This window comes from Streptomyces sp. Ncost-T10-10d, from assembly GCF_900091955.1.
GTDB lineage: Bacteria > Actinomycetota > Actinomycetes > Streptomycetales > Streptomycetaceae > Streptomyces.
The window spans coordinates 1-42,348 of record NZ_FMDF01000229.1 but is presented as its reverse complement, the minus strand read 5'-3'; the positions used below and the strand labels follow the sequence as shown (position 1 = coordinate 42,348).

Here is a 42,348-nt window from a genome sequence, read left to right as displayed (position 1 = left end):
CGCGCTCAACTGCGTCTCCCAGGCCGCCTTCGCCTGGCTGGTCCTGGCCGGCGATCCGAAGCTGTGGCAGATGATGCTGCTCACCGCTTTGTGCGGCACCGGGCAGGCGTTCTTCAACCCGGCGGCCGAGGGCATGCTGATGTCGAGCGTCAGCCGTGAGCAGGCGAGCCGCGCCTTCGCCCTCTTCCGGATGTCCATGCAGGGGGCGGCGATCGGCGGTGCGGCGCTCGGCGGCGCCATGATTGCGGCGATGGACCCGGGCTGGGTGCTGGCCATCGATGCCGCGTCCTTCGCGGTGGCGGGGGCGCTGCGCGCCTTCCTGGATGTCAGCCACATTCCGTCGCGCGCACCGGGCGGCGGCCTGCTCGCCGATCTGCGGGACGGCTGGCAGGAGTTCATCGGCCGCCCCTGGCTGTGGAGCATCGTGGCGCAGTTCTCGGTGGTGGTCGCCGCCGTGGGTGCCGCCGAGTCCGTCTACGGACCATTGGTCGCCCGGGACGAGCTCGGTGGCGCCCGCCCCTGGGGCTTCGCGCTCGCCGCGTTCGGGGTCGGCACACTGGGCGGGGCACTCTTGATGATGCGCTGGAAGCCCCGGCGCTTGCTGCTGGCCGGAACCCTGTGCGTCTTCCCGCTGGCCCTGCCGTCGGCAGGACTGGCGGTGCCGTTGCCGGTGGTCGGGCTCTGTGTGGTGATGTTCGTCAGCGGGGTCGCCATCGAGGTGTTCGGGGTCTCGTGGATGACGGCCATGCATCAGGAGATCCCGGAGGAGAAGCTGTCGCGCGTCTCGGCGTACGACTGGTTCGGCTCGGTGGCGATGATGCCGGTCGCCACCGCGCTCGCCGGTCCGGTGGAGACCCTGGTCGGGCGCAGTGAGGCCCTGTGGGGCTGCGCGGGGCTGATCGTACTGGTCACCGGCGCCGTGCTGTTCGTACCCGAGGTACGCAATCTGACCCGCGCCGGCGTCACCACCGAGATGGTGACGGCCAAGGCGCAAGGACCGGCCTCAGCCGATGCTGAAGGCCCCGTCGGGCGGCTCGGGTGAGGCGACCGCCTCGCCGTCCCTGACCGGCCGCGCGGCTTTGACGAGCCGGTCCAGCGACGTCCCGTGCTCGACCCTTGCGGGGAAGGCGTCGGCGGCGCAGCGGCGGGTCAGCGCCGCCGTGTCGATGGGGCTTCGGGACGCGACGAGGACGACGTTGCCGAAGCGCCGGCCGCGCAGCACTGACGGTTCGGCGATCAGCGCGAGCTCCTCGAAGACGGCCGCGAAGGTGGCCAGTTGGGAGCGGAGGAAGCCGAATGGTGCGCCGTCCGCGAGGTTGGCGGCGTAGATTCCACCGTCGCGCAGCGCCCGACGGGCAGCCTGCGCGTACTCGACGGTGGTGAGGTGGGCGGGCACTCGCGAGCCGCCGAACACATCCGCGATCAGAACGTCGACGGAGCCGGGCGGGGTCTGTTCCAGCCTGCTGCGTGCGTCCGTGCCGTGCACGGTGATCCCGCTGCCGTCGGGGACCGGCAGATGCTCGGCGACCAGGGCGAGGAGCCCGAGGTCGGCCTCGGCGACGTCCTGGCGGGAGCCCGGCCTGGCCGCGGCGACATAGCGGGGCAGGGTGAGCGCACCACCGCCGAGATGGAGTACGTCCAGCGGTGCGCCCGGTGCCGCGGCGCAGTCCACGACATGGGCGAGCCGTCGCGCGTACTCGAATTCGAGGTGGTCCGGCGCGTCGAGATCGACGTACGACTGGGGAGCACCGTCGACGGTGAGCAGCCAGGCCCTCTCCCGGTCCACGTCGGGCAGGAGTCTGGCGGTGCCCTGGTCCACATCCCGGATGACAGGTATCGACTCGTTCACTCCCCCATTGTGGGGTGCCCGATCAGCTGCTCACGACCGCGGCCACGGCTTCGGCATGCGCCGACGACTGGGCGAGCCCGGCACGGGCCGCCGCGGCTCGTCGGCCGGGGTCGAGGGGGTTGCGGCCGAACGCCTTCTTCGCCGCCGCGTCCGGGGTGATGGCCTCCACGCGGGCGCCCTTCGCGGCCAGCTCGGCCGCCTGCGAGCGCGGCGAGACGATGACCTTGTTGCCACTGGCCGTCGGAGCGATGACGACGACGCGCCCGTAGCCTGCAGCGAGATGGGCGTTGGCCGGGGAGTGCACCCCGCCGTCGATCCAGGACCGTTCCCCGAAGGTGGCGACGGGCCATACGGCCGGGACGGCGGAGCTCGCGGTGACGGCGTCCACGAGGGATACTCCACTGTCCTTGTCGAACGTGTGGAGTTCACCGGTGGCCGCGTCGACCGCGGTGATGCGCAGGGAACGCCCGGGCCAGTCGGGCGACAGGAGACGGCCGGCGATCGCCGCACGCCGTTCCTCCGCCGTGATGCCGAGGTGTGCATCCTTCGCGATCCGGGCCAGCTTCCGCCCGTATGCCTCGGGGGTACGTGCGGACAGCACGGCCCCCGCATAGCGCAGGAACGTCAGCGCGCCGAGCTTGCCGCCGGTCATGCCCTGCGGATCGGCGAGCTGGAGTTCGTACAGTTCCGGAAGGCCGAGCAGTCCGGAGGCCAGCTGCGCGCCGACCACCGCCCCCGCCGAACTGCCGATGATCAGATCGACGGTGGACAGGTCCACGTCCGCCTTCGCGAGCCCGTACAGAATTCCGGTCGTCCAGGCGCCGCCCGTGACGCCGCCGGCACCGAGCACCAGTGCTGTGTCTGTCATACCGTCAGTCTTGCTCACGGCACCGGGCCCGCCTCCCGTGGGGTACGGGAAGCGGGCCCCTGGTGCGACACGGCTCAGAGCAGTCCGGTGACGGTGCCCGCGCCGACAGTGCGGCCGCCCTCGCGGATCGCGAAGCCGAGTCCGGTCTCCAGCGGGACGTCGCGGCCCAGCTCGACGGTCAGGTCGACCGTGTCCCCGGGTCGCGCCACCGCCACCGCACCGAGGTCGACGTCGCCCACGACGTCCGCGGTGCGGATGTAGAACTGCGGCCGGTATCCGGTGGTCACCGGGGTGGTCCGGCCGCCCTCCCGCGCCGACAGGACATACACCTGTGCGGTGAAACGGCGGCTCGGCGTCACGCTGCCGGGCGCCGCGACCACATGACCGCGACGCACCCGGTCGCGCTCCACCCCGCGCAGCAGCAGGGCCACGTTGTCTCCGGCCTCCGCGGACTCCATCGGCTTCCCGAAGGTCTCCAGACCGATGACGACCGTCTCGATGTCCGGGCCCAGCACCGACACCCGGTCACCGACCCGCACGATGCCGCGCTCGACGGCTCCGGTGACGACGGTGCCCCGGCCGGTGATGGTCAGGACGTTCTCCACCGACAGCAGGAACGGCGCGTCGGTGTAGCGGACCGGCATCGGCACATACGTGTCGACGGCGTCCAGCAGCGCCTCGACGGCCGCGGTCCATCGCGGGTCGCCCTCCAGGGCCTTCAGGCCCGACACCCGTACGACGGGGACACCGTCGCCACCGTAACCGTGCGCGGAGAGCAGCTCGCGGACCTCCAGCTCGACCAGGTCGGTCAGCTCGGGGTCACCCGCGTCCGCCTTGTTGAGGGCGACGACGATGTGGTCCACACCCACTTGACGGGCCAGCAGGACGTGCTCGGCGGTCTGCGGCATGATCCCGTCGAGCGCGGAGACGACGAGGATCGCCCCGTCGAGCTGAGCGGCGCCGGTGACCATGTTCTTGATGTAGTCGGCGTGACCCGGCATGTCGACATGCGCGTAGTGACGGGTGTCGGTCTCGTACTCGACGTGCGCGATGTTGATGGTGATGCCGCGCCGGGTCTCCTCCGGCGCCCGGTCGATCCGGTCGAACGGGACGAACGTGCCGGTTCCGCGGTCGCTGAGGACCTTGGTGATGGCGGCGGTCAGGGTGGTCTTGCCGTGGTCGACGTGGCCCATGGTGCCGATGTTGAGATGCGGCTTGGTGCGCACGTATGCCGTCTTGGGCATGGCTCATTCCTTGGAATTCGAAGCTGAGAGAGAAGACCCCAGGGCCTCGCCGACCCTCCCCTTACGGGGTCCGCCGGACTGTCGGGGGAGGGTCAGCTTCGTGCGCCGCCGATGGGCGCTGCGGCAGCGGTGAACGCTGCCGCTGCGACAAGTGCCGCTGCGGTGACGGGGTTCACGGCAGCCTTCGGCGCGTCCGCGACTGCGGACTGCGCTGCGAGGAAGGCGTACCGGAACATGGGTCCGATCATGGCCGACCGGCACGGCCACGTCGAATGGTTTTCCGGCGGACACCTCGAGCCGGACACGGGAGTTCGGGTTCCTCCTCGCCGTCGCAGTGCCTGGTCCGCGGGACGTCGGCAGCGCACGGGAGCGATGTCGGCCGCCCGGCTCGTACCGTGCACGTCACGGTGATCACACCCGGACGTCGGTTAGTCTCCCCGCATGCTCGACCCCGTCCCCGCCGCCCGGCCCACAGGCGGCCTCGCCGTGCGCTGCACGAGGGCGCTGCTCTCGCCCTGGTCCCGGTTCTCGTTGCTCGTGGCGGTGCTGCTGGCCGCCGCGGCGACGATGCTGTTCCTCGAACCCCAACGGCTGCTCGCCACCGGCTGGCCGGCCCAGTTGAGCGGTGGCGCCAACGCCGTCGTGCTGTTCGGTGCCGCGTACGGCGTGTGCACGGTGGCCTTCGTACCGCGGCCACTGCTCAATCTCGCCGCCGGTGCGCTGTTCGGTTCGCAGGCGGGGCTGGTCGCTGCGCTGGCGGGTACGGTGCTCGGCGCGGGCATCTCGTTCGGGCTGGGCAGGGTGCTCGGGCAGGACGCGCTCCGTACGCTGCTGCGCGGGCGCTGGCTCAAGGCGGCGGACGGTCAGCTGAGCCGGCACGGTTTCCGCTCGATGCTGGCGCTGCGGCTGTTCCCCGGTGTGCCGTTCGCGGCGGCCAACTACTGCGCGGCCGTCTCGCGCATGAGGTATCCGCCGTTCCTGATCGCCACCGGGCTCGGCTCGGTCCCGAACACCGCCGCGTATGTCGTCGCGGGCAGCGAGGCCTCGTCACCGACGTCGCCCGCGTTCCTGGCCGCGATGGGCTTCATCGTGCTGACGGGGCTCGGCGCCGTCGTCGTCGCCTGGCGCAAGCGTCACCGCCTCGCCGCCGAGTGATCCGGTACGCGTGGGAGCAGACACCGGGGCGGTGGGCGGCGCGGGGGTACACGTATCGCTGTTCATCTGAGGGCGATACCCTGCCCGCGACCGACCGAAGATCTCCGGGCCCGGCATGGCCCTGCCCTCATTTGACCGCAATGCGCACGTTGCCGACGGCCCCTGCTGCCGTCGGCCGATGCACGATCACCTCCGGGATGGCCAAAGCCCCATGAGCTGGTTCGAATCGTTCGTCCTGGGCCTCGTTCAGGGACTGACCGAGTTCCTGCCGATCTCCTCCAGCGCACATCTGCGGCTCACCGCAGCGTTCGCCGGCTGGCACGACCCGGGTGCGGCGTTCACCGCCATCACCCAGATCGGCACGGAGGCAGCAGTCCTCATCTACTTCCGCAAGGACATCGTCCGGATCGTCTCGGCCTGGTTCCGCTCGCTGACCAACCGGTCGATGCGCAGCGACCACGACGCCCAGATGGGCTGGCTGGTCATTGTCGGCTCCATCCCCATCGGTGTGCTCGGTGTGACGTTCAAGGATCAGATCGAGGGGCCCTTCCGCGATCTGCGGCTGATCGCCACCACCCTGATCGTCATGGGCATCGTCCTCGGCATCGCCGACCGTCTCGCCGCCCGCGACGAGGCAGGCGGCAGGCACCGGGCCGCCAAGGAGCGCAAGACGCTGAGGGAACTCGGAGTCAAGGACGGCCTGATCTTCGGCTTCTGCCAGGCGATGGCCCTGATCCCGGGTGTCTCCCGCTCCGGCGCCACCATCAGCGGCGGTCTGCTGATGGGATACACCCGCGAGGCGGCGGCCCGTTACTCCTTCCTGCTCGCGATCCCGGCGGTGCTCGCCTCGGGTGTCTTCGAGCTCAAGGACGCGGGCGAGGGGCACGTGTCGTGGGGGCCGACGATCTTCGCGACGCTCATCGCATTCGGTGTGGGCTATGCCGTTATCGCCTGGTTCATGAAGTTCATCACGACCAAGAGCTTCATGCCGTTCGTCATCTACCGCGTGCTGCTGGGCGTACTGCTGTTCGCCCTGGTGGCGGCCGGTGTGCTGAGCCCGCACGCGGGCGAGTCGGCGGGCTAGTGAGGGGTCTGGGCCCTCTTTCGGCGCCCGGGCCAACGACCAGAGCTGGAGATCATCAGAGCGAATCAGAGGCGATTCAAGCCCGCTCGACGTGATCACACGTGCCACGCGCATGACCACCATGCGTTCGGGCGAGTTTGTACAGCCCCGGCAACACGGCCTCGCCCGGACCTCCGTGTCCAGGACGTGCACGCCGAGCCGGTCGCGGATGATCCCGACGCCTGCCGCACCGGTGGTGAGGGGCTTCTTGCACCGGATACAGCCACGACCGGCGGACTGGTCCCCTTCAACGTCCCCGGGTCGGGGAGCCGCCGGGATGCCAGTTCCTCGGCAAGGCCGTCATCGCGCCTGCTCGGCTTCGCGGGCGGCGCAGGCTGCGGCGTCCGAGCAGGCTCGCGGGAACCAGCTGTACGCGGCGCCGCCTTCGGGCCGGGCCCGCTTTTCGCCGAGGTCCATGTCCTCGCCGACGGTGAGAGCAGTCCTGCACCAGACGCAGGACCATCCGCGCTGCTGCTGCTCCGTCAGGTCACTGACTGGCGGTAGGTCCCTCACGGTCATGGCGTCCCCGGCACTCGTCGATCAGGTACGAGACCAGCGTGACGGTCGCGAAGGGGCTCAACGCTCACAGATTCGTGAGCGTCGGCAGGTCAGGGTGTGAGCGCGGCTACAGGCCGATCCAAGCCGCCATGTGGCCGAGGGTGTCCGGGGTGCGGCGCGAGATGTGCACCAGGCCCTTGATGGTCTCGCGGGCTCCCGGGTGGTACCGGGTCTGCTCCGGGGCGGCGTGCCGGGCGTCGATGATGCTGCTGAGCGCGGCCTCGGTCCGGCCGGTCTCCATCTCTGAGCGGGCCTTGTCGATGAGGAAGTGGGCGCGCCGGGATGTGGCCAGAGCCATGGGCAGAGTGATCTGCCTGGCCTGGGTGAGGGCTTCGTCGTACTGCCGCATCTCGACCGCGGCCGACATCTCGTGAAGCGCAACGTTCGTCGGTCCGAAGCTGAGCCAGTGGACTTCGGAGGCGTCTCCGGTCTGCCTTGCGCAGTCGCGGGCTTCGGCGATGTGGGTGTCGACCACGGCCTGCTGGTCGGCGCGGGCGGCGATGACGGACGCCCCGAGGTGAAGCTGCCCGGTGACGGCGATGGCCTCCCGGGTCTGTTGCGCGGCGCCGACGATGCCGTGGCCGGCGGCGACGAGGCGCTGCCCGATCGTGTACTCGCCCTCCCGGAAGTACACCAAAGCTCGCATGTACTGCCGGATGGCGGCCAAGCAGGGGTCTGAGGCCCGGTGAGCTGCCCAGTCCATGCGGTCCAGGGCCACGCCGGAGAGGTCGTAATAGCCGAGCTTCACCGAGATGTCGTGGGCAGTGCGGTACGTCGAGGCAAGGGCTTGCCACAGCTCCGTCGACTGGGTGCGCCAAGCCGCGGTGGTGAGCTCTGCGATGGTGGTGGGCAGCAGGCGGGCGGCATTCCGCAGATGCGTGGCCCTCACCTCGGCGCACAGCGCCTCGGCGCTTGCGATCAACTGCTCGGCCGGCCTGTCGGGAATGGCGTCGTCGGCCCCCAGGTCGTACAGGTCGAGCGCCTCCCTGATGGGGCGCACGAGTTCGGCGAGGCGGTCCTGCTGCAGTTCGGTCACGTAGGGCTGTCCCGTCAGCACGGTGACGTCGATCCGCAGGACCTGGGCCACAGCCGCGACGAAGTCGAGGTTGGCGGGCTTGGCGCCGCACTCGACTTGGTTGAGGAGGCTGTACGAGTACGGGAGCCGGTCGGCCAGCTGTCGCTGAGTCAGCCTGGCAAGTTTCCGCTGCTCTTTGATCCGGGCGCCTGTGTGGTCGTCGTCCAGTCTGGGCACACTGGTCTCCGTTCCTGACTCGTCACCCGGAACGGTACCCGCGCGTCCGCGCGCTGGATCCCGCATCGCCCCCGATTCCACCCGATTCGGGTGCGGTTGCATGTCCGGGGCCCGACGGCTGGGATGGGCACATGACGGCTCGTGTCCTGTACCTGTTCGGTTCTGCTGCCCCGCCGGTCTTCGAAACGGGCAAGGTGATTCAGGAGGCCCAGGCCCGCGGTTGGGACGTCTGCCCAGGGCTCACGCCGACGGCTGCGAAGTGGCTGGGACCGCAGCTGCACGAGCTGGAGGCTCTGAGCGGTCACCCAGTGCGCTCCGAGTACAAGATGCCAGGCGAACCGGACGTGTGGCCGCCGGCGGACGCGATCCTGCTCGCACCGGCCACCTTCAACACAGTCAACGCCTGGGCCCTCGGGCTGACGTCGAGCTTCGTCGTCGGGGTGGTCGCCGAGGGAATCGGGAAGCGGATCCCGACCGTGACGATGCCCTGCGTGAACGCGGCCTACGTGCAGCATCCGGCATTCGACCGATCGGTGGAGACCCTGCGCGGCGCCGGGGTGACGGTGCTCTACGGCGAGGGCGGCTTCGCACCGAACCAGCCGGGCGAGCGGCGTCCCGAGGGCTTCCCGTGGCATCTCGCCCTCGACGCGGTCGGCACCATTGTCAGTCCCTCGCCGTAGCCTGTTCCCATGTCGATCAAGCCTTCGCCTGCCACCCCTGTGCGCTCCCCCGCCGCGGTGAACGCGGACATCCGCGCGCTCTGGGCGGCCGGCCCGCTGTCGCCGGAGGGTGAGGCGGAGTATCAACGGCTGCTGGTGGAGTGGGAAGCCGCGGTCCGGGCGGATGTCGTCGCAGCGGCCTGACCAGCGCGGCTCCGGTCGATTGTCAGTGGCGCCGTTTACGATCCGGCCGTGGCCATCGATATCCCTGAAGATCTGATCAGGCTGGAACGTTCCGCCGCGGAGGAGCAGCGCAAGGCCCTTGCCGAGCCGTACACGAAGGAGGCGTGGGCGGCGTGGCGGGAGGCTGCGGCGAAATTCCAGGCCGCGGTCACTGCGCACGCCGAAGCTGCAGGAGTTTCCCGGTTCGAGCTGGAGATCGCCGTGAAGAAGGCCGTCCTGCATCCTGAGCCTGACCGCGACAGCTGATGCGCGTCCGCCCCGCACCCGGGCGCCGTTCCGGGGCGGGGCGGTTCACAGTCGGTCAGCCGAGATAGTTCGCGCGTCCCTCGTCGTCGAGCTCGAAGGCGCCCTCCGGGATGATGCAGAACTCATTGCCCTCAGGGTCCGCCATCACCAGGAACCCCCCGTGGTCGTACTGCTCCAGTCTGCACCCACCGAGCGTCTCCACCCGCTTCTGCTCGGCTGCGGGGCTGGGCGAGGTGATGTCGAAATGCATGCGGTTCTTGCCCGATTTGGGTTCGTCGGTCTGCTGGAAGCCCAAGCCGAGGCCGTTCTCTCGCCGAAGCCATACATACGGGCCCATGCGGCCCACGACCGGCCTGCCGAGCAACTCGGACCAGAACACAGCGAGCCGCTCGGGGTCAGTGGCATCGACGACGAGGGCATTGACCTGCATAGGGGAGTCCGTCATGCCTCCGATCCTCTCAGGGCGCAAGGCTGCTCAGCAGCGAGGCTCCGACCATGGGCTTCTACGGCACCGAGGTGTGTGAGAAAGCGCGGCTCGGTAGCATCGATCAGGACACGGCGACCTATATCTACGGCAGAAGGACATCGATGTCACAGGCCATTGAGGGTATCGACCCGACGGTCCCGCCCAGCGGAACCGTCTGTGTGGAATGTGAAGCGGCGCAGGGCTGGTGGCTGCATCTGCGCCGCTGCGCCCAGTGCGGGCACGTCGGTTGCTGTGACACCTCCCCGGAGCAGCATGCCTCCCGGCACTTCGCCGACACCGGGCATCCGATCATCCAGAGCTTCGAGCCGGGCGAGGACTGGTTCTGGGACTTCCGCACCAAGGAGATGTTCAGCGAGGGCCCGAACCTGGCGCCGCCGCAGCACCACCCGCAGACGCAGACGGTGCCCGGCCCTCACGAACGGGTGCCTCTCGACTGGCAGAGGCACACCCACTGAGGCGAGGCCCCACCGGTACGCCGCCCCTGACAGCGAATTGGCCGATGCCACCACACGGCATCGGCCTCGGCTGTGCTCTGCTTCGCGGTCTTCGCTGGAACGTTGCGGATATCTACGCGACGCCGCGATGCAGGTCAGATACGAGCCAGACTCGTCAGCAACTGGAAGAGACGGTGACCTCGTCGAACTCCTGAGGCGGGCCGGACTCGACGACCTGACCTGGATCGAATGGCGCGGCGGCCGGGCGCATCGGTACGAAGCGGCATGACGGGCGCCTGGCCGCCGAATGTCAGCCCAGTTCCACGGGGGCGACCTGGGCGCCGACAGCGGGCCGCCCTCCGGCCTCGAGCTCGGGTACGTACTTGTGGAGCGTGGTGCGGGAGATGCCGAGCAGCTTGGCAATGAACGTCACTGACGCCTCGGGCTCGGCAAGCATGGAGCGGGCGTGCAGGATCTGCTCGGCAGTCACGGCGGGAGGTCGGCCGATGCGCTCGCCACGAGCGCGCGCCTCCGCCATCCCTTCAACGGTGCCCTGCACGATCAGCTCGCGGATGAGCTCGGCAAGCACCGCGAAGACGTGGAAGCCGGCGTAGTGCGGCGTAGGCATCATCGCGATCCGCTACCCGACCCGGGCCTGACAGGGCGTGCTCGCACGGGTCAACTATCCACTGGGCGCGCAGAGTCGGCCCGTCATGGCCCGCCCGCTCTTCCCACCCGGTGAACTGTTGACGGACGAAGACCAGAAGCTTCGGCCAGTCGTCACGAGCAGGCTCCCCCGCCTCGCGCGCATAGGCCATGGCGTAGCCGGTGAGTTTGAGTTGCGGGCCAGAGCGCGGACGCCGGGCATGGCTCCTGGTCATGTCGGAGCGGTGATACTACCGGGGTGGCTGCGCGGTACGCGGCGATGCCGTAACGCCCCGCATGGGCCCCGTGGTCCGTGACGCCCTCGCCGGGTCCCGCCTCGCGGCGGGTGTCGGGCGCTTTCCCCGCACACCGAATTCTCCGAAACGTGGGACACCTGCGCCCATCCGCCGCTTGCAGTGGAAGGAGTTGAGGTGAAGGCGTTCGGTGCCGTGACCGGGAGCGACGCCACAGCGACGCCGGTCGACGGGCCGGATGGCAAGGGAAGGCGCGATGGCTGGCGTGTGGGTGACGGTCTGTCTGCCGGCCGAGGCCGCGGGCGATACCGAAGGGGCGTTTGCGGAGATCCTCGCGCCTTTCCACCCGGACACGGATGACAACCCCGTCGACCGTGGCATGTGGGACAAACGCGCGCCCGCGAGGCCCGGCTCCCCGTCCGCGGGCTCAGCGCTTGGCCCTGCGGTGGGCCAGCAGCGCGCCTATCCCCAGCCCGACCAGCAGGGTCACGGTCAGTACCGCCCAGAGCGGCAGGGTGACGATGGGTACCCACAGCCGGATGCCCACCGATTCGGTGTTCGCAGCGATGAACCAGATCGCAAAACCGATCAATACCAAGATCCCGATGGTGCGTATCCGCACCTCCCGGCCCTTGACGGAGAGGGTCGGCGGGGCGTGCGGTCGAGACGCCTTCTGTGCCATGGTTCCAGTATCGAGCGATTCGGGCGATTAGTCCTGGCAGGTCTCGTCCACCGCGCTGCGGGCTCGGTGCCGGCCGCCACCACACCACCTCCACGAAATGGCGGGGCGCCGAAGGTCAAGGTATGTCGCCCTGCCAGTCCCACCGGTCGAAGTCACCGTCCCTGGGTGCGTACTCCGCTCGGCCGCCCGGGCCGAACCGCCCGATCTCCGTGTTCAGGGCCGCCCCCTCGCGCAGTGCCGTCTCCGTCCAGCCGGTCACATCGAGGAGCAGCCCGTCGAGCGGGCCGCCCACCAACTCCCGGTAGGAGTGACCCGGCTGGGGCCCCGGGTCGGGATCGTCATGGTCGGCGCCGTACACGCGCCGCTGCCGCATCAGCTCGTCCATGGGGGCAGCATCGCATCCTGCACTGACAATCACAGTGGGCCGGAAGCCTTGTCAGCCGCGAAATCGCCCTGGGCCGCCACGAGGACGCCCGCCGCATCAAGAACACCGCGCTCTCGTGCGCCGCAGCCGTGATGTCCGTCGTCGGCGTCGTCTACCTCACGCTGCCGCAGCCGGCACCGGAGCCATTCCTGGACTCCGGCTCCGCCGACTCCGACCGGGCACTCACCATCGCCACTCGGCTGCTCACGGTCACTGCTTTCCCGCAGTTCTTCGACTGCGCGCTGAACCTCGGCGCCGGTCCCGCAGGGGCTCGACAAAACCTGGAACGGATTCCGCATCACGCTCATCGGCCACTGGGCCGTCGGCCTCCCCGCTTCCTGGCTCCTCACCCACCCGCTCGGCCTCGACAGCCCGGGAATCCGGCTCGGCCTGCTCACCGGTCTGGCGACCACAGCCGTACTTCTGCTCCGCCGCTGCTCGGGCTCCCTCTCCACCCACGCCGGACATCACGGGGGCGTGGCGGGGCCTGAGTCCGTCCGGGTGGTCCGGGACCTCAGCCGCCGCCCGCCCCTTCACCGCGTGGCCACGGGCGGCCGTCCGAGCGATCGACGCCCGTGTTGCAGTGCGTCAGGGCGCGGCATGTTACGCGCGGCCTCATCTGTCCGAATCTTCCCGGGCAGATGAGGCCGAAAGGCCCTGCCACAAGACGTGTGCGCGTACCAGCCTGGGACATGTACAGCTGAAACCCGGAGGGAAATCATGACCACCACAGAGCTTCCCGTGATCGCAGCCGTCGACGGCTCGTCGCACAGCCGTGAGGCACTCGACTGGGCCGCCCACGAGGCCGTCCGCCGGGCGCTCCCACTGGTGATCGTGCACGCCCGGACGCCGAACCGGCGCACCGTTCAGGAGACACAGCAGCGCGAGGCCGAGGAACTGCTCACCCAGTCCGTGCGAAGGGTGTCCGAGATCGTTCCGGATCTGCACCCGTCGACGCTCGCACCGCTGGACTTCCCCTCGGCGGCGCTCGCCTCGCTGAGCCGTGATGCGTCGCTGGTGGTCGTCGGCTCGCGCGGTCTGGGCGGATTCCGGTCCCTGATGCTCGGCTCCAACAGTCTGGCGACCGCCTCAATGGCCCAGTGCCCCGTCGTCGTCATCCACAGCGGACCGTCGGTGGAGGACGACGGGGAGGCAGTCGAAGCCTTTCCCGACATTGTCGCGGGCGTGGCCGCCGACGAAAGCAGTGAAGCGGTACTGGAATTCGCCTTCGCGACGACCGCTTCCCGGCCCGGTGCGCGACTGCGGATCGTGCACGGCTGGACGATGTTCTCCTCGATGCTGTCCGGCGGCCCGGTCTTCGACCGGGACGCTGCGGCTGGTGCGGCCGAGCGGACCCTCGCCGAACTCACCGCGGGCTGGCGGGAGAAGTATCCGCAGGTCGAGGTCGTCAGGGAACCGGTCGGGGGCTCCGCCGCACGCACCCTGGTCACGGCCTCGGCGACCGCGGCACTGACCGTGATCGGGCGGCGCAAGGGCGGTGAGTCCCTCGGGCTCGGGCTCTCCCCCGTCGCACAGACCACGCTCACGCATGCCCTCGGCCCGGTGGCCGTGGTGCCCTGCTGACGGTTGTGCCGGCCCGTCGTGCGTGCACGCCCCCTTGGCCTCGGAGGCCGACGGGCAGACACTGACCCGATGACGCAGCGCGTGGATCTCTCGACCGTGATGGACCGGCTTTCCATCGACGCAGTGATCACCGGCTATGCGATGGCGGTGGACGACGGCGCATGGGTGGACTACCGGGCCCTGTTCACCGCGGACGGCCGCGCCGACTACCGCGGCGCGGGCGGTATCGAAGGGCCTGCCGCCGAGGTCGCCCAGTGGCTCGCGGAGACCATGCGGCTCTTCCCCGTACGCCAGCATCTGATCGTCAACCGCCGGGTCGACATCCAGGACCTGGGCGGCTACCCGGGCGACCGGGCCGAAGTGCGGGCCGACTATCTCAACCCGATGCGGCTGGACAGCACGGCGGGCGGCGAAGGCGGCTCCGGGGCAGGGGAGACCGCGCCGAACTTCGTCTCCGGCGGGCGGTACGCCTTCACACTGTCGCGTACAGGGAACGGCTGGCGGATCCGGACCGTGACCGTGCACGAGAAGTGGCGCGGCACAGCTGACATGCTCACCCCCTCCTGAGTCCGCCCACCGGTGCTTCCGCCCTCCCGCGCCGGGAAAGAACTGCAGAACGGGTGACCAGGGGGGACACTGCTGATCAGCAGGACGAGGAGGCGCGGCATGCGGATTCCGGCCGGTCGGCGCGAGCAGTGGGAGCGAATGCTGCGGTCCGGCCGGTGGCGCGGCTGCGTCGCGCTGCTCGCCGGTGCGCTGCCCGCGCTCGCATTCCCGGCGCCTTCCCTGTGGTGGCTCGCCTATGTCGGTCTGGTGCCGTGGCTGCTGCTGATCCGGTCCGCCGGTACGGGGCGCCGGGCGGCGCTCGACGGCTGGCTCGGCGGGACCGGCTACCTGCTCGCCGTGCATCACTGGCTGATGCCGAGTCTCCATGTGTTCATCGTGGTCCTGGCAGCCCTGCTCGGTCTGCTGTGGGCGCCGTGGGGCCTGCTGGTCTTCCGGGTACTGCGTGCGCCGGTCTCCGTCGCAGCAGCCATGTCCGCGGTCGTCGCCGTGCCGTGCGGCTGGCTGATGATCGAGCTGGTCCGCTCCTGGGAGGGCCTCGGGGGTCCCTGGGGGCTGCTCGGCGCGAGCCAGTGGGAGGTGGCTCCGGCACTCCGCGTGGCATCCGTCGGCGGGGTGTGGCTGGTGAGCCTTGTGGTGGTAGCGGTGAACACCGCCATCGCCCTGCTGTTCGTGGCCGCCGCCCGTACGGTCGCCGTCATCGGCATCGTGGTGTGCGCCCTGGCCGTGGGGGCGATGGCGCAATGGGCACCGCAGCCCGAGCGGTCGGGCGTGGCCAGGATCGCCGTCGTGCAGCCGGGTGTGATCGCGGGTCCCCACAGCGTGGAGCGTCGGCTCGCCGTCAGCGAGCGGCTGACCGGCGAGCTGGCGGGACGCGATCTCGATCTGGTGGTGTGGGGCGAGAGCAGTGTCGGTGTCGATCTCTCGCGGCACCCGGAAGCCGCCGCCCGGATCGCGGCCCTCTCGCGTCGGGTGGGCGCGGATGTGCTGGTCAACATGGACGCCCGACGGACCGGCGGACCGGGTCGGACAGGGATCTACAAATCCGCGGTGCTGGTGGGTCCGGACGGACTGACCGGAGACCGGTACGACAAGATGCGGCTGGTGCCGTTCGGCGAGTACATCCCGGCGCGCTCGGTGCTCGGGTGGGCCACGTCTCTCGGCAAGGCGGCGGGCGAGGACCGGCTGCGGGGCACTCACCCGGTGACGATGTGGCTTCCCGGCGCCGCCGGCGGGAAGGGGCTGCGCATCGGCCCGCTGATCTGCTTCGAGACCGCGTTCCCCGACATGAGCCGGCGGCTGACCCTGGACGGTGCGCAGCTGCTGATCGCCCAGTCGTCGACCGCGACGTTCCAGCACAGCTGGGCTCCCGAACAGCACGCCTCTCTCGGGGCGCTGCGGGCCGCTGAGAACGGCCGTCCGATGGTGCATGCGACGCTCACCGGCGTCAGTGCGGTGTACGGCCCGCAGGGCGAGCGGATCGGTGCCCCGCTCGGTACGGATACGAGCGGCGCCGCCGTGTTCGATGTACCGCTGGCGTCCGGTACGACGCTCTACGTACGGCTGGGCGACTGGCCGGTGCACGGGGCGGCGGCTGTGCTGGCCGTGTTCTGCGCCTTCGAAGGGGTGCGATCGCTCCGCAGGCGCCATCGGGTCGGGCCCGCCACCGCGAGCGGTGCGGTGGCTCCGGTGGTTGCCTCACCCGACGAATCCGACGAATCCACCGGTCGCTCCACACCGTGAGCCCCGGTACCGGAGACCGGCCGGACTATCCGGGGCCGTTCACGGAGACGATGTGGCCCTGGGCGTCGACGGTGAGCGAGACCCGCTCGACCTTGTTGGTCACGGCAAGCACCAGCCACACGGCACCCCAGAGAAAGCAGGTGAACACCATCAGGATGGCGTGCAGCACGTGGTTCAGCGGTCGGCCCCGGACCATGACGACCTGTGTCTCGGAACGTGATTCCACCCGCCAGCCGCTCGCGATCCGCTGATTGACCGCCCAGTCGAGGATCAGCCCGCGCTGCATCGCGTCGGGCGGCCGCCCGTCGGCCGAGTAGTAACCGGGCGGCGGCTGGAGTGCTCCCCAGCCCTTTGGCTCGTCGTGGGGCCTCACGAGGTCACCTCCACGGGCCGGTGGTCATTTCCCCAGCCTGCATCGGAGCCGGGACCGACGCATCCCGAGACCGAAGCCCCCCTGGCCGGCCACGGCTCCGGAGTCGGTCCGGCCCTTGGCCCGCCGGACCGACCCGGGCCGAGATCTCCAGCACCCTCCTAGGCGCAGTCCAGGTCGCGCAGGATGCGCTCGCACAGCTCATGCGTCAGCAGGGCGTCGCCGGCGCTCAGCACCTTTCCGGCCCGCACGGCATCCAGGAAGGACAGCACGCTCTGCTCGATGCCGCGCTGGCGGGTCACCGGCACCCAGTCGCCGCGCCGTCGTACGCTCGGCTGCCCCTTGTGATCGATCACCTCGGCAAGGTTGACGACCTCGCGCTTGGAGTCCTGGCCGGAGACCTCCAGCCGTTCCTCGTTCGAGCCGCTGAGTCGGTTCATCGCGCCGATGGCCGTGAATCCGTCACCGGCCAGTTGCAGTACGACATGGTGCATCAGACCGTCGCGGATCCTGGCCTGCACGACGGTGTGCTCGATCGGCCCCGGCGCCAGGAAACGCAGTGTGTCGACGACATGGATGAAGTCGTCGAGCACCATGGTGCGTGGGTCCTCGGGCAGGCCCACCCGGTTCTTCTGCATGAGGATGAGTTCGCGCGGATGCTCGGCGCACTGCGCGTAGCCGGGGGCGACCCTTCGGTTGAAACCGACGGCGAGGGTCACTCCGCGTTCTTCGGCAAGGCTCACCAACCTCTCGGAATCGGTGAGTTCATAGGCCAGTGGCTTGTCGACGTACGTGGCAACACCCGCCTCCAGCAGCCGGCCCACGATCTCCGGGTGCACGGCCGTCGGGGCATGGACGAACGCGGCGTCCAGGCCCTCGGCAAGCAGCGATTCGAGGTCGGCGTGGCGCTGCCCGGACGGGATCCGGTGGCTCTCGGCGACCGCGGCCAGGGTGGCGGGGGTACGGGTCTGCAGATGTATTTCGACCCCGGGCAGGGTCGTCAGAACCGGCAGATACGCCTTCTGCGCGATGTCGCCGAGCCCGATGCAGCCGACCTTCACAGGGGTCTCCCTCTCACTGTTCAGCGCCGGCCGGCGCGGTGTTCACCGATCGGGGGAGCCCGGTCGGGCTCTTCGAGCCGATGTCTGCCGCGGTGACCTGTGCGCGTCCTTCGTCGGGGCAGCATACGTGTGCTGCGGCGGCTGCCAGTCCGCGATGCCGTCGAAGGTGCGCAGGACGAGGGTGGGCCCGAGCCGCGAGACGGTGGACATCAGGGCGTCGCGCAGCGCCACGGCCGGGGCACTGGTCAGGCGCATCAGCCGGGCGGCCTGTGCGGCCTTGCGGACGATGGCCGATGTGCGGGGCAGCCGGTCGGCGGTGTACGCCGCCAGACCCGCGCCGAGGTCCCTGTCCGGTGCCACATGGTGGGCGAGCACGATCGCGTCCTCGACGGCCTGATTGCCGCCCTGGCCGAGGCTGGGTGCCATGGCGTGGGCGGAGTCGCCGACGAGGACGGTGCGCCCCCGGTGGAACGACGGCAGGGGGTCGGTCAGCTGGTACACGTCGTTGCGGAGTACCTGTCCGGACTCGGCGGCGGCGATGATCGAGGGGATCGGGTCGTGCCAGTGACCGAACCGACGCATCAACTCCGCCTTCTCGTCGTCGGCGGCACGGTCTCCGGCCGGGGCGACGGCCGCCCCGTAGGCGTATGTCCGGCCGTCCTTGAGCGGCTGGGTGCCCCACAGTGCGCCGCGCCCCCAGGTCTCGTGCGGGGCGAAGGGCCGCTCGGGCGCGGGGACGACGATGCGCCAGGTGGTGAATCCGGCGTACGAGGGTCCGGGGTGGGCCGGGAAGAGTGCGCCGCGTACGCCCGAGTTGATGCCGTCGGCACCGATGACGAGGTCGGCCTCGATGTCCCCGGCCGCCGTCCGGACCACGGCACGCGCACCGTCCACGGCGCCCGGGTCCAGCAGTTCCGCGGCGGCGTCGGTACGAACGGTGGGGTCGGGCAGCCGGGCCACGAGGCGGTCGACGAAGGTGGCCCGGTGCAACAGGACGATCGGGCCGCCGAACCGCTCGGTCGCGACAGTGCTGTTCGTACGGGAGAGCCAGCGGCCGCTCGGGATACGCATACCGCCGTCGCCCTGCCAGGCGGCGAGCGACCTGATCTCGTCGCCGAGGCCGATGACGTCCAGGGCGCGTTGGGAGTTGGGCGCGAGGGCGATGCCGGCGCCGACGGGTTCCAGGGAGGCTGCGCGTTCCAGGACGGTGACCCGCCAGCCGCAACCGTGCAGGGCCACCGCCGCGGTGAGGCCGCCGATTCCGCTGCCGATGACGACGGCATGGGGCTTGGCCATGACTCCTCCTCGAAACTACATCTGTAGTGAGAGCATCACCGTACTACAGCTGTAGTTCCGAAGGTAGGTTGGCCCCATGGCCACACGCACCACCGGCACCTCCCGGGCCGATCTCATTACCGATGCCGCCCTCGCGCTCCTCGCCGAACGTGGGATGCGCGGTCTGACCCACCGCGCGGTGGACGAGCGCGCCGGACTCCCCCAGGGTTCGACGTCCAATTACGCACGCACCCGGCAGTCCCTGCTGGAGGTGACGGTGCAACGGCTGGCGGAGCGCGAGGCGCGGGTGCTCGCTCCCGGTGAACTTCTGGTTCCGGGCACCAGCAGGACGGACGGCGCGGACGCCGGTCCGCAAGGCCGTTCGGGCACCGGCGCGGAGAACGGCCCGCACACCGACCCGGAGGCGCTGGTCGCCGGTCTCGCGCCGGCCCTGCACCGCTATCTCACCCGCCACCCCGAACTGCTCATCTGCCGCTACGAGCTCGCTCTCGAGGCCACTCGGCGCCCGGAGCTGCGGGAGTTCTTCGACGCAACGGGCCGGCAGTTCCGCGAGCCCCTGATGGCACTGATGACGGCGGCCGGGTCGACCGAGCCCGAGCGGCACACCCTGTCCCTGGTGGCCTGGTGCGAGGGGCTGATGTTCTCGTGCGCCGCGGGGTCGTACCACCGCTCCGTACCGACCGAGGAGGAACTGCGTACCGGCTTCACCGAACTGCTGCGCGGGATGCTCGGATCGCAGACGGCGTTGCGCTGACCGGCGTCACTCGTGCGGGCCAATCACGGCTTCCCGGCTCACACAGAACCGGGTTCGCACAGCAGAGTTGATCAGGTGCAACGAACCCGAATCACCGTGAAGCTCCTGGTCGGCGTGGCGGTCACGACACTGTCCGGCTGTGTGTCCGTGGCGCCGCAGCCGGACGTTCCGTCCCGGCCCGGGACCAGCAGGCCCGCCCAGGACCTGGCACCACAGATCGTGCGGCCGCCGGTCCACGACAGCCTGGGAGCCGTACCGGCCCCCGAGCCGTCCGCCTCCGCATCCGGCCCGGCGCGAGGCGCACCGCCGGACAACAGCCGCACCGCGCCCCGCGCACCACAGCAACGGAAGCACCCCGAGGCGGCGCGGCCTCGGCCGCGTCAGGCCCCGCCCGCCGTGACCGCGCCCGTCCCGGATCTACCGGCCCCCGTCGCCGACAAGGACGTCTGCGCGCTGGGACGGGGATACGGGCACTGGCCCGCGGGCAGTCCGCAGTCCCGGATCTGCGAGAACACCTACGGTCGCCGAGCCCGGTAGGAGAGAGCCGAGCGGGTGGCCCGTCCACCGCGACGGGCCACCCCTCACAGCTCCAGCAGCCTCAGCTCCAGCCGCGTGATCGCCGCGCGGACCCCTCCCCCGTACCCGTCGTCCGCCCCGTCGTCCGCGAGCACACCGGACGCGGCGCGCGCCCGGTCCAGATGGATCCGGGCCGCCTCAGGACGGTGGAGCTTCACATAGTCCGCCGCGAGGTTGAGATGGAGCGAGGGATAGAACGCGCGCACCGCGAGCGCATCGGAGTGCTGTGCCGCACGCTCGTCGGTCAGGCTGCCGGCCGCGGTCAAGGCCCTCAGGTCCCAGGCGAGCTCATCACCGGGGTCGTCCTGCGTGTCAGCCATGTAATGGGCGAGGGTGCACCGGTGTAGGGCGTCCCCGTCCTCGCCGATCTCCGACCAGAGCTCGCCGAAGCGATTGCGGGCCTCCTCCCGGTCGCCGCCGTGCAGCAGCATGATCGCCTGGCCGATCCTGGTCATGACGGCATCCTTCGACGCCTCCCGCTGCTCCGTCACTGCGGCCTCCCTGTCCACGTCCACCCATTTCCGTTCGACGCTAGCCGCAGCCGCGGTCAATCCCGCTGAGGCTCGGGCGGGCGTCCCTAACCTGTCCACCGAGCACCCACCCCCCGGCCCGGACCTGTCCACCGGGCGTCCGCCGCCGGCCCGGGCCGCAAACCTCAGCGTCAGCCCAGATCGGGGATGCGCCAGTCGATGGCCTCGTGCCCCTGCGCCGCCACCGCCTCGTTGATCTGCGTGAACGGACGGGAGCCGAAGAACTTCTTGGCGGACAGCGGTGACGGATGCGCACCCTTCACCACCGCATGGCGCTCCTCGTCGATCAGCGGAAGCTTCTTCTGCGCGTAGTTGCCCCAGAGCACGAAGACCGCCGGATCGGGCCGCGCGGCAACCGCGCGGATCACCGCGTCGGTGAACTTCTCCCAGCCCTTGCCCTTGTGCGAGTTCGCCTCGCCCGCACGCACCGTCAGCACGGCGTTGAGCAGGAGCACGCCCTGCTCGGCCCACGGCATCAGATACCCGTTGTCCGGGACCGGCAGACCGAGTTCCTCCTTCATCTCCTTATAAATGTTCCGCAGGGAGGGCGGCGTCTTCACGCCCGGCCGCACGGAGAAGCACAACCCATGTCCCTGCCCCTCCCCGTGGTACGGGTCCTGACCGAGGACGAGGACCTTCACCTTGTCGTAGGGCGTGGCATCCAGGGCGGCAAACACCTGGTCGCGCGGCGGATAGACCGGCCCCTTGGCCCGCTCCTCCTCGACGAACTCGGTGAGCTCCTTGAAGTAGGGCTTCTGGAGCTCTTCGCCGAGGACGCCGCGCCAGGACTCGGGCAGCAGGTCGGTGTCGGTCACGTCAACAACCTCCGGTAAGTAATCAGTTCTTCAACCGAGAACCTACCGGGGGCCACTGACAACGGACCCTGCGAGTCCTGCCGGGGCCTACCAACTGGCCTTGCGGTACAGCTCCCACATCTGCATGACCGTCTGCGGGTCCAGGGCACGCTCGCCGCCGCCGATGTCCTCGCCCGCCGCGACGTACAGCTTGCCCTGCCACAGCGGCAGCAGCCGCACGTCGTCGACCAGGATCTGCTGGGCCCGTTCGAACTGCTTGCTGACCGCGCCCCGGTCGCTCTCCTTGCGGGTCTGCGGCAGCAGCTGCTCGGTGATCTCGCTCTTCATGTACGGCATCCCGGTGACGCTGTCCTTGCCCACAAAGGGGGCGATGAAGTTGTCCGGGTCCGGGAAGTCCGGGAACCAGCCGCGGCCGAAGACGGGGTACTGGCCCTTGGTGAAGCCTTCCTGGAACTCCTTCCAGGGCTTGCTCTTCAGCGTGATCCGGAACAGCCCGGAGGCCTCCAGCTGTCGCTTCAGCTCGTCGAACTCGGGGGCCGTGGACGAGCCGTACCGGTCGGTAGTGAACCAGAACGTCATCGAGACGGGCTTGGTGATGCCCGCCTTGACGAGGATCTGCTTCGCCTTGCCCTTGTCCGGATCACCGTAGGCATCGAAGAAGCTCGTCGTATGTCCGGCGATGCCCTTGGGGACCATGGAGTACAGCGGTTCGGCCGTCCCCTGGTACACCTTGGCCACCAGCGCGTCACGGTCGACGAGCTGGGCGATGGCCCGCCGAACGGCCACATTCCCGGCGGCCGGATCCTCGGGGTTGAAAACCAGGAAGCGGATGTCCGCACCGACCGTGTCGACAATTTGAAGATTGCTGTTCTTGTCCTGGTTGTCTTCCAGCCTGACGACCTCATCGGCGGTGAGGCCACGGTAGATCGCATCGATCTCGTTCTTCTTGAGCGCCGCGACCACGGGGGCGGAATCCTTGAAGTACCGGATGGTCACAGCATCGTTCTTACGATTGGCGAAACCCTTGTAGTCCGGATTCTTCACCAGTTCGGCCCGGTTCCCCGGCTTGTACGAATCCAGGAGATAGGGACCGGATCCGGTGACCATTCCGTCGCTGCGGACCTTGTGCTTCGAATAGTCGCTGGGCGCCACGAGCGACATCGCGGGCGTGGCGAGGATGAACGGGAATGTGGCGTCCGGTTTGGTGAGATGGAAGATGACGATGTCATCCCCCTTGGTCTCGACCCGGTCGAGCGAGCCGAGCATGCCGACAGGGCCGCCCTTGACCTTGAGGGCCGTGATCCGGTCCATGGAGTACTTCACGGCCTCGGCGTCGAGTTTGTCGCCATTGGAGAATTTCAGGCCCTCGCGGAGTTTGCACCGGTAGGCCGTGCTGGTCGTGTCGGTGAACTTGCACCATTCCGCCGCGTCGGGCTCGGGGCTGGTGCTGCCTGTGGGGAAACTCACCAGGGTCTGGAAGACATTCCGCATCAGTTCCCAGGAGTTGTCCCACGCCGCCGCCGGATCGAGGCTGGAGGGCTCACTGGTCGTACCGACGACTATCTTCTGCTCCGCCTTCGAGCCGCTGTCGGAGAGAAGTCCGCAGCCTGCCAGCAGAGAGAGGGAAGCAAGGACTGCAGCGGCCTGCAGACTGGCCCGGTAGAACACGTGAACGCTCCTCGATCAGCCATGGGTCGGCAGACCATACCGCAGTGCCCCATCGGGTCAATCCGCAGGCCCGACAGGGCACTTGAGTCAATCAGGGCCAAAACCGCTCAGGCCGCTCTCAGCTCACGCCCGCATTCAGGAAGATCCCGCCGTCGACCACCAGGGTCTGTCCGGTGATCCAGTCGCTCTGGCTCGACGTGAGGAACGCGGCGGCGCCGCCGACGTCCGCGGGGACTCCCAGCCGGCCGAGCGGATAGGCCGCGGCGGCCTCCGCCTCGCGGCCTTCGTACAGCGCCCGGGCGAACTTCGTCTTCACGACCCCGGGGGCGATCGCGTTGACCCGTACGACCGGCGCGAACTCGTGCGCCAACTGAAGGGTCAGGTTGACCATGGCAGCCTTGCTCATGCCGTACGCGCCGACAAAGGGCGAGGCGGAGATACCGGCGATCGAGGCGATGTTGACGATCGCCCCGCCGTTCTCCTTCTGCCATGCCTTCCAGGTCTGCTGGGCGAAACCGAGCGCCGAGATCACATTCGTCTCGAAGACCTTGCGTGCGACATTGAGGTCGAGCTCCGCTATCGGACCGAAGACCGGATTCGTACCGGCGTTGTTGATCAGGAAGTCGACGCGACCGAACGCCTGCATGGTGCGCTCGACCGCCGCCGCCTGGTGCGCCTCGTCGTGCGCCTTTCCGGCCACGCCGATGACGCGGTCGGAGCCGAGTTGCTCGACGGCCTCCTTGAGGGCGTCCTCGCCGCGTCCGGTGATGCACACCCGGTCGCCGCGCGCCACGAGCGCCTCGGCGATGCCGTACCCGATGCCCCGGCTCGCGCCCGTGATGAGCGCGACCTTCCCACTGTCCTGCACAGTCATGATGTCCGTAACCCTTCGGATCAGTTGAGCGGTCCGCCGGCGACGTACATGACCTGACCGGAGACGAAGCCCGCCTCGTCGCCCGTGAAGAAGGCGATGGCGTTGGCGATGTCCTCGGGGCGGCCGACGCGCTGCACCGGGATCTGGGTGGCGGCAGCGGCCTGGAACTCCTCGAAGCCCATGCCGATCCGGGCCGCGGTCTGCGCGGTCATCTCGGTGACGATGAAGCCGGGTGCGACGGCGTTGGCGGTGATGCCGAACTTGCCGAGCTCCTTGGCGAGGGTCTTGGTGAAGCCCTGCAGACCGGCCTTGACGGCAGAGTAGTTGGCCTGGCCGCGGTTGCCGAGCGCCGAAGAGGAGGAGAGCGAGACGATACGGCCGAACTCGGCGTCCACCATGTGCTTCTGGACGGCCTTGGCCATCAGGAACGCGCCCTTGAGGTGTACGTTCATCACGGTGTCCCAGTCGGACTCGCTCATCTTGAAGAGCAGGTTGTCGCGGAGCACGCCTGCGTTGTTGACGAGGATCGTCGGGGCGCCGAGTTCGGCGGCGACCCGCGCGACCGCGGCTTCCACCTGGGCGCTGTCCGACACATCGCAGCCGACGGCGAGGGCGGTGCCCCCGGCGGCGGTGATCTTCTCGACGGTGTCCTTGCAGGCCGCCTCGTCGAGGTCGAGTACGGCGACGGCGCGGCCCTCGGCCGCCAGGCGTACCGCGGTGGCGGCGCCAATGCCCCGCGCCGCTCCGGTCACGATGGCGACACGCTGCTCGGTGGTGGACATGCTTGGTTCTCCTCGCCCTTGGATCGCGGCTCAGCGGACGTCGGGGCACCCCCGGCACGGAACCTTCGCGTGCGCGGAGCCTTTCCGATAACTGAGCAACCGCTTAGTACCTTCAGCACACGAGACGCTAGAAGCCCTGGTACTCGGTGTCAACGGCCCACGGCCGCAGGGGCGCATGTCACACCCGGCGGCGCCGCTGCCGCAGTGGCTGCGAGCGGCGCCGCAGGGCGGCGGATCAGCGCACCAGCAGGTCGAGCAGCCGTTCGACCTCGGCCTCCGGGTCGGTTGTGAGACCGCTGTGCACAGGGCTCGGCTGGACAACGGTGGAGCGCGGCGCGATCAGCCAGCGGAAGCGACGGCCCGCGTCGTCGCGGGCCGCCTGGCCCGCGTCCGTACCGCCGCGGCACACGCCCTCGACAGCATGCAGGGCGGCCCGTACACCGACCACGTCCGCACTCGGGTCCAGGGCCTTCAGCTTGGTCTCGTCGAGATGGGTACGGGCGGCGACGAAACCCCGTGCGCGGCAGTAGACGACCACACCCGCGTTGAAGAACTCGCCGCGCTGTACGCGCGGCACCACGCGCAGCAGCGCGTACTCGAAGACATCGCGCTCGGTCACCGCTGGCCGTCCTTGTCGTTCTTCTTCTTGGTGGGGTGTGGCCAGGGGGTGAGGTGCTCGGTGAGCCAGCCGGGGGCCTGTGACGGTTTGGGCTCGGTGGGGCCCTCCATCGTGATCCGCTCATGAATGGTGGCGGCGCGCGGCAGCAGCGCTTCCACATAGGCGCGGCGCAGCTCGTCGGTGGAGTCGAAGCCCGGCTCGTCCACCAGCCACTCGTCGGGGACATCGGCAGCGACCTCGGCGAGCAGTTCCTCGGTGACCAACGGGGCGAGCTCGGCGGCGGCCGCCGCGATATCGGGGGCGAACGGGGCCAGCGCATGGTCCGAGGCGTTGTACGGCTTGGCGGCGGAGGCCTGGGCGCCGGGCCAGTTGTGGTGCCAGATCATGGTGGCGCCGTGATCGATGAGCCACAGGTCGCCGTGCCAGATCAGCATGTTCGGGTTGCGCCAGGACCGGTCGACGTTGTTGATCAGCGCATCGAACCAGACGACACGTCCCGCTTCCCGGGAGTCCACCTGGTAGGCGAGCGAGTCGAAGCCGATCGAGCCGGGCAGGAAGTCCATCCCGAGATTGAGCCCGCCGCTGGCCTTAAGGAGTTCCTGCACCTCCTGGTCGGGCTCGGCGAGCCCGATGACCGGGTCGAGCTGGATCTGTACGAGGTCGGGGACGCGAAGGCCGAGCCTGCGGCCGAGCTGTCCGCAGATGACCTCCGCGACCAGTGTCTTGCGGCCCTGTCCGGCGCCGGAGAATTTCATGACGTAGGTGCCGAGGTCGTCGGCCTCAACGATCCCGGGCAGCGATCCGCCCTCCCGCAGGGGTGTGACATAGCGGGTCGCGATGACTTCGGTGAGCATTTCCCCAGGCTATACGGCTCAGATCCCTGGAGATCCACGGACCAAGGTCAGAGCCGTACAGCCTGGGGAATCACCCCGATCAGCCCTGGGGAGAATCTGGGGAGTTTTGGCCGGCGACCCGCTTTCCGAGGAAACCGTCGATCACAGCCCGGCCCCGGTTCCCGGCCTCCGGCATGAAGTGCGCGTAGTAACCGAGCGTAATCGTCGGCGATGAGTGCCCCAACCGCTGGGCCAGGGTGACGACAGACTCGCCTGCCTCCAACATGATCGAGGCGTAGGTATGTCGCAGCACGTGGAAACCGTCCTTTGGAGCTGCAGCCCACTGCCAGGGCTTGGCTCCCTCGGACCGCTGGGGGATGACCTCAGCCTTGGCCAGAGCAGGCTTCCACGTATAGGTGTTCCATGTATTGACCGCGATGGCGTTGCCAAATCGCGTGGTGAGCAGCAGCGAGAACTTTTCCGTCGGCCTGTCCTCCCCTGGCCGCCCCCAGGGAAGCTCAACCGCTACGGGCGGGAAATCCCTCACATGCCTTTTCAGCTCTTCAGCCACGGACGGCGGCATGTCGACGACGCGGGCCTTCCGAGACTTCGGGAGCGCGTAGTACAACTTCCCGTCGATCGTCTGAGTCTGCCGACGAACGTGGAGGACACCACGTGCGTAGTCAATATCATCAGGGCTCAGCCCGAAGACCTCCCCTTGCCGGAGACCACACCCCAGGCCAAGGACAACGGCGATCCTGTTCCGCTCATTGATGACATCACGTACTCGGAGCGCAGTCTCCAACGACCACGCCTCCCTGCGCTCCTTCGATGCCTTCGGCCACTGCACCGACTTCGCGCGCATCGGATTTCGAGCGATCCGCTTGTCATCAACAGCTGTCTCCAGGATCCCTGACAGCTCACCCAAGATGCCACGCACATAGTCGACCGACCTCACGGAGCTGCCAAGCTTCGCTATGTATACACGCAGTTCCGCCGGCGTTATCTGCTTCAGCTGGAGCTGTCCCAGATGCGGGACGATGTGGAGACGCACCCGACGCTCGTGCCCCTGCTGAGTTTTCGGGGCGCCCGCCTTCCCAGGTGCCCAGTATTTCGCGATGTAATCGGCTAGCGTGATGGTTCCGTCACGAGGGTCCACGAACTCGCCGCGCTCTTCATCCGTCGCAGACCGGCGGAGCCACGCCTTGGCGTCCTCGACTGTAGCGAATGATCTGTCACGGATCCCTGGGATGCCAGCGACCTTGTATCGCGTCCCTTTCCCGTACCGGGCAGTACGCTCTCTCTTGCCCGTCACTGGGTCCTTCTTCTTCTTGATCCAACGGTCTTCTATGTAGCCGGCCAAGCCGCACTCTCCAATGTGGGTCGATTACAGATCAGCGGCGAACCATCAAGGGCTAGTTGCAGAGAGGACGCGTCGCTGCGCACCTACTTCGATTGGGCTCAATTCCGGGTTGGAACGGGAATCCGATTGCTCCTGCATGCGCACCCAGGCGTCAAGCGTCACCAGCCTGTACATGACCCGGCCACGGACTCCCATCCGAAAGCTTGGCGGCCCCTGGCGACGGTGCCGCCAGACGTACAGGGTGTGAGGGGACATGCCGAGGTAGTCGGCCGCTTCCCGCACATTCAGGAAAGCTCTGATACTCGCTCCGGATGCGGCAGCCACTGGATCGGAGTTGGCCCCATGCAGGGAGGTTGGCATCTTGGCACCTCGGGATCGCGAAGACGGTTGAAGGACACATTGATTCCGCGCATTGCGGGATAGGTGAGAACTCGCCCACCTGGCTCCGCCACCAAGCGCAGCCCAGTGCGAACTCAATGGTCGCGACGATCGCCGGTTTGGCTAACCGGCGATCATGGCCTATGTTGCGCGCCGCATCAGATGAATCCGACAGCTTCTCGGGCTGGCCGCGTTCAGGCAGCCAGCCGGTATGAGCGCAGGGCTGGGGTCGCGCCGTCCGTAACGAGCACCAGCAGACCGTCCTCAGTGCGGCGGTCAAGATTCCGCACCACGACACGCTCGGGGGCCTCAATGGCAGCGACCACCTGGCGAGTTGCAGCTCCGGGGTGCGCCGCAATGTGCGCGAGGACGGCCCTGTCACGGCGGTAGCCGCGTTGCAGCAGGTCCTCGCCGAACAGGCCGGCCGGCAGACGCACAGCCCGGTGGACACGACGCTGTAGTCCCCCCGCCGCCTGGCCGGACCAAGCGTTCAGTGCGCCGAGCCCAAAGAGGGCGGGTGAAGCGAAGCGGGCGGATCCAATAGCGGAATCCGACAGACGAGCCTCCTAAATAGAGATCTTGCCAGCAAGGCAGCCTGGTGTGGTGCGGGGTTGCGAATCAGTCGCAGCCCTGACCACACCGGAGTAACTGCATCGTCTGACCTGGTGTTTTCCTGGACGTTGTACGTTGACATGGTCCCGGCGGAGGTTTCCAGTCTTTTGGAGTTCTTTTCTGTCTGCCGTGGGCGAATGCCCGCCGACGGCCCTGCGTGGAGTCCTCCCGTCGCGGACCTATTGAGACGAAAGGAATGCGCCGGCGCCTACACCGCGAAGTCGTTGCACAATCTCGTCGGTAAGGCCCTGGTCATTCCCGACCGGGTGGATGCACTCGGCCGTAACCGCCCTGCCACCTGCCGGGTCAAATACGGCAGCGGCGATGTGTACCTGCGGGTGGCGGTGTGGGCAGCGTGGCCCGAGCAGACGGTGCGGCATCCGGTGCGCCCTGGCCAACTGGGTGGGGTCGCGGTACCCGAGCAGGAGAGGTAGTTGCATGGCCAACGAGTTTGTGATTGCGCAGACGCCCAGCGACGACGAGGATCAGGCGAAGGCGCTGGCCTGAGGCGCGGTCGAGAGCAAGCTGGCAGCGGGCGTCCACATCGATGCGCCGATCACAGCCTTCTACTGGTGGAAGTAGAATGTCGAGACGGCGTAGGAGTGGCGGATCTCGTACATGACTTCGACGGACCGTCTCCCGGCACTGGAGGCGTGGTTGCACGAGAAGCATCCGTACGACGTCCCCCAGTGGATCACGCTGCCAGTGACCGGCGGGCCGGAGGCGTACCTGTCGTGGGTTGTCGAGGAGACCGCATAGGACTGAGGAGCGACGGGCCGGCCGTACGACGGCGTTCGCGTCCGGAGCGTGTCGGACGATCGGTTCACTGCCCACCTCCCGGGCCACACCGGTCGGGTTCTCATGGCCGCGTTCCTCGATGGCCCAGACCACCTGGCGTCGGCCGCGGCTGACGGCACCGTACGCCTCTGGTCGTCGACCGAACAGCGCCAGCTCGCCGAAGTACGCGTCAACGCCTCGCTGCACTGCGCGGCCTGCGACCGAACCACCGGACACGTGGTCGTGGGCAGCGCGGCCGGCACCGTCGCGTTCTCCATCCGCCTCCACTGAACCACGCGAAGGAAGCCCGCACACCATGACGCAGCCCGCCCCCGCCCCAGTCGTTGTCAGCAACGTCGCAGGCTCCTTCGCCTGGGGTGTCCTGCACGACCGACACCCCACCCTGATCGAGCGCGTCCGCCAGGCCACCCCCTACCCCATCGAACAGCAGCGTGCCCTGGACACCCTCCTACAGGAGATCACCGAGGACGGCGTGATTCTCCCCCTGCCTGACACCGAGCCCGGAGCGGACCAGTGGCAGCAGTGGGGCAAGGAGCACATCGGCAGCCGCTGGGAAGACGCCCCGTTCCTCTGGGCGGAGAGCTACTTCTACCGCAAACTCCTGGCCGCCCTCGGCTACTTCGCCCCCGGCCCGTGGCAGGGGATCGACCCCTTCGCCCCGTTCAAGAACGCCGAACTCGCGGGCCCAACGGTGGAGGCCGAACTGGCCGCCCTCGACCAACTCCCCCAGATCCCGGCAGTCGAACAGCACCGCACCCTCCTCCACGCCTCCCTCTGGGGCAACCGCGCCGACCTCGGCTTCGCCGTCTCAGCGGGCGACGCCGGCCTTGGCGACCGTGTCACCGGCCTCGTCGCCGACAACTCCGCCGTCCTCTGGGAAACCCTGTCCGCCAGCCCGCCCGGCAAGGTCTGCCTCGTGGCCGACAACGCCGGCCCCGAGCTCCTCCCGGACCTGGTCCTCGCCGACCACCTGCTCCACACCGACCGCGCCGCGTGCGTCGTTCTGCACCTCAAGCCGTACCCGTACTACGTCTCCGACGCCACGGCCACCGACACTCTGGCCTGCCTCCACCGCCTGACCACGGCCCCCGGCTACGCCTCCGAGATCGGCAAGCGCCTGCAGCAGGCCCTCACCACCGGCCGCCTCACCCTGCGCGCCCACCCTTTCTCCTGCGCCCCGTTCCCCTACGCCGACATGCCCGCCGACCTCCACGAGGACTTCGCCACCGCCACCCTGACGATCATGAAGGGCGACCTGAACTACCGCCGCCTCGTCGGCGACCGACACTGGTCGGCCACCACCCCGTTCACCGACGTCACGTCATACTTCCCCGGTCCGGTCGCAGCTCTGCGCACACTGAAGTCGGACGTCATCGTCGGCCTGGCGCCGCAAACCGTGCACGAGCTGGAAGTTACCGGGCCCCAGTGGCGTACGAGCGGCACGCACGCGCTGGTCCAGGTCACTTCATGAGGGACTTTAAAATGTTTGGCTCTGTCGCAGATTCGGTGGTGACGATGTGTGACGGCCATCGTTGACACCGCATGCGGGATGTCAACGAGCGTGTGGGCATGGTGTTTTCGGGGCTATCGCCGTTGGTCATCGATGCCATCGAGGATGAGGGTGTGCTGATCCGGGTGTGTGCGCGGACGCAGGAAGGCCCGATGGCGTGCCCGTGGTGCGGGGCCGAGACGGTGCGGGTGCACGGCTATCACGAGCTGACGGTCTCATCCGCATCGGGAAACATTGCGAAGATCTCGTCCATGAGGCGGCGTGCGGCTGTGAAACCCAGCGTTCCGCGTACGTTGCGGAAGTCTCGATTCGTCTTCTCTATCGGCAATCGCGGTTCAAGGTCAAAGAGGCTGCGCGTCATGACTTCCTTCCGTGAGTTGACCCCTGCAAGGAGCGATAGATGTAAGAGCGGGTCCGCCGCGTGATACGGCGGGCCCGTTCCAAATGTCGATGCGGAGTCTCCGCCCGCGTTTCTCACCGTACGCAAGCTTGACAGGCCAGGCGATCCGTTTTCCGACGGCGGACCGCAGCTTCGCAAGGCCGGGCCGAACAGAGCCTGTCGACGCGAGAGGCCGTCATGCACTCAAAGTCGCCGACGCCAAGTCCGGACGCCGCCAGGGCCAGCCGCGCACAGTGCCCTTGAGCGAGCAGGCGGCAATTCCACTCCGAGAGGCCATTGGCGACCGCGAAGACGGCCGCATGTTCGCACTCCCGTGCAGCTCGGCGTCCGGCCCGCGAAACGGGCGTTGCGTATGCGGTCCTCGGCGCGTGCCCGTTGGCGGTGCCGCAGTTCGAGTGCGGCGATCGGGACGCCGGTGGTGTTGGCGACGAACGCGGTGAGCCGCAGGCCGTCGGCGTCGGTGAAGCGCAACTGCGCCCCTGGGGGCGGGCGTTCCTTGCGGACGATCAACCGCATGCCCTGCGGCCAGCCGCCCAGGACATTGCCGGTAAGTTCGGCGACCCAGGCGCCGTCGCGGATCTCTCCGTCCGGCTCGACCGCCGGTGTCCAAGCGGCGGGCGGGACTTTGAGGAAGGCCTCGTGGACGGCGTCGGTGATGGTCATGCCGACCGAGTACGACAGCCACCTTCCCCGCTGGTCCAGCCAGGCGGTGAACTCGTGTGTTCCGCCTCCGAAGTCGGTGCGAACCAGCGTCCGGCGTCCACGCCGGTACTTCTTCGGCAGTTACGCCAGGGCGAGTTGAGCTGTGGTGATGTGATCGGCTGCGGTGTTGCTGCCCGTTTCGTTGCTGTTGGTGAGCACCTCGTGGGCACCGGTGAAGAACCCAAGGGTGTAGTGGCATGCGATCGCACACGTTCATCAGGCTTCTGGGACGGTCGCCCCGGGCGGCGGAAAGCGCGATCCTGTCCGTATTCACCGCGCTCGCAGCCTTCCTGCTCGCCCAGCCGTGATCAGTTTTGCTGTGAACGGCCCAGTTCGGACAGATCGCTGTAGAGGCGGTTCAGCGCGTACGCGCCCAGGCCGAGGCCCTGGTCGATTCGGCGTCGTGCGGCTGGGTTTCGGTAGTGGGGTTCTAGCAGCAGGAAGAAGTCCTCTGCATGTTGTTCGTCGATTTCGGAGTGGAGGCCGTAGTGCATCAGGTCGGCTTGAGCGACCCAACCGCGGTTCACAGCCGCGTTGCCCGTGATGGCCGATACCGAGGCGAATGCGTACTCGATCGCACCCATGCAGCCAATTCCTACCTGCGGGTCCTCCAACGTACACACCGCACTGAGAATGCTGTTGTACGCGTGGACGGCCGGCATCATCTTCAGGCCGTTCAGCTGTACGGTGTCGCTGCCGATGCTGGCCAGAAATCCGCGGAAGGTCTCGTGATGGAATTCCTGAGGGCGGAATCCGCCGTGTTCTTCCACGACATTACCCAGGATTCCGATGCGATCCGCGGGGTGCTCGATCCGGGACACCAGCGCAGCCATCGGACGGGCGAAGTAGGTGACGGCGAAACCTAGTTACTCCTGGCTTGTGCGGAAGTTCTCCAACGACATACTTCCGTCTACCAGCGTTCGGAAGTACGGATTGTTCAGGACACCGGTCTCGGCCACGATGTGCTTGGCGTGCGCTGTCACCAGCGGGGCCTTGGTTGTCCGCAGATGGGTGGTCACGGTCGTTTCTCCTGGCGTGTTGTTCCTGAGCGCGGCTCGATGCGGGACCGGCGGAGCCCCTCTGATCGCCGGTGCCGAGTGGAATCAGCATACGACGGTGAGGGGCTCTGGACGAGAGGACGCTGTCCGGTTCTGTCGGCTCAGGAACGCAGGGCTCCCAGGAGACGGTGACCTCGGTCGTTCGGATCAGTACTGCTGTGGAACACGCGAATGGCCGCTCTCAGCTCGTCAGTTGAGATGGAGCCGGAGCTGTCGGTGTCGATGTCGATGTCGGCGGTGGCCACGAAGACCTTGGCGGACGGCGTGACAATCCGCGCGTAATCATCCGGCTTGTTCCCCAGGCTGACAAACCCGGCCAGGAATTCGTCGCGTGATACGACGCCGTCCCCGTCTGTGTCCATAGGGACAAACAATCTCTTCCAGTACTCCAGAAGGGATCTCTGCAGCGCGCTAGCGGGGGCGGTTCCTGGCGTGAGCTTGAATTCCTGCGTCGTGCGGCCCACTCAGGCGTACACGTCGGTTTCGCTGACCCACCCGTCGCGCTCGTGATGGAACACGTTGTAGTAATGCTGGGCCTTGCTGTGGATAATTGACTTTTCCGGCATGCGAAGACCTCGAATTTTCTTGTGCGGTGGGCGAATCGAATACCCACCACAACCCGGTCCACGAGCAATGACTCGTGAGCTCAGGGTGGCAGCGTTTCCCTTCCCGGGCGCCGGTGCCAAGCCTCACCACTCATTCGAGTGAGTAATTCGACCTGGCAGTTTCAGCCCGGTTCAAGGGCGTGGCGCCGGCGCGACCGCGATCCGGCGGTGGATGTCCTCAAGCAGGTTCCGCATCGCTGTGCGGAAGATTTCAGTCTGGTGGTCACCGAGGAAAGAGGTGTGCCCGAACACCTCAAGGGCGACGAGGCCATGCAGGTGTCCCCACGCGATCAGCAGGAGCGCGGTCGCTGGGGGCGGCAGATATCCCAGGCCGTAATGCGGCAGCTGGTCCAGATAGACCCGGAGTGCGGGGGAGAGTGCGGGGGTGTCGACTGCGGCGAGTTGCGCCGAGGTGAACCCGTCGAACATCTCGCGCTCGAAGATCGCACTCATCCGGCGCGACGCCTGGGTGGTCGGGCCTTCGATGGGTGCCGCGTAGTCCCGTAGCGGCGCCCCGCCGCATCGACGCCGCGGCGCGCCACCGCACCTCACCATCACCGCACAACAGGAAGAAGTCGGCTTCCTCGTCCTCCAAGAACAAGACCGCAGCGAACACAATCCCACCGACAAGGAACTCTCCGACGCCAAGAAGCACACATGGATGCGCAGCCCTCGCTTCGACTACACCCCCTCAAACCGACTCCGCTTCATCCTCCGTGGCGGCTCCCCGCACCGCGCCACGGAATGGACCGACCTCCCTGGCCGGCCCCTGAAGGACCAACTCGCCGAGATCGTGCAGGAGGTCGACCCCCGCGGAGAGGCAGCCGACCGCCAGCGTCCGGCCGATCTGGAGAGAGCACAGCAGCAACGCGTGCGGTGGGAGGCTGCTAAGCGGCAGGCCAAGACCGAATACGCAGAGGCATATCGCGTCCAGCACCTCGAAGCACAACATGCGGCGTGGCGGCGCGCAGCGGACCTGGTCGAGTACATCAGCGCGCTCCGACTCCACGCAGTGAATCTGCCGACGGGACCGGCCAGGGACGAAGCCGAGACCTGGATCGCCTGGGCCGAGAGCCACGTGCAACGCCTCAATCCGCTCAACGGTTCACCGTTGCTACCGGAAATCCCCGAGCCCCGCGACGAGGACCTCAAGCCCATCATGCACGGCTGGAGCCCCTACGGGCCCGACTACTGAACGCCCCGCTCCGCCAGACTCCCAGCCCGCCAAACCGCACCGGCCAGCACGCCCACCACCGCAATCAGCGACGGCAAAACCAGGCAGATCTTCGCCAAGAGACGGTAAAGCCCGGCCTCCGGAATCAAGCCTTCCGCCTGTGCTGACCTGCCTGATCACTTGACTGATGCTTCGTCAGAACGTGCGTCAAACGTGCGTCACGTGCGTCAAACGTGCGTCAAGATATCGCCCGTAGCGCCCACAGCGCACATAATGCACACCACCTAAAACTGCAGGTCAGGCGCCCTTTGCGGTGGGCTCGAGGATCGCCACGCACTCGACATGATGCGTCATCGGGAACAGGTGGATGGCCGTCATCCACCTGCATCGGAGGCTGGACCGAACGACTTCGTCAGCGGAGCGCGGGGATGATGTCGGTGCCGTAGGCGTCGATGGTGGCCTCGCGGTTGTCGTGCATGTTGTAGACGGCGAGCTGGTCGACGCCGAGGTCCCTGAGGTGGCGGAGCTTCGCGATGTGGGCCTCGGCGGGGCCGAGGAGGCAGAAGCGGTCGACGATCTCGTCGGGGACGAAGGCGGTGTCGGGGTTGTCGGCGCGGCCGTGATGGGAGTAGTCGTAGCCGTGCCGGTCCTTGATGTAGGCGGTGAGTTCCTCGGGGACCATCGAGGAGTGTTCGCCGTACTTGGCGACCAGGTCGGCGACGTGGTTGCCGACCATGCCGCCGAACCAGCGGCACTGGTCGCGGGCGTGGGCCAGCGCCTCCGGGGAGTCGTCCGCCGTGACGTAGGCCGGGGCGGCGACGCAGATCGTCAGGGCGTCGGGGTCGCGGCTGGCGTCGGTGGCCGCCTGCCGGACGGCCTTGACCATCCACTCGGTGAGGAAGGGGTCGGCGAGCTGGAGGATGAAGCCGTCGGCCTTGTGCCCGGCCAGGGCGAGTGCCTTGGGGCCGTAGGCGGCCATCCACACCGGCAGCTTGCCGTTCTTGATCCAGGGGATACGGATCGCGTTGCCGTCGACCTCGGCCTCGCGGCCCTCGGCCAGGTCGCGGATGACGTCGATGGCCTCGCCGAGCCGGGCGAGGGTGTTGGGCTTGCGGCCAGCTACGCGCATGGCGGAGTCGCCGCGGCCGATGCCGCAGACGGTCCGGTTGCCGTACATGTCGTTGAGGGTGGCGAAGGTGGAGGCGGTCACCTCCCACGTACGGGTGCCCGGGTTGGTCACCATCGGGCCCACGTGGAGCTTGGTGGTGTTGGCGAGGATCTGGCTGTAGATGACGAAGGGTTCCTGCCACAGCACGGCGGAGTCGAAGGTCCAGCCGTAGCGGAAGCCGTTGCGCTCGGCCCGGCGCATCAGGCCCACGACCTGCGAGGCGGGCGGGTCGGTCTGCAGGACAAGTCCGAAGTCCACGCGGGACCTCCAAGTTCGAGTCGGTGCGATGAGATTCCGGCTGCTCAGCCCAGGTACTGACAAAGGCCGCGCGGCACGAACCCGCCGTGCCCCGCATGGCCGACGTACTTCCGCTGGTCGACGACGACCTCACCCCGCGAGAGGACGGTCTCGACCTGACCGGTCACCGTCTTCCCCTCGTACGCCGAGTAGTCGACGTTCATGTGGTGAGTCTCGGCCGACAGCACCTGGGTGGCGTGCGGGTCGTAGATGACGACATCCGCGTCCGCACCAGGGGCGATCGTGCCCTTCTGCGGGTAGATGCCGAACATCCTCGCCGGCGTCGCGCAGGCGATCTCGATCCAGCGGCGGCGCGAGATGTGCCCGTCCACCACCGCCTGGTGGAGGAGGTCCATGCGGTTCTCCACACCCGGCAGGCCGTTGGGGATCTTCGAAAAGTCCCCGCGTCCCAGCTCCTTCTGGCCCACGAAGCAGAACGGGCAGTGGTCGGTGGAGACCACTTGGAGGTCATTCGTCCGCAGGCCCCGCCAGAGCGCCGCCTGGTGCTCCTTCGGCCTGAGGGGCGTGCTGCACACGTACTTGGCGCCCTCGAAGTCCGGTTCCGCGAGGTTGTCCGTGGACAGGAAGAGGTACTGCGGGCAGGTCTCGCCGAAGACCGGCAGGCCCTTGTCACGCGCAGCGGCCAGCTCGGCCACCGCCTCCTGCGCCGACACGTGGACCACGTACAACGGGGAGCCGGCGACCCGGGCCAGCTGGATCGCCCGGTGGGTCGCCTCCGCCTCCAGGAGCGCCTTGCGGACCTCTCCGTGGTACCGGGGGTCGGTCTCGCCCCGGACCAGGGCCTGCTCCACCAGCACGTCGATCGCGATGCCGTTCTCCGCGTGCATCATGATCAGCCCACCGGTATCGCCGGCAACCTGCATCGCCCGCAGAATCTGGCCGTCATCCGAATAGAAGACCCCCGGATACGCCATAAACAATTTGAACGAGGAAACGCCATGCTCGATGAGCTTCGGCATCTCCCGCAGCGTCGCCTCGTTCACGTCCGACATGATCATGTGGAACGCGTAGTCGATCGCGCAGTTCCCGTCCGCCTTCTCCATCCAGGCGTTCAGGCCAGCCTGCAGCGACTCGCCTTTCGCCTGCACCGCGAAGTCGACGATCGTCGTCGTCCCGCCCCACGCCGCCGCCCGCGTCCCTGTCTCGAACGTGTCCGACGCGAACGTGCCGCCGAACGGCAGTTCCATGTGCGTGTGCGCGTCGACCCCACCCGGGATCACATACTTCTGCGACGCGTCGATCACCCGGTCCGCCGTCCACTCCTGCGTCCCCGGCGCCGCCAACGCCACCACCCGGCCATGCTCGATCAGCACATCCGCGTGCACCTCGTCCGCGGCCGTGATCACAAGACCACCGGTAATCAGAGTCCGAGTCATTCCCCAGCCATCCCTTCAACCCGCCGACCACGCCACCACCGACACGGGCCGGGGGCAACACCCCGGGCCGCCGGCCCCCTCACGCCGCCACCTCGCACGGCACACGGCCTACTCCGCTAGAAAACCCCTGGTCACGCGACCGAACGAAACCCTTGAGTATGTCGGTGCCTGACGGCGCGTTGGGGCATGGTGGGCTTGCGGTCCGGGCCTGTGGTCAGGCCGTGGTGGGCCGGCTGGCAGCTTGGGTGATCTGGTCCCAGATCACGAAGCGGACGGTCATCTCGGCTCGGTGGTCGGAGGCTGTCATCAGGTGGCGGTGAGGGCGGAAGTGGGGCGAGCTGCCGCTGAACGCGGACAGGAACCGCTGGGCCCCGCCTACGGAACGGAATCCCTTCATCGCGCGTTCACGCTGCCGCCTGGGCTGGTGGGAGTTCTCCGCCCGGTTGTTCAGGCCCTCGTGGGAGCGGTGTTCCGCCGAGGGCATGACCTCGGCGGTGCGCCGCGCTGTAGGAGCGGAGCTTGCCGGTGACGACCACCCCCGGCACCGTACGGGTCTTCTTTATCAGGCGGCGGAAGAAGCGTCTTGCCTCGGTTTTGTCCCGCCGATTCTGGACGAGGATGTCGAGGACGTTTCCATTCTGGTCGACGGCCCGCCACAGATACTTCAGCTCGCCGTTGACCTTGATGAAGACCTCGTCCAGGTGCTTCCCAATGCTGATGTCAAGCCGCCGTCGTCACTGGGGGTGTGACCTGGTAGCACCGTCGGTCACGGATCAGGGCCCACAGGACGTTGACGCGACGGCGTGCGAGCGCGAGGACGGCCTGGACGTGGCGTTTCCCCTCGGCGCGCTTGCGGTCGTAAAACTTCCGTGAGTTGGGGTCTCGTTGGACGCTGACCAGCGCGGAGATGTAGAAGACGCGCTGCAGGCGACGGTGGTATCTCGTCGGTCGGTGGTCGTTACCGCTGACCTGGCCGGAGTCGCGTGGGGCGGGGGCCGTGCCGGCGAAGGCCGCGAGCCGGTCGGCCGTGGGGAAGGCGTCCAGGCTGCCGCCGACGGCGACGAGGAACTCGGCACCGAGGATCGTGCCGATGCCGGGCATGGACTGGATCACGTCGGCCAGTTCGTGTTCGCGAAACCGGCCCTCGATGAGTTTGTCGGTCTCGGTGATCTTCTCGTTGAGGACCATCACCTCCTTGGCGAGGGTGTGCACCATCTTCGCGATGGCCTTCTCACCCACGACGGCGGTGTGCTGGCGCTCGGCGGCCTCAACCACCTTCTCGGCGAGGGCAGCAGCGTTGCAGACCTTGCGGTTGCGCAGCCAAGCGGTCAGCCGCCGACTGCCCGCGCGACGGATCGCTGCCGGTGTCTGGTAACCGGTCAGCAGCACCAGCGGGCCGACGTTACCCAGGTCGAGGGCCCGTTCCAGGGCCAAAAACATGCTGTTCAGCAGGGCCTTGAGCCGGTTGGTGGTGCGGGTGCGGTCGGCGACCAGATCGACGCGGTGGTCGGTCAGCAGCCGCAGCTCGAGCGTGGCTTCGTCGCCGGGGCGGATCGGCTGGAGGTCGCGGCGCATCCGGGCCTGGTCGGCGATCACGCGGGCGTCACGGGCGTCCGTCTTGCCCTGGCCGCGGTAGCTGTCGGTGGCCCGGTTGACCGCGATACCGGGGATGTAGACGAGCTCCTGGCCATGGTTGACCAGCAGGGCGATCAGCAGGCCGGGCTCGCCGCCGGTCATGTCCAGCGCCCAGGTCGTCTTGCCGCCGTCGGCGAGGTCCAGGACGTCACCGATCAGCTTCAGCAGTTCCGGCTCGTCGTTGGCCACCCGACGCGACAGCAGCGTGTCGCCCTTGCTGTCCAGGACCAGGCAGTGGTGGTGGGTCTTGCCGCAGTCGGTTCCCGCCCATATCCGGCTCATCGTGCTCCATTCGGTCGTACATGCCTTGCGTACCACGGACGACCTCGCCGGCATTGCTCTACACAGCGACTTGTTCGCACTTCCCAATCGGCGGCCGAGTCGTCGTGGGGAGCCAGGCGGCCAAGCACCTGAAGCCACGAACGGCAGCCACTTGTCAGCCACACCCAGCTCCCCTGGGTGTCCTCACCCTACGAACGGGAGGACCAACCCGTTCAAGAAGGTAGAGCCACTTGTCCCCGGGCCGTGGCCGACGGCGGCGCAGTCCGTCGGCATAGGCCTGTCCGAACTTCAGACACCAGCGGCGGACCGTCTCGTAGGAGACGATGATGCCGCGCTGCAGCATCAGCTCCTCCACCTCACGGAATGACAACGGGAAGCGGAAGTACAGCCACACGCAGTGGGAGATCACCTCGACCGGGTCCCGAAGACGGTGCCGGTGGACCGGATGGACGAGGCAGAGTCGGTGTACTGACGTCTGCTGCGAGGGGTGGGCGGGACGTGCGTCCCGCCCACCCCTCGTAACGTCAGTCCCTCTGAAGGCCCTGGTCGACTGCACCTTCCGGGTAGCCGAGACGTTCGCCGAGCGCCACCAGCGCTGCCCGGCACGGGCCGTCTAGCGGCAGCGCGTGGCGTTTGACCGCGCGCAGGAAGAGCCGGAAACCGAGGTCGGCACACGCCCCGGTGATCACCTGCTCCAGCGTTGGTACCAGGGGGGCGGGCAGCGGCAGCGGGTTGAACACCTCTCCTTCCTCGTGCGCCCGCGTCAGCGCGGCAGCCACCGCAGCCGTCGCCCTGTGCACCGCGGCGCACAGCGACTCGTCTGTCACGGGGTCGGCCGGGGGCGGGGTGAAGCCGGGGTCACGGTGGGATTCCGCCGCGAGCCAGGCCGATTCGATCCGCTCCAGCCACTCCCGCGCTCCGACCTGCTGCTTGGCCGGGTCGAACGCGTGGTCGGTTGAGCCGACCCAGGCCGTGCGGATCGTGTCGTCCGCCAGGCCGGAGTCCAGTAGCCGCCGTACGTCACGGCCCAGCTGCAGGGACGCCGGGTGGCCGAGCTCCCGGACCGACCGTTCGGTGATCAGGAGCATGGCCGAGACCGGCCCCCGCTCGATGAGGCAGTCCATCTCCGCAGGAGGCAGGTCCGCCAGCTCATCGCACTGCTCGGAGAGCCAGGTGAGGCCGGTCTCGTATGTCATGTTTACTCCGGGTAGGCGGTGTAGACGACCCAGGTCTTGGGCTTCATATGCCCCTTGGCGAACTTCAGCTGGATTACCACCGTGTTGCCGACGGCCTCGCCTGCCGAGCTGCCGCCTTTCACCCACTTCGTACCGAGCGAGGCGCCGTGCCCGGTGACCTGCAAGCGGATGGGCAGCAGGTCCTTTCTCGGGTCGAAGCCGATGCCCTTGCCGGCCCGCTGGGCCTGCCTGAGGCGCCAGGCCTCCAGCTTGTCCCCGTTGCCGGGCAGCTTGATCCAGTCTGCCATGGCCTGGTCGACCGCCGCGACGGCGATGTCCTTGCTGGCCCACTGCGTGGCCACGCCGTCCTTGGCCAGCTTGTCGGCCAGCTTCTGGGGGCTGAGGTCCACATGGTCCTCGAGGGTGTGCGCACCCTCGAGGCCCTCGTCGGCGAGGATGTTGGTGCAGTTGTGCACCAAGACGTCGCGGGAACGCTGCCCGGCGGTGCCGACGTAGAACGAGTGGAACCCGTCGACCGTGAGGTCGAACACCTCACGGGGCGCCAGGCTGGCGCGGTCCCGCAGGCCCTGCACCCGGTGCCGGCTTCCGTCGGGGGTGCGCAGGCGGTCGCCCACCCGCAGGTCCGAGACCAGCGTCCAGCCGCGCTCCGCGACGTAGAACCGGTGACCGGCCGTGCTGGTCAGGACTCCGCCGCTGACGGTGATGTCCACCAGCCGCGTGGTGTCGTGGCTGAAGGTCGCGGTCACCGGCTGGGCCGCGGACTGCCCGCTCTGCGGATCGGTGGCCAGCACCGTCTCACCGACGTGCACGTCGCGGATCGCCTTGTGGGAGCCGTCCGCCATGAGTACCTGGGTGCCTCCGGGGAAACTGTTCCGGATGCAGGTGGTAACCAAGTCCTCGTACGTGTCGACAGTGTTCTCGATCTTGGCGAGGGTCGCCGGGGCGACGTCCAGTGCCTTCAGCGCGTTGAACGCCTCCCGCACCCCGGTGCCCGTGCGCATGGCGGTCTTCAGGGCGTTGAGCCCCTCGACGACCTTGCCCAGCGCCTTACCCGGGATGAAGTTGGACGCCGCCCAGGCGCAGCCGGACACACTGCCGTGCCAGCAGTCCAGGAAGTCCTGGACCAGGATCTGCTTGCCGATCTCGAGATAGGTCTTGAGCAAGCCCTGCAGGATCTCCAACTGAGTGAATGTCTTGGTGATGTCCTTCTTCAGGCCGGTGAAGGGCTCTGAACCCAGGTGCACCGTGTCCACCGAGGGGCAGCCCGACTGGGTCGCCGGCACGTTGGAGTTGGTGCACAGGTAGTAGTCGACCTTGACGTCGAAGGTGTAGGTGAAGGTGACCGTGCAGCTCGTGCCGAGGCCGGGCGGCAGCTCGCACGGCTGGTGCTGCCTGACATCCGTGACCTTGACGCTGTCCTCGTCCACGACGAAGAACGTGCCGCCGCCGAAGCTGGTGCCGGCGCCGTCGCTGACCGTCTGGTTGGCGGCCTTGCGTTCGGCGGACTCGGCTGCCTGCTGTGCTGATTCGGCAAATGCCTGGGCGTCCTTGGCGGCTTCCTCCGCCGCCGTCGCGGCGGCG

46 protein-coding genes and 6 pseudogenes are annotated in these 42,348 nt (G+C 68.3%); 17 read left to right on the top strand and 35 right to left on the bottom strand.

Translation table 11 applies throughout. The annotated features are described in order from the left end of the window. Positions 1 to 1,042, top strand: a 1,042-nt coding sequence (locus GA0115254_RS41815; RefSeq protein ID WP_093900491.1) for an MFS transporter, incomplete at its 5' end; no start/stop codon positions are given. Here the strand turns inward: GA0115254_RS41815 and GA0115254_RS41810 are convergent. The 4 genes from GA0115254_RS41810 to GA0115254_RS45095 form a co-directional block, all read right to left on the bottom strand. Beyond that, positions 1,004 to 1,849, bottom strand: coding sequence for a spermidine synthase (locus GA0115254_RS41810; RefSeq protein ID WP_093900490.1), 846 nt, complete (start codon positions 1,847 to 1,849; stop codon positions 1,004 to 1,006). The genes GA0115254_RS41815 and GA0115254_RS41810 overlap by 39 nt on opposite strands. Before the next feature lie 22 nt (positions 1,850 to 1,871). Beyond that, positions 1,872 to 2,717: a patatin-like phospholipase family protein gene (locus GA0115254_RS41805; RefSeq protein WP_093900489.1), complete on the bottom strand. Its 846-nt coding sequence runs from the start codon at positions 2,715 to 2,717 to the stop codon at positions 1,872 to 1,874. 74 nt (positions 2,718 to 2,791) lie between these two features. Beyond that, complete coding sequence (gene tuf, locus GA0115254_RS41800) at positions 2,792 to 3,961, bottom strand: elongation factor Tu (RefSeq protein WP_093900488.1); 1,170 nt, start codon at positions 3,959 to 3,961, stop codon at positions 2,792 to 2,794. A gap of 92 nt (positions 3,962 to 4,053) precedes the next feature. Continuing rightward, positions 4,054 to 4,197: a hypothetical protein gene (locus GA0115254_RS45095; RefSeq protein WP_176740518.1), complete on the bottom strand. Its 144-nt coding sequence runs from the start codon at positions 4,195 to 4,197 to the stop codon at positions 4,054 to 4,056. Between the two features lie 205 nt (positions 4,198 to 4,402). On the opposite strand from GA0115254_RS45095, the gene GA0115254_RS41795 reads away from it, so the two are divergent. Together GA0115254_RS41795 and GA0115254_RS41790 are read left to right on the top strand one after the other, a co-directional pair. Then, a complete protein-coding gene (locus GA0115254_RS41795; protein ID WP_093900487.1) occupies positions 4,403 to 5,116 on the top strand; it encodes a TVP38/TMEM64 family protein in 714 nt (237 codons plus the stop codon). A gap of 211 nt (positions 5,117 to 5,327) precedes the next feature. Then, positions 5,328 to 6,200, top strand: a complete 873-nt coding sequence (locus tag GA0115254_RS41790; RefSeq protein ID WP_093900486.1) for an undecaprenyl-diphosphate phosphatase — start codon at positions 5,328 to 5,330, stop codon at positions 6,198 to 6,200. A gap of 339 nt (positions 6,201 to 6,539) precedes the next feature. On the opposite strand, the gene GA0115254_RS41785 is transcribed toward GA0115254_RS41790, so the two are convergent. Together GA0115254_RS41785 and GA0115254_RS41780 are read right to left on the bottom strand one after the other, a co-directional pair. Then, positions 6,540 to 6,758, bottom strand: a complete 219-nt coding sequence (locus tag GA0115254_RS41785) for a hypothetical protein (RefSeq protein ID WP_093900485.1) — start codon at positions 6,756 to 6,758, stop codon at positions 6,540 to 6,542. 106 nt (positions 6,759 to 6,864) lie between these two features. Beyond that, a complete protein-coding gene (locus tag GA0115254_RS41780; protein WP_093900484.1) occupies positions 6,865 to 8,049 on the bottom strand; it encodes a helix-turn-helix domain-containing protein in 1,185 nt (394 codons plus the stop codon). 131 nt (positions 8,050 to 8,180) lie between these two features. On the opposite strand from GA0115254_RS41780, the gene GA0115254_RS41775 reads away from it, so the two are divergent. From GA0115254_RS41775 to GA0115254_RS41770, 3 genes are read left to right on the top strand one after another with little or no spacing between them, the layout of a single operon-like run. Beyond that, positions 8,181 to 8,729 carry a flavoprotein gene (locus tag GA0115254_RS41775; protein ID WP_093900483.1) on the top strand — a complete coding sequence of 183 codons (549 nt, stop codon included), beginning with the start codon at positions 8,181 to 8,183 and terminating at the stop codon, positions 8,727 to 8,729. Between the two features lie 9 nt (positions 8,730 to 8,738). Then, positions 8,739 to 8,912: a hypothetical protein gene (locus GA0115254_RS45090; RefSeq protein ID WP_176740517.1), complete on the top strand. Its 174-nt coding sequence runs from the start codon at positions 8,739 to 8,741 to the stop codon at positions 8,910 to 8,912. Positions 8,913 to 8,960: 48 nt separating this feature from the next. Beyond that, positions 8,961 to 9,197: a hypothetical protein gene (locus GA0115254_RS41770; RefSeq protein WP_093900482.1), complete on the top strand. Its 237-nt coding sequence runs from the start codon at positions 8,961 to 8,963 to the stop codon at positions 9,195 to 9,197. 55 nt (positions 9,198 to 9,252) lie between these two features. On the opposite strand, the gene GA0115254_RS41765 is transcribed toward GA0115254_RS41770, so the two are convergent. Next, positions 9,253 to 9,642 (bottom strand): VOC family protein, encoded by a 390-nt coding sequence (locus GA0115254_RS41765; protein ID WP_093900481.1) that lies wholly within the window; start codon positions 9,640 to 9,642, stop codon positions 9,253 to 9,255. A 143-nt stretch (positions 9,643 to 9,785) separates the two neighbouring features. Between GA0115254_RS41765 and GA0115254_RS41760 the strand changes: the two genes are divergently transcribed. After that, positions 9,786 to 10,139: a UBP-type zinc finger domain-containing protein gene (locus GA0115254_RS41760; protein WP_093900494.1), complete on the top strand. Its 354-nt coding sequence runs from the start codon at positions 9,786 to 9,788 to the stop codon at positions 10,137 to 10,139. Between the two features lie 289 nt (positions 10,140 to 10,428). Here GA0115254_RS41760 and GA0115254_RS41755 read toward each other — a convergent pair whose 3' ends face one another. The 3 genes from GA0115254_RS41755 to GA0115254_RS41740 all read right to left on the bottom strand — a co-directional run bounded on the left by GA0115254_RS41755 (position 10,429) and on the right by GA0115254_RS41740 (position 12,084). After that, complete coding sequence (locus GA0115254_RS41755) at positions 10,429 to 10,746, bottom strand: recombinase family protein (RefSeq protein WP_256103093.1); 318 nt, start codon at positions 10,744 to 10,746, stop codon at positions 10,429 to 10,431. A gap of 698 nt (positions 10,747 to 11,444) precedes the next feature. Beyond that, on the bottom strand, positions 11,445 to 11,699 hold the full coding sequence (locus tag GA0115254_RS41745) for a hypothetical protein (RefSeq protein WP_093900478.1): 255 nt from the start codon (positions 11,697 to 11,699) through the stop codon (positions 11,445 to 11,447). Positions 11,700 to 11,814: 115 nt separating this feature from the next. Next, positions 11,815 to 12,084, bottom strand: coding sequence for a hypothetical protein (locus GA0115254_RS41740; protein ID WP_093900477.1), 270 nt, complete (start codon positions 12,082 to 12,084; stop codon positions 11,815 to 11,817). A gap of 759 nt (positions 12,085 to 12,843) precedes the next feature. Between GA0115254_RS41740 and GA0115254_RS41730 the strand changes: the two genes are divergently transcribed. The 3 genes from GA0115254_RS41730 (at position 12,844) to lnt (ending at position 16,014) form a co-directional block, all read left to right on the top strand. Further along, positions 12,844 to 13,707 (top strand): universal stress protein, encoded by an 864-nt coding sequence (locus GA0115254_RS41730; RefSeq protein ID WP_093900476.1) that lies wholly within the window; start codon positions 12,844 to 12,846, stop codon positions 13,705 to 13,707. 69 nt (positions 13,708 to 13,776) lie between these two features. After that, positions 13,777 to 14,274 (top strand): nuclear transport factor 2 family protein, encoded by a 498-nt coding sequence (locus GA0115254_RS41725; RefSeq protein WP_093900475.1) that lies wholly within the window; start codon positions 13,777 to 13,779, stop codon positions 14,272 to 14,274. Positions 14,275 to 14,373: 99 nt separating this feature from the next. Then, positions 14,374 to 16,014: an apolipoprotein N-acyltransferase gene (gene lnt / locus GA0115254_RS41720; RefSeq protein ID WP_093900474.1), complete on the top strand. Its 1,641-nt coding sequence runs from the start codon at positions 14,374 to 14,376 to the stop codon at positions 16,012 to 16,014. 25 nt (positions 16,015 to 16,039) lie between these two features. On the opposite strand, the gene GA0115254_RS41715 is transcribed toward lnt, so the two are convergent. From GA0115254_RS41715 to GA0115254_RS41705, 3 genes are all read right to left on the bottom strand, one after another. Continuing rightward, complete coding sequence (locus GA0115254_RS41715; protein ID WP_093900473.1) at positions 16,040 to 16,387, bottom strand: hypothetical protein; 348 nt, start codon at positions 16,385 to 16,387, stop codon at positions 16,040 to 16,042. Between the two features lie 158 nt (positions 16,388 to 16,545). Further along, a complete protein-coding gene (locus GA0115254_RS41710) occupies positions 16,546 to 17,445 on the bottom strand; it encodes a Gfo/Idh/MocA family protein (RefSeq protein WP_093900472.1) in 900 nt (299 codons plus the stop codon). A gap of 42 nt (positions 17,446 to 17,487) precedes the next feature. Beyond that, entirely contained in the window at positions 17,488 to 18,741 is a 1,254-nt protein-coding gene (locus GA0115254_RS41705) for an FAD-dependent monooxygenase (RefSeq protein ID WP_093900471.1), read from the bottom strand. 76 nt (positions 18,742 to 18,817) lie between these two features. Here GA0115254_RS41705 and GA0115254_RS41700 point away from each other — a divergent pair, with 76 nt between their 5' ends. Further along, complete coding sequence (locus GA0115254_RS41700) at positions 18,818 to 19,495, top strand: TetR/AcrR family transcriptional regulator (protein WP_093900470.1); 678 nt, start codon at positions 18,818 to 18,820, stop codon at positions 19,493 to 19,495. A 75-nt stretch (positions 19,496 to 19,570) separates the two neighbouring features. Next, entirely contained in the window at positions 19,571 to 20,032 is a 462-nt protein-coding gene (locus GA0115254_RS41695; protein ID WP_176740516.1) for a hypothetical protein, read from the top strand. A gap of 44 nt (positions 20,033 to 20,076) precedes the next feature. On the opposite strand, the gene GA0115254_RS41690 is transcribed toward GA0115254_RS41695, so the two are convergent. From GA0115254_RS41690 to GA0115254_RS41650, 9 genes are all read right to left on the bottom strand, one after another. Then, on the bottom strand, positions 20,077 to 20,562 hold the full coding sequence (locus GA0115254_RS41690; RefSeq protein WP_093900493.1) for a hypothetical protein: 486 nt from the start codon (positions 20,560 to 20,562) through the stop codon (positions 20,077 to 20,079). Positions 20,563 to 20,732: 170 nt separating this feature from the next. Next, complete coding sequence (locus GA0115254_RS41685) at positions 20,733 to 21,416, bottom strand: uracil-DNA glycosylase (protein WP_093900468.1); 684 nt, start codon at positions 21,414 to 21,416, stop codon at positions 20,733 to 20,735. 87 nt (positions 21,417 to 21,503) lie between these two features. Further along, the gene (locus GA0115254_RS41680) at positions 21,504 to 23,084 is read right to left on the bottom strand and encodes an ABC transporter substrate-binding protein (protein ID WP_093900467.1); all 1,581 of its coding nucleotides are present in this window, start codon (positions 23,082 to 23,084) and stop codon (positions 21,504 to 21,506) included. Between the two features lie 118 nt (positions 23,085 to 23,202). Beyond that, a complete protein-coding gene (locus GA0115254_RS41675) occupies positions 23,203 to 23,958 on the bottom strand; it encodes an SDR family oxidoreductase (protein WP_093900466.1) in 756 nt (251 codons plus the stop codon). A gap of 20 nt (positions 23,959 to 23,978) precedes the next feature. Further along, positions 23,979 to 24,740, bottom strand: a complete 762-nt coding sequence (gene fabG, locus GA0115254_RS41670) for a 3-oxoacyl-ACP reductase FabG (protein ID WP_093900465.1) — start codon at positions 24,738 to 24,740, stop codon at positions 23,979 to 23,981. Positions 24,741 to 24,975: 235 nt separating this feature from the next. Continuing rightward, the gene (locus tag GA0115254_RS41665; RefSeq protein ID WP_093900464.1) at positions 24,976 to 25,359 is read right to left on the bottom strand and encodes a DUF3037 domain-containing protein; all 384 of its coding nucleotides are present in this window, start codon (positions 25,357 to 25,359) and stop codon (positions 24,976 to 24,978) included. Then, positions 25,356 to 26,213: a HipA family kinase gene (locus tag GA0115254_RS41660; RefSeq protein WP_093900463.1), complete on the bottom strand. Its 858-nt coding sequence runs from the start codon at positions 26,211 to 26,213 to the stop codon at positions 25,356 to 25,358. Before GA0115254_RS41660 ends, GA0115254_RS41665 begins: the two co-directional genes overlap by 4 nt. Before the next feature lie 79 nt (positions 26,214 to 26,292). Further along, on the bottom strand, positions 26,293 to 27,555 hold the full coding sequence (locus GA0115254_RS41655) for a tyrosine-type recombinase/integrase (protein ID WP_176740515.1): 1,263 nt from the start codon (positions 27,553 to 27,555) through the stop codon (positions 26,293 to 26,295). Between the two features lie 45 nt (positions 27,556 to 27,600). Next, positions 27,601 to 27,915 carry a helix-turn-helix transcriptional regulator gene (locus GA0115254_RS41650; RefSeq protein WP_093900462.1) on the bottom strand — a complete coding sequence of 105 codons (315 nt, stop codon included), beginning with the start codon at positions 27,913 to 27,915 and terminating at the stop codon, positions 27,601 to 27,603. 812 nt (positions 27,916 to 28,727) lie between these two features. On the opposite strand from GA0115254_RS41650, the gene GA0115254_RS41640 reads away from it, so the two are divergent. The 4 genes and pseudogenes from GA0115254_RS41640 (at position 28,728) to GA0115254_RS41625 (ending at position 30,814) form a co-directional block, all read left to right on the top strand. Further along, the gene (locus tag GA0115254_RS41640; RefSeq protein ID WP_141721003.1) at positions 28,728 to 28,979 is read left to right on the top strand and encodes a hypothetical protein; all 252 of its coding nucleotides are present in this window, start codon (positions 28,728 to 28,730) and stop codon (positions 28,977 to 28,979) included. A 4-nt stretch (positions 28,980 to 28,983) separates the two neighbouring features. Then, positions 28,984 to 29,304: pseudogene (cutA, locus tag GA0115254_RS41635) on the top strand (divalent-cation tolerance protein CutA). A 48-nt stretch (positions 29,305 to 29,352) separates the two neighbouring features. Then, a complete protein-coding gene (locus tag GA0115254_RS41630) occupies positions 29,353 to 29,613 on the top strand; it encodes a WD40 repeat domain-containing protein (protein ID WP_093900460.1) in 261 nt (86 codons plus the stop codon). A 25-nt stretch (positions 29,614 to 29,638) separates the two neighbouring features. Then, complete coding sequence (locus GA0115254_RS41625; RefSeq protein WP_093900459.1) at positions 29,639 to 30,814, top strand: damage-control phosphatase ARMT1 family protein; 1,176 nt, start codon at positions 29,639 to 29,641, stop codon at positions 30,812 to 30,814. Positions 30,815 to 31,052: 238 nt separating this feature from the next. On the opposite strand, the gene GA0115254_RS45085 is transcribed toward GA0115254_RS41625, so the two are convergent. The 6 genes and pseudogenes from GA0115254_RS45085 to GA0115254_RS41605 all read right to left on the bottom strand — a co-directional run. Beyond that, on the bottom strand, positions 31,053 to 31,214 hold the full coding sequence (locus GA0115254_RS45085; protein WP_176740514.1) for a hypothetical protein: 162 nt from the start codon (positions 31,212 to 31,214) through the stop codon (positions 31,053 to 31,055). Positions 31,215 to 31,583: 369 nt separating this feature from the next. Then, positions 31,584 to 32,093 (bottom strand): annotated as a pseudogene (locus GA0115254_RS41620) (transposase); the annotation flags it as partial. Positions 32,094 to 32,263: 170 nt separating this feature from the next. Next, positions 32,264 to 32,794, bottom strand: a pseudogene (locus GA0115254_RS41615) (iron-containing redox enzyme family protein); the annotation flags it as partial. A 27-nt stretch (positions 32,795 to 32,821) separates the two neighbouring features. After that, positions 32,822 to 32,974, bottom strand: a complete 153-nt coding sequence (locus tag GA0115254_RS45360; protein ID WP_218105627.1) for a hypothetical protein — start codon at positions 32,972 to 32,974, stop codon at positions 32,822 to 32,824. 140 nt (positions 32,975 to 33,114) lie between these two features. Then, positions 33,115 to 33,375: an EF-hand domain-containing protein gene (locus GA0115254_RS41610; protein ID WP_093900458.1), complete on the bottom strand. Its 261-nt coding sequence runs from the start codon at positions 33,373 to 33,375 to the stop codon at positions 33,115 to 33,117. A 375-nt stretch (positions 33,376 to 33,750) separates the two neighbouring features. Then, positions 33,751 to 34,134, bottom strand: a pseudogene (locus GA0115254_RS41605) (TetR-like C-terminal domain-containing protein); the annotation flags it as partial. Positions 34,135 to 34,279: 145 nt separating this feature from the next. Here GA0115254_RS41605 and GA0115254_RS41600 point away from each other — a divergent pair. Next, positions 34,280 to 34,813, top strand: coding sequence for a hypothetical protein (locus GA0115254_RS41600; RefSeq protein WP_256103092.1), 534 nt, complete (start codon positions 34,280 to 34,282; stop codon positions 34,811 to 34,813). A 391-nt stretch (positions 34,814 to 35,204) separates the two neighbouring features. On the opposite strand, the gene GA0115254_RS41595 is transcribed toward GA0115254_RS41600, so the two are convergent. The 7 genes and pseudogenes from GA0115254_RS41595 to GA0115254_RS41565 form a co-directional block, all read right to left on the bottom strand. Beyond that, entirely contained in the window at positions 35,205 to 36,218 is a 1,014-nt protein-coding gene (locus GA0115254_RS41595) for a TIGR03842 family LLM class F420-dependent oxidoreductase (protein ID WP_093900456.1), read from the bottom strand. Between the two features lie 44 nt (positions 36,219 to 36,262). Then, positions 36,263 to 37,654 (bottom strand): dihydropyrimidinase, encoded by a 1,392-nt coding sequence (gene hydA, locus GA0115254_RS41590; protein WP_093900455.1) that lies wholly within the window; start codon positions 37,652 to 37,654, stop codon positions 36,263 to 36,265. 214 nt (positions 37,655 to 37,868) lie between these two features. Then, positions 37,869 to 38,358, bottom strand: a pseudogene (locus GA0115254_RS41585) (transposase); the annotation flags it as partial. A 16-nt stretch (positions 38,359 to 38,374) separates the two neighbouring features. Beyond that, positions 38,375 to 39,571, bottom strand: coding sequence for an IS110 family RNA-guided transposase (locus GA0115254_RS41580; RefSeq protein ID WP_093900454.1), 1,197 nt, complete (start codon positions 39,569 to 39,571; stop codon positions 38,375 to 38,377). Positions 39,572 to 39,797: 226 nt separating this feature from the next. Continuing rightward, positions 39,798 to 39,980, bottom strand: a pseudogene (locus tag GA0115254_RS47105) (IS6 family transposase); the annotation flags it as partial. A gap of 115 nt (positions 39,981 to 40,095) precedes the next feature. After that, positions 40,096 to 40,767 carry a hypothetical protein gene (locus GA0115254_RS41570; protein WP_093900453.1) on the bottom strand — a complete coding sequence of 224 codons (672 nt, stop codon included), beginning with the start codon at positions 40,765 to 40,767 and terminating at the stop codon, positions 40,096 to 40,098. A gap of 2 nt (positions 40,768 to 40,769) precedes the next feature. Continuing rightward, on the bottom strand, positions 40,770 to 42,348 hold a 1,579-nt coding region (locus GA0115254_RS41565; RefSeq protein WP_256103090.1), incomplete at its 5' end, for a polymorphic toxin-type HINT domain-containing protein.

What these genes read in the sequence shown, in the direction of transcription:
- GA0115254_RS41725 (WP_093900475.1), top strand. Translation starts at nt 13,777, where the DNA reads ATGACGCAGCGCGTGGATCTCTCGACCGTGATGGACCGGCTTTCCATC.
- GA0115254_RS41755 (WP_256103093.1), bottom strand. Translation starts at nt 10,746, where the DNA reads ATGCCTACGCCGCACTACGCCGGCTTCCACGTCTTCGCGGTGCTTGCC.
- GA0115254_RS41785 (WP_093900485.1), bottom strand. Translation starts at nt 6,758, where the DNA reads ATGACCGTGAGGGACCTACCGCCAGTCAGTGACCTGACGGAGCAGCAG.
- GA0115254_RS41765 (WP_093900481.1), bottom strand. Translation starts at nt 9,642, where the DNA reads ATGACGGACTCCCCTATGCAGGTCAATGCCCTCGTCGTCGATGCCACT.
- GA0115254_RS45090 (WP_176740517.1), top strand. Translation starts at nt 8,739, where the DNA reads ATGTCGATCAAGCCTTCGCCTGCCACCCCTGTGCGCTCCCCCGCCGCG.
- GA0115254_RS41730 (WP_093900476.1), top strand. Translation starts at nt 12,844, where the DNA reads ATGACCACCACAGAGCTTCCCGTGATCGCAGCCGTCGACGGCTCGTCG.
- GA0115254_RS41740 (WP_093900477.1), bottom strand. Translation starts at nt 12,084, where the DNA reads ATGGACGAGCTGATGCGGCAGCGGCGCGTGTACGGCGCCGACCATGAC.
- GA0115254_RS41625 (WP_093900459.1), top strand. Translation starts at nt 29,639, where the DNA reads ATGACGCAGCCCGCCCCCGCCCCAGTCGTTGTCAGCAACGTCGCAGGC.
- hydA (WP_093900455.1), bottom strand. Translation starts at nt 37,654, where the DNA reads ATGACTCGGACTCTGATTACCGGTGGTCTTGTGATCACGGCCGCGGAC.
- GA0115254_RS41700 (WP_093900470.1), top strand. Translation starts at nt 18,818, where the DNA reads ATGGCCACACGCACCACCGGCACCTCCCGGGCCGATCTCATTACCGAT.
- GA0115254_RS41705 (WP_093900471.1), bottom strand. Translation starts at nt 18,741, where the DNA reads ATGGCCAAGCCCCATGCCGTCGTCATCGGCAGCGGAATCGGCGGCCTC.
- GA0115254_RS41775 (WP_093900483.1), top strand. Translation starts at nt 8,181, where the DNA reads ATGACGGCTCGTGTCCTGTACCTGTTCGGTTCTGCTGCCCCGCCGGTC.
- GA0115254_RS41795 (WP_093900487.1), top strand. Translation starts at nt 4,403, where the DNA reads ATGCTCGACCCCGTCCCCGCCGCCCGGCCCACAGGCGGCCTCGCCGTG.
- GA0115254_RS41745 (WP_093900478.1), bottom strand. Translation starts at nt 11,699, where the DNA reads ATGGCACAGAAGGCGTCTCGACCGCACGCCCCGCCGACCCTCTCCGTC.
- GA0115254_RS41760 (WP_093900494.1), top strand. Translation starts at nt 9,786, where the DNA reads ATGTCACAGGCCATTGAGGGTATCGACCCGACGGTCCCGCCCAGCGGA.
- GA0115254_RS41790 (WP_093900486.1), top strand. Translation starts at nt 5,328, where the DNA reads ATGAGCTGGTTCGAATCGTTCGTCCTGGGCCTCGTTCAGGGACTGACC.
- GA0115254_RS41660 (WP_093900463.1), bottom strand. Translation starts at nt 26,213, where the DNA reads ATGCTCACCGAAGTCATCGCGACCCGCTATGTCACACCCCTGCGGGAG.
- GA0115254_RS41610 (WP_093900458.1), bottom strand. Translation starts at nt 33,375, where the DNA reads ATGGACACAGACGGGGACGGCGTCGTATCACGCGACGAATTCCTGGCC.
- GA0115254_RS41580 (WP_093900454.1), bottom strand. Translation starts at nt 39,571, where the DNA reads ATGAGCCGGATATGGGCGGGAACCGACTGCGGCAAGACCCACCACCAC.
- tuf (WP_093900488.1), bottom strand. Translation starts at nt 3,961, where the DNA reads ATGCCCAAGACGGCATACGTGCGCACCAAGCCGCATCTCAACATCGGC.
- GA0115254_RS41675 (WP_093900466.1), bottom strand. Translation starts at nt 23,958, where the DNA reads ATGACTGTGCAGGACAGTGGGAAGGTCGCGCTCATCACGGGCGCGAGC.
- GA0115254_RS41570 (WP_093900453.1), bottom strand. Translation starts at nt 40,767, where the DNA reads ATGACATACGAGACCGGCCTCACCTGGCTCTCCGAGCAGTGCGATGAG.
- GA0115254_RS45095 (WP_176740518.1), bottom strand. Translation starts at nt 4,197, where the DNA reads ATGTTCCGGTACGCCTTCCTCGCAGCGCAGTCCGCAGTCGCGGACGCG.
- GA0115254_RS41650 (WP_093900462.1), bottom strand. Translation starts at nt 27,915, where the DNA reads ATGCCAACCTCCCTGCATGGGGCCAACTCCGATCCAGTGGCTGCCGCA.
- fabG (WP_093900465.1), bottom strand. Translation starts at nt 24,740, where the DNA reads ATGTCCACCACCGAGCAGCGTGTCGCCATCGTGACCGGAGCGGCGCGG.
- GA0115254_RS41600 (WP_256103092.1), top strand. Translation starts at nt 34,280, where the DNA reads ATGCGCAGCCCTCGCTTCGACTACACCCCCTCAAACCGACTCCGCTTC.
- lnt (WP_093900474.1), top strand. Translation starts at nt 14,374, where the DNA reads ATGCGGATTCCGGCCGGTCGGCGCGAGCAGTGGGAGCGAATGCTGCGG.
- GA0115254_RS41805 (WP_093900489.1), bottom strand. Translation starts at nt 2,717, where the DNA reads ATGACAGACACAGCACTGGTGCTCGGTGCCGGCGGCGTCACGGGCGGC.
- GA0115254_RS45085 (WP_176740514.1), bottom strand. Translation starts at nt 31,214, where the DNA reads ATGACGCGCAGCCTCTTTGACCTTGAACCGCGATTGCCGATAGAGAAG.